This window comes from Photobacterium sp., from assembly GCF_033720175.1.
Taxonomy (GTDB): Bacteria; Pseudomonadota; Gammaproteobacteria; order Enterobacterales; family Vibrionaceae; genus Photobacterium.
The window spans coordinates 57,672-115,342 of record NZ_JAWWDA010000005.1 but is presented as its reverse complement, the minus strand read 5'-3'; the positions used below and the strand labels follow the sequence as shown (position 1 = coordinate 115,342).

Sequence of the window (57,671 nt, the reverse complement as noted above, 5' to 3'; positions counted from 1 at the left end):
GAGACTGGCTGTCGTGGATTTTATTTGTTAGCCGATGGGATTACCACCATGCTTCAGCTTGGATACCTACGCTGTATTCAGTGTCGTTACCAGCACCAAACGCATTGTCGTCTTCGTGATCCATCAAGTAGCTTGCGTATACACGGATTTCAGGACGAGCCCAGAAGCTTGAACCAGCAGACCATGCTTGAGCAACAGTCAGCTTGCTACCAGATTTGTCTACATTGTTGTCTTCTTCGATGAAGTGGCCACCTTCGAAGATAGTGCGCATTGTATCATTCCACTTATACATCGGGCGAACAACTGCATTCAGGATTGTGTGGTCATCACGGCTGTCGTAGCTAGTGCTTGCGTATACTACTTGGTGACCGATTTCCCAGCTCTCTGAAGGTGCGACAACACCCCAGTTGATGATACGGAAGCCATCAACACCATCATCAGATGTAGCGTTGAAATAGTGGCCAGCACCCAAGCTTGCCATTTGCTCACCGAAGCCATCTGTACCGTACTGAAGTACCGTTTTGTTGAAGCCAGTAGACAAACCCTGAGTCATTTCAGCCGTCAGCATAACACCATCGTTGAATGTTTTGCCTTCCTTCTGCGCGTCAGTTTCATTGGTCATCGCGTAGTTTAGACCAAGCTCTAGGCTTGCATCGCTCCACAGACCCAGGCCTGCATAACGTACGTCAAAGTTGTTGACGTTCACGTCGCCAGCATCATCTCGTAACCATGCTACAGATAGCTTACCTGCACCCGCTGAAAGGTTTTCGATACCAGCACCATTACCAGAAGTATCCCAGTAGTAGAAGTCAGAAATATGAATGTCGTGACGCTGGTAGTAACGCTTACCGGCCCAAATTGTTGCGTCTGTATCACTTGCAATCAGACCTTTAGCCTGAACATTGAACTGACGCAGAGCAATGGCTTCTAAATCGCCACCAAGGCCTTCCCAGTCATTTGAACCATTAGTTGATACAGCCAGCATGGAGTCAACATAGAAAGTTTTACCATCTTGGTTGTAAACTTCTTTGCCGAGGCCAATTTCACCGTAGACATCATTTTCATTACCTAAACGACCCACTTTAGCCTTTTCATAAGCTAAATCAGCACCGTTTTCACCACTCATACCAACACCAGCACGCATGTAGCCGTGGAAATCAACGTCGCTGGCAGCCATTGAAGACGCTGACATCAGGGCAGCAGAAACTGCCGCTGCGGTAAGACAGATTTTGTTCAATTTCATTGGTGTAACTCCTTGATGGAACAATATGTTTTTTGTTATTTCCGTACTTTTTTATTTGTGGCTGGTGAGGCAGTGGTTCCACCAACCAGTGGAAATTCTTTGTAAAAAAAGAGGCGGGAGGTCTTATTGCTCAAAAGCGTGGCTTCCCGCCATGACCGGTTATTGGTCTAATTCTCAAATCACATGAGTTAAGAGTGAACTCGGCAGTAAAACTCTCTCGATGTTTACTTGATGGGTTTATTCTGCTCCTCTCCCTATGACCCAACATCCTCCTCAGGAATTGATTGGTAAGGAGGAGTAGGGGGGAGGAGTGTGTAGATCACGTTTTGTACAAACGTAAGTGAAAATGATGACCGTCAGCCATGTTTTTGGGTTATTGATCACGTATTTACGTCTTTAGTGAAAATTCAACGGGCGCATATATGACCTTCATCACATATATTTACCCGATAAAAGGGGATGAGCCTTGCGAAATCAGAAGGACTGTGGGGTGTAAGCGACTATTTTTGTGATTTAAGTCGATTATTTTGATGGTCAATGGAACTTTAAAAACAAGATCTTGATCATATTTAAAATTCGCTTACGCAGTATGAGCATAATGACAGAACCGATGCTCATATCCCCAGAGCACTTCAAAATGCAGAGATCCGCAAGGACTCAGTGGCGACTAGCGAAGGTGCCATGATGAACGAATAGAACTTGTTTTTTGAATAGGGCTAACGTAGTACCAAAGCCTCTGAAACTAGCCCAACGTATGATATTGAGAAATATGGGCTGGTATTCAGCCCATATCACATTATTTTCTGGAGTGGCCGTAATTTAAATAACCAGGCTCGTAAATTCCTTGATTGTTGTAATGCCCAATGTCAGAAAGCTGCTCTAACTCTGTTTTTTTGTCAGCAGGTTTTCGCTCGGGTGCACGGTAATTTACGTAGCTGGGCTCGTAATGACCGGACGCATTCTTATAACCAATCTCGTACAGGTTGGAGCCTTGGTTTGGCGTTGAACTGCGCTCTCTAGCATGCTGATAACTTACGTAGCCGGGTTCATAAAGCCCATTGGCGTCTTGTCGGCCAATGTCTTTCAAATCGGCAAAGACAGGAAGACTGATAAGCAGACTGCTACCTAACAATGGAAGCAGTATTAGTTTGATCTTCATAACAAGTATCCTTGTTGGGGGTATCCAGTTATGAAGACCGAGAATCAACGAATAACTTTCAATTTTAGTTGACCATTTCGGGGGGGAAGGGGGGGATAAAGAGTGTCTTTATCCCCCTCCGACAGGCTGGTGCTACTCATCATCAATGAAAGTGCGCCCTTCTAGAGAGTAGGGTTCTTTTTCATCGAAAAGATTTTTCTGTCCCAGGGTCTTTTTAAGTTCATTTTCAAGTGATTTAGCCTCCAGGTAATTCCCTTCTTCATAAGCCAGTGCAATGCGCTCTTCGATATCTTCGATCCTATCTCTGAAGTTCATTTGAGGTGCCTCCAGCAAAGGTGTGGATAGATAAAAGTGAGTATATGTTCGTGTAAACGTCCATAACTATTTTACTGACATCAGATGATGCCTATTTAAAGCTTAAGATAAATTGGCGGTATTGGTAGTTTGTTATGAGTGATTCGCTATGCTTTTGATTTGCAAAAAGCCTTTTAAGGTATTTGGGGGAATATCAATCGGGATGTGTATTTTGAGAAAGCAGAAAAAGCACTACGCGAAATATCGCATAGCGCTTTCATCCGGGGGATTAACGGTTCAGGCGTGTGTTATACGCCTTGTTCCTTAAATAAGCGACGACATGCTGTGCCATCACTGTGGAACAGGTGGCAACGATGGGCTGGAATGCCAATGTCGAATTTCTGACCCGCTTCCACGTCAAGTGTATCTGACTGGCGATAGATGAAATCTGCATCAACATGATCAAGGTTCAGGTAAACTTGGGTTTCATGTCCCAGTTTTTCTACCACCAGAATAGTACCGTCGATACAAGCATCACCATCGTCACAAGGTACCAGATGTTCAGGACGAATACCCAGAGACATACGATCTCCTTTATTCACGGTAGAACCATCGACGGGGATCCAGAATGCTTGGCCGTTTGCAAGCTGAACCATTACGCGTTCGTTTTCAACTTGTTCAATAGAGACACTCATGAAGTTCATTTTTGGCGAGCCGATAAAGCCGGCCACAAAACGGTTTTGAGGGTAGTGGTATAGCTCTAAAGGTTTACCAACCTGAGAAACATAACCGCCGTCCAATACAACAATCTTATTGGCCATAGTCATGGCTTCAATTTGATCGTGAGTTACGTAAATCATCGTCGCACCAAGCTGCTTATGCAGTTTAGCAAGTTCAATTCGCATCTGAACCCGTAACGCAGCATCAAGATTCGACAGTGGTTCATCAAGCAGGAAAACCTCAGGCTGTGATACAAGCGTACGACCGATTGCTACACGTTGTCGCTGACCACCGGACAATGCTTTAGGTTTACGTTCAAGTAAGTGACCAAGCTGAAGAATATCTGAGACACGATCAACACGCTTTTTAATTTCCCCTTTGTCTGCCTTGGCTAGCTTCATACCGAAAGACATATTGTCAAACAGGTTAAGGTGCGGGTACAGAGCATAAGATTGGAAAACCATACCCACACCGCGTTCAGATGGGGCAACCTCGTTCATACGCTGATCACCAATATAGAGGTCACCAGAAGTAATATCTTCCAAGCCAGCAATACAGCGAAGGAGTGTTGATTTACCACAGCCAGATGGCCCAACAAATACAACAAATTCCCCGTCAGCGATATCGAGATCAACATTCTTGGAAATCAGGTTATCTCCATACGCTTTACACACGTTTCGTAAAGTGACACTCGCCATCGAGCCTATTCCTCTAGTTTGTTGTTAGCAGCAAGCACAATAGTATTCATCCATTAGCTTGCTGGTAAAGAATTTCTTGGTGTAGTGAAGAAAAAAACGGGTAGCTTGTATTTCATTAAACAATTGAAAAGGCAGCTACCCTACCAAAAGCTGCTTTATTTACTTCCCCAAGAAATAAAGCGGCATCAATGATTCCGGTTAAAACGAGAATCCTGCGGTGCAAAAATTTAGCGATGCAAAACAGTTAAAAGCTTCTTCATCTACCCAAATGTGTATGTATACATCTTTACCTAGTCTTAGTAAGTAAGCATCATCCTTATTGTGAATTAAAAAGGGGGGATATAGGGGGAGGAGTGTTTAGATCACACTTTGAGATACCGTTAGCTGAAGAGAGAGATTAATCAAAGTACCATGTGCGCCCCATCACATAAACGTGTTGTTTTTTGAGCTTCGTCACAGATGATATCGATGGAGATCACGCTTTTAATTATTTGGTTCCGGGGGCGTAGTTAGTGGGATGATGTCACCTGACACTAACTTAAGGATGATAAGTATGAAATTGCGTTGTCGTGAGCTATAGAATCTGATGATGACGAAACAATAACAATCATGAAGGATGTTAAAAAATGAAGAAAGTCCTCAGCACAGTCGCACTTTGTACCCTTGCTGCACTTAGTTCTGTCAATGCACATGCTGCGATTGAAGAAGGTCAATTAACCATTTGGATTAACGGTGACAAAGGGTATAACGGTCTTGCCGAAGTCGGTAAGAAGTTTGAGGCTGATACTGGTATCAAGGTAACGGTTTCTCACCCTGATTCACTGGAAGAGAAATTCCCTCAGTTAGCTTCTACAGGCGACGGCCCTGATATTGTTTTCTGGGCACATGACCGTTTTGGTGGATATGCACAAGCAGGACTTCTTGCTGAAGTTAAGCCATCAGCAGAATTCAAAGCTAAGTTTGCTGATTTCACATGGGATGCGGTTTCTTACGAAGGTAAGTACGTTGGTTACCCGGTTGCCGTAGAAGCATTGTCTCTAATCTACAACAAAGATTTAGTGGCTAACCCACCTAAAAACTGGGAAGACATTGCTGCGCTTGACAAGAAGCTGCAGAAAGACGGCAAACGCGCCATCATGTGGAACCTACAAGAACCGTTCTTTACATGGCCTGTTCTAGCTGCCGATGGTGGTTATGCATTCAAATACACGGCTAATGGCTATGACGCGAAAGACGTTGGTGTTAACAATGACGGCGCTAAGCGTGCGATGAAATTTGTTAAGAACCTTGTTGATACCGGTGTGATTTCAGCAGATGTTGATTACTCTGTTGCTGAGTCTGGCTTCAATAAAGGTGAAGTCGCAATGACAATCAATGGTCCATGGTCATGGGGTAACATTGATAAAGCGGGTATAAATTATGGTGTAACGCTGCTACCTAAACTAAATGGTAATCCATCTAAGCCTTTCGTTGGTGTACTAACTGCGGGTATCAGCACGGCGTCACCTAACCAGGATCTGGCGGTAGAGTTTATGGAGAACTATCTGTTGACCAACGAAGGTCTTCGTCAGGTGAACAATGACACACCACTAGGTGCGGTTGCATTGAACTCATTCCAGACAGAACTAAGCTCAGATTCACGTATTGGCGCAACAATGGACAATGCGATGAATGGTGAGATCATGCCAAATATTCCTCAAATGTCAGCATTTTGGTATGCAGAAAAAGCGGCAATCGGTAACGTTGTAACAGACCGCCAATCAGTAGATGACGCGCTGAATACTGTTGCGGAACGTATGACTAAGTAACGCAGTTGAACCTAAAGGGGGGAGTATCGTTTTCTCCCCCTACCAGAAGTACAGTGAGGACCTCTAATGCAGTCTCATCAAGCTGCCAGTATGGCAGATGGAAACGCTGATATGGCATCTAATTCAATGACAACAAGCCTTGATTATCGTAAATGGCTTAAATGGACCTCGTTAGGACTAGTCAGTTTAATTAATGGCTACGCAGTTGTTTTAATGTATTCACGAGGTGAATATGCTTTTGCATTATTAACCCTTATCGTCGCCTCTCTTGGTGTATACATTTTTGCCCGTAAGCGCACTTATGCGCATCGTTATATTTACCCTGGTGTAGCAGGTATGATCCTGTTCATCATTTTCCCTTTGGTCTATACCATCGGTCTTGCCTTTACAAACTATAGCGGTAGTAACCAGTTAAGCCTTGAGCGTACTCAGTCTGTTCTTCTGCAACAGACCTCCCAGAGTGGTGATAGCTATAATTTCTCACTGTATGAGCAAGACGGAACCTACAGTATTGCACTTAAAGATGGCGAACAATGGCTATCGACGGATCGTTATGAGCTGACAGCATTGCCGACAGATAAGATCCAGCTGAAAGCCGTGGATGAGCCTGTTGGCAATAAAGCCTCCCTTAAAACGGTGATTTCAAACCGGAAGCAGCTCAGTGATCTGTTATTGTCTACAGTGGAAGGTGACGAACTGCAGATGTCAGGACTCCGTACTTTTGCTGAAATTCGGCCTATGTATGTCTTGCAGGATGACGGTGAAACGTTAGTTAATTATCTAAAAAACATTACCTATAAACCAAATTGGGAAACCGGTTTTTACCAAGAAGTGAATGTGGATGGTGAATTCATTGGTGAACCACTATCTCCAGGTTTTATTGTAAACGTCGGTTTTGATAATTTTACGAGAATTTTTACAGATCCGGGAATTCAAGGCCCCTTCTTTAAAATCTTTGTCTGGACGGTATTATTTTCAGTGCTGACCGTTGTGTTTACACTTGCGGTAGGCGTGGTTCTGGCACAGGTCATCTCTTGGGAATCGCTTAAAGGCCGCAGTGTGTATCGGGTAATGCTGATTCTTCCTTATGCGGTACCTGCTTTTATTTCGATTCTGGTGTTTAAAGGTTTGTTTAACCAGAGCTTTGGTGAAATTAACCTGGTTCTTGAAGGGCTGTTTGGCCTTAGCCCTGCATGGTTTACCGAACCATTCCTAGCTAAGACAATGATTTTAATTGTTAATACATGGCTGGGTTACCCATACATGATGATCTTGGCTATGGGGCTGCTAAAAGCGATTCCTGAAGATCTTTATGAAGCATCTGCAATGGATGGCGCAGGCCCAATTGATAACTTCTTCAATATTACACTGCCATTACTTGTTAAACCGATGATTCCTTTGTTGATTGCAAGCTTTGCTTTTAACTTCAATAACTTTGTACTGATTCAGCTGTTGACTAATGGTGCGCCAGATATGATTGGCACCAGTGTTCCAGCAGGTCATACTGACTTATTGGTTAGCTATACATACCGTATCGCTTTTGAAGGTTCGGGTGGTCAGGACTTTGCTCTGGCTGGGGCAATTGCAACAATGATTTTCTTATTGGTTGGTGGCCTATCACTACTGAATATGAAATTTACTAAGCTGGAATCAGAGTAAGGAGCACGAAAATGGCAATGGTTCAACCGAAATCGTTAAAATACAGAGTGTGGGCCACTCATATTGCAATGTGGTGTTTCCTCGGTCTGATGATGTTCCCGTTATTAATGGTTATTGCTATCTCGTTCCGGGAAGGTAACTATGGATCAGGAGAATTAATCCCGACCAATCCATCTCTAGAGCACTGGAAGTTAGCCCTCGGTATTACCGTTGAAAATGCGGATGGTACGGTAACACTCCCCCCATTCCCGGTGATGACCTGGTTATGGAACACGGTAAAAATATCAGGTATGACCGCGATTGGTATCGTTACACTGTCGACAACTTGTGCTTATGCTTTTGCACGTATGAAGTTTGCGGGTAAAACGACGATTCTGAGATCGATGCTGATTTTCCAGATGTTCCCGGCAGTACTTGCTTTGGTGGCATTGTATGCGTTGTTTGACCGTCTGGGCACTTATGTTCCCTTCCTGGGAATGAACACTCATGGCGGTGTGGTATTCGCTTACATGGGCGGCATTGCTCTGCATGTGTGGACAATTAAAGGTTACTTCGAATCAATCGATGGTTCACTTGAAGAAGCCGCAGCATTGGACGGCGCAACACCATGGCAGGCATTCCGTCTGGTACTGCTGCCACTATCGGTGCCAATTCTTGCTGTAGTATTTATTCTGTCATTTGTTGCTGCTGTAACCGAAGTTCCCGTTGCTTCATTATTACTGCGTGATATTGACACTTATACTCTAGCGGTAGGGATGCAACAATACCTGCATCCGCAGAAATATTTATGGGGTGATTTTGCAGCCGCGGCTGTGCTTGCAGCACTGCCAATTACGGTCGTGTTCTTGCTTGCTCAGAAGTTCCTGGTCGGTGGTTTAACTGCGGGTGGTGTTAAAGGCTAAGGGACTTTAATCTCCATCTGAAGTCAAAATAGGAAAGCTCGTCTTATTCAAATAAGGCGAGCTTTTTCCTTTAAATACAAGCTAATAATGCCATTACGAAGAATCACTGAAAAAGCGATAAAGATTTTATTTATAGGTTTGTTTTTTGTTTAAAAACATTCCCCTGCCTGATACCATGATGCCCATATAGGATAATGGTATTATAGCTTGTTATCGCGCTCGGTGTGGCTATCGTCTAGTTTGATGTCTGCAGTCGCTGCGAGCTTTAATCACTATAATGTAAAGATAGATAACTAATGGTAATTGAAATGTTAAAAGCTGCCAGATTACGATTAGTTGAATGAACAATAATAACAATAATAACAATAAGACTCGCCTTCTCACTTAGGGTGAGTCACTCCCAAGTGTAGCTCTTAACAATGGTTTGGTCGCCGATCTGTTAAGAATCCTATGCTTAACTTAATATTGGCGTTGCTGCATAGCTGGACTTACCCTTTGCAGGATAAGTTTTATTGGTAACCGAAACCCGGCGATATCGTCGGGTTTTTTGTATCTGCAGGGTGACAATATACGGCAAGGAGGAATTATGTTCTCTGATCAAGAGGTATGCTGTAGGTAAGCACTGAATATATTATCGGGCAACTCGGTTTCGTCCTGAATTTTTTGCTTTATAAAGTGCCTCATCCGCAGCTTTAAGGACGTTTTGAGGGTCATGGTCGGGAAAACTATCTGCCAATCCAATACTTACCGTGACATGCACCGCTTGGTTCTTATTGTCTTGTTGTCGTAACTCTGTTCCTTTCTCGTCACTTTTCGGGCGATCATCCTGAGCGCGGACGATAAGATCATACTTTGCAATAGCAATACGCAATTGTTCAAGGTAATTTTGACATTGGCTGGCTTCTTTACCCTTAAACAAAATAGTAAATTCTTCACCGCCGTAGCGGAAGATCTGGGCACCACCTTTTGTTTGCTGCATGATTTTAGCCACAAGCTTTAATACGTTATCACCAACTTTATGGCCGTGGATATCATTGAACTGCTTGAAATGATCAATATCCAGCATTGCCAGAGTATAGGTTCTTCCCAGGTTCTTGAGTTCTGTTTCTAATGCGCGCCGACCGGGAATGTTTGTTAACTGATCAACAAAGGCGAGTTCGTGGCTACAGGTAATTATATTGAGCAGCAAGAGCGTTGCGGCTAGTGAAAAAGCGGTACTGGAAATAAAAGGGTACTGAAAAAGGACAAAAGCCAAACTTGAAAAGAGTAAACTGATATAAACGGTTTGATCAGAACCGAAATTACGCTTCAGAATGGTTGCCGCGCTGCTACAGGTCAGTGCCAACGCCAATAAAATGAGGATTACAGGCAAGGGTGAAAACGTGGGTATGGTGTAGAGGTATGTATTCCATAACCATGAGAGTGTTGTCTGGGAAAAGTAGTCTATAACCAGAGCTGACCATGCAATTTGTAGTGCAATAAACAGCATAAAATAAACCCCGAATCGGGACCACAGCCGTTTATCTGGCATGATGTGGATCTGTAGCAAATTCAGTGGCAGTAAGCTAGCCAGTAAGATAAAAATGAGCTTAGTGGAGTCATTCGACAAAGGTTCTTGTAAATAGGTTTGTATGATGTAGTAAGCCACCATCATGAGAAGCGCGACTAACCCTGTTCTGCCCTGATTAAACGGTTGGCTTAGAAGGACAACTAAAGAAAATAAAATATAAGGCAGGGTCAGTAACAAGTCTTGGTATGAGGCTAAGGCAGCAGTGAACCCTTCTAATGCAAATATCATCAGAATTGAGATCAGCAATGGCGACCCAAATCGAAATCCAGCGCTTCTAAAAACGGCAAATGAAAGAGATGACATTCAAATAATTCCCTTATTCAGGGCGATAGTATAACAAAACAGCGGTAATACCCTTAATTAAACCGAAAAGACAAAATAATAGTTTGGAATATGACTGTTTTTTAGTTTATCCAAAGTTATAAAGGTGTTACTCATACCTTCTTTTATTGTATACCCAAATTAGATCAAAATGCAGGATTCTGGCATCTTGAGGTCACTTGGGTATATGTATATCTTCAGTATATGGAATTACTTTATAAGATAGGGAAACAATTTTCGTTTTTGTTCTACCGTCAGGTTCTGAACACACGCGATATTGCGTTCAGGGATCGCTTCCGGATCCGGATAGTGCCTTAATACATTTTCCATACTTTCTTCACGAATTAGATGGAAAATAGGATATGGCGAGCGGTTGGTCAGGTTTTCGGCATCGTCAGGCGCAGCGCCGTAGAAACAATAGTCAGGGTGGAAGCTGGCAATCTGATAAACCCCATCTCTTCGTAGTTGGATCAGCAGCCCTTCAACCAAATCAAGGAATTGGTTGTAGTCATCAAATTTCTCAAACAAGTTGGGTGCAACAACGAGTGTGGTTTCTAATTCTACTGCAGGGGTTTGATCGAGCAACATCAGCTCTTGATAGATAGCTTCAAGCAGTACCTCCTCTGAGCTTTCTTCACACACCTGAATTTTTATCTGCTTGTTACGGTTAGGCTTTGCTGCAAAAGGGCATAAGTTAAGCCCAATGACCACATCTTCTAACCATTGTTGAACATCTTTTTTGACTTGCGACATGACGACTGACTCTTATCGTTATTTTAATGATTTTATAGTATTGCTATCGGAATACGACTTCAAGATACGCGCTGTGCGCAGTATTTTGGATAGAAAAAGGGTCAGTACGAGACTGACCCTTTGTACCGAATTATAGAAGCTACCGCTTATGCGTCTTCTTTTTCAGTCTTTTTTTCTGCTGCTTCAGCTGGAGCCGGGAACTGTTGAACCGGTTTAGCAACAAGCTGACGAGTCGCGGCACGAACCTCAGCTAATGTAACTTCAAACGTATCACCAAGCTGGTATTCTTTTACCGTATCGATAGTGACGGTACCTAATTCACTATTACACACGATACGCTGCTTGTTATCCACGATAAGCGAAGCGGGGATGAAGGCCGAAGCACCAATCTCAAGTAAGCGAATGCGTATACCGGCACGGTTTATATCGAAGATTTCAGCGTTGAAGATGGTTTCTTCTTTGACTGAATTTTTCAACAGACGAACATACAGCCAATCCGCGACATTCCGCTCTGCCATACGATGGCTGCGGCGGTGGTTGGCAATTTCTTCACCAACGCTATCATCTGGTTTTTGCGTCGGTTCATTACCTGAAATAAGCGCTTTAAGCAGACGGTGGTTGATCATATCGCCGTACTTACGGATTGGTGAGGTCCAGGTTGCGTAGACATCAAGCCCCATTGCATAGTGCGGGGAAGGTTGGTTGCCAACTTCACTATAGGCCTGGAATTTACGTAGGCGGTTATCCAGGTATGTTGAGTCCAGATCATTTAACCAGCGACGCAGGGCACTGAAGCCTTCCAGCGTAGTAAGCTGGTCTTTTTCAAATGGCGCTTCGGCTTCGGTTAGGAAGTTCATCGCAGTATCCAGTTTCTCTGGATGAAAACCGTTGTGGTAGTTGAATACACCGGTACCAAATTTTTCTTTAAGTACACGACCAGCACAGATATTGGCGGTGATCATGGCTTCTTCAATCATACGGTTGGCTGTACGACGAAGATCCGTATGAATCGCGACAACATCGTTATCTTCACTGAGCTCAAAACGGTAATCGGGACGATCCGGAAAGACAACAGCAGTCTTAGTACGCCACTCACTACGCGCATTGGCAAAGCCATGCAGCGCATCGATTTGTGCCGCGATAACGTCGTTTGGTATCCAGTTGTCACATTGACCGTTTTCAATCAGGTCAGAAACGTTGTCATAGGCCAATCGTGCCTGTGACCGAATCCATGCAGCAAAGAATGTGATATCGTCTTGAATTACACCGTCTTTATCAATGCTCACTCGACAACAAATAACCGGACGTTTTTCATTCTCGATCAATGAGCAAAGTTCATCACTTAACTCGCGTGGCAACATTGGGATGTTGCGGCCTGGCAAGTAGATAGTAAAACCACGTTGACGGGCTTCATCGTCCATCTTATCGCCAACAGCAATGTAAGAGGTTGGATCAGCAATCGCAATGGTGATCTCAAAGCTGCCATCGTCTTTTTTAACCGTGTAAAGGGCGTCATCCATATCTTTGGTTGATTCACCATCGATAGTAATAAATGGAAGATCGGTTAAGTCCTGACGTTCTAAGCCTTCGTCCAACATGCTCCAGCTTTCTTGTGGTGCAGGTTCGGCGTTAGGCAGTTCATGACGGGCAAGCGTTACCCACCATGGTGCAATTTTATCGTTGCTGTCTGTGATTTTTTCTTTGATTTCACAGAAGAACGTTTTGTTTTTGTTCGAGTGTTTATTGTCGCCAAGTGGGTGACTATTCAGGTTAGCAACAACCCAGTCACTTTCTTTTAGACTCTCAGGATTAAGCCCCTTCACCGGACGCGCATTAATGGCATCTTTTAGGTGAGGATGATCAGGGATGACGTGCAGACGATCGCGGATCAATTTAACTCGGCCGATAAAACGTGTCAGGTTTTGCTCCACCAGTTCCTGAGGCTCTGCAACTTCTCGCTCTTTTTCTGTACGAATAACGGCAACAACACGGTCACCGTGCATGACATTCTTCATATAAAGAGGAGGGATGAAAAAGCTTTCTTTATTGTCTGTTTCTAGAAAGCCAAAACCACGGTCAGTTGCTTTGACGTTACCTTCCTTCTTCGGAAGTGTCTCTTGAATTTGTTTTTTAAGCTGTGCTAGCAGCGGATTATCTTGAAACATTATGCCTGGTCTCAGATTGTGAACCTAGACACTATACGGATTTGGGGCTGTAAAACCAAGATTTTGGCAAGGGATATTTTTGGACCACAGTTACCGCCGGATCGATTTTAACTCTTATTGTTCGCAGTGGAAGCGGAAGGGGGCAGAGATAGCGTGTGGCGTGATCTCAAGGATAAAAGGTCACATTCTTAAAAGCAGCTACCAGCCCCATTTCGTTCTGGAAGCTAATAAAGCTCTCAGCGACAAAAAGAATGTGCGCTCAAATAAAGACGCCTCTTGCCTCTATTCATGGAACCAATCAGCCCGTATCGGTTGGATCGCGATGATTGTGATGTGGAATGGTGATAATCATCGAAAGAAATTAATTTCAATTGCAGATAAAGCGCTATATTTGGCTAAATAAAGCGGGAGAGGGCTGGTTATTCAATGGGATAGTGGCAAAATGGCCAAGGTTTAGGGCATAAAGTGCTTAACCGACACACTGATTGCTCAAGAAGTAGCAGCTTGAACGTTTTTTTGTGACAGCCTTCAATTTTTTCTGGCATTTTATCGAGTAATGGCGCACAATGCGCGCCTCTTAATCGTCGAGGCCCATGCTTGTGGTTGCTGTTGCAGAACTCTTAAAGCAGAAGGGGCCCCGTTTTACGTTAGATTATTTATTGGGATCCCAATGCTAGAATCTGTTACAGAATTTCGCCAGTTAGATCTGGCCGACACACTACTTTCCGCACTTGACTCAATGGGCTTCGTTACGCCTACCCCTATCCAGGCGGCGTCTATTCCTCTACTACTTACTGGTGCAGATGCACTTGGTAAGGCACAGACTGGTACTGGTAAAACGGCTGCGTTTTCACTACCTGTACTGAACAAAGTAGATCTTTCTCAGCATAAGCCTCAGGCTATTGTTATGGCTCCGACACGTGAGCTGGCGATACAGGTTGCTGCAGAAATCAAAGTTCTTGGTCAGAATATCAAGGGACTTAAAGTTTTAGAGATCTACGGTGGTGCTTCTATCGTGGATCAAATGCGTGCACTGAAAAATGGTGCTCACATTGTTGTTGGTACTCCAGGTCGTGTTAAAGACCTTATTTCACGTGATCGTCTGCACCTTGATGAAGTTAGTACGTTTGTACTGGATGAAGCTGATGAAATGCTGAAAATGGGTTTCGTTGACGACGTTACTTGGATCATGGAGCAAGCTCCTTCATCGGCACAGCGCGTATTGTTCTCGGCAACTATGCCTCCAATCGTTAAGCAAATTGTCGACCGTTTCCTACGTAACCCATCGCGTATTGACGTTGCTGGCGAAAACCGTACTGTATCTCAAGTTGAGCAGCAGTTCTGGGTCGTTAAAGGTGTAGAGAAAGACGAAGCAATGATTCGTATGCTCGAGACTGAAAAGGACATCGATGCGTCAATCGTATTCGTTCGTACTCGTCAGGACACTGAGCGTCTGGCTGACTGGTTATCTTCTCGTGGTTGCAAAGCTGCAGCACTACACGGTGATATTCCTCAGTCTCTTCGTGAGCGTACTGTTGATCACATCAAACGTGGCGTTATCGACGTACTAGTTGCAACTGACGTTGTTGCTCGTGGTCTTGATGTAGCTCGTATTACACACGTATTCAACTACGATATCCCGTTCGATGTAGAATCTTACATCCACCGTATCGGTCGTACTGGCCGTGCTGGCCGCTCTGGTAAGGCGATCCTGTTGGTTCGTACCAACCAGATCCGTATGCTTCGTACTATTGAGCGTGTCACTAAGTCTCGCATGGATGAAATCCAGCTTCCTAACCGTGACGCTGTTGCGGCAGCGCGCTTGACTCGTCTTGGTCAAGAGCTAGAAACACAGAAAGAACAAGCAACGCTTGAAGCTTTTGTTGAGCTAGTTGGCAAGCTACAAGAAACGATTGACGTTGATGCTGCAACACTTGCTGCAATGCTTCTTCAGCGCCAGCAGGGTAACCGTCCTCTGTTCTACAAAGGTCCGGACCCAATGATCGCTGCTATCGAGCGTGAACAACAACGTCGTGAGCGTCGTGGCAATGATGATCGCGGTGACCGTGGCAGTCGTGGTGGCGAACGTGGTGGTGAGCGTGGTGGTGAGCGTGGTGGTGAACGCGGTGAGCGTCGTTCATACAACAATGCTGACTGGGATACTTACCAGCTTCAAGTTGGCCGTGAGCAAGGCGTTCAGGTTAAAGATATTGTTGGCGCTATCGCTAACGAACTTGGCCTGACTAAAGAATTTATTGGTGCTATTAAACTTGCACCTAGCCACACTTATGTTCAGCTTCCTAAGAAAATGACAGCAGAAGTTGCTGCTCAGCTTAAGAAACTGCGCATCCGTCAGAACGAAGCGAAGGCTGTTGTTGTTGAAGGCGAAGTGCTGCGCGAGCATAGTCCTCGTGCCGCCAATCGTGGTGGTTACCGCGGTAACCGCGAAGGTAATCGTGAAGGTGGTACTGGTGGTCGTCGTTTCGATCGCAACCGTGGCGGAGATAGCCGTGGCAGCCATCGTGGTGAACGTAATCACGGTAACAGCGACCGTCCTCGCCGTACAGGCAGTGAAGCATAGCAGTAACGCATAATTAAATTATTGTTATCTGAAAGCCGGGCTTAATGCCCGGCTTTTTTACGCCTGTAATGACCCGATCCAATTCGATCTTTGTCCGGCAGTTTGAGTACAAGTGTAAAAAAAGCCCGCATCGCGAGCTTCTGTTATTTAGGGCATCATATTTTCAGTTTACAGCCTTCACACTGTCACGTTCAACCAAGGTGGGTTCGAGTTGAATGACCTGATTTGATACACGCTTGGTTTTAATTTTATCTAACAAGGTATCTACTGCTTGTTGGCCCAACCGGTGTTTAGGCTGGTGGATTGTGGTGAGTGAAGGCGTAATATATTTCGCTAGTTTGATATCGTCATATCCGACAATAGAAATATCATCGGGTACCGACATGCCTTTTTTACTGGCAGTATTAATAACGCCCATTGCCATCATGTCATTACAGACAAACAGTGCAGACGGAAGCGGGCCTTTTGAATAAAGCTGTTCAAATGCTTTTTCACCGCCTTCACATTCGAAATTGCCTGAAGCAATCCAGTTTTTATTAATCGTCAGGCCTGACTCTTCCATCGCCTGAATAAAACCGGATAAACGCTGCTGCGCCGTGAGCTTGTCTAGCGGGCCTGTCAGGCAGCCAATTTCTTTATGCCCTTTAGCGATTAAATGACGGGTAGCCAGATAGCCGCCGTGGTGGGAATTGTCCTGAATTTTATCGCTTGGAAAGTCCATAGGCCCCCAATCCATGACGACGGTCGGAACGGGCTGGTGACGAGAAAAGAGATCAAAGGCCTGGCCTTCTACTTCGCTACACATCAATAGCAGGCCATCGACACGCTTTTGCAGCAAGGTGTCGAGGTTGGAATGCATTCGTTCCAGATCGCCTTCGGTATTGCACAGGATCAAATTATAGCCATGTTCATAGCAACGGCGTTCAACACCTTTGACAACCTCACCAAAGAATGGATTGGTTGACGTAGTGACCAGCATGCCAAAAGTTCGGGTGTGGTTGACTTTCAAACTACGAGCTAGGGCTGAAGGGGCGTAATTCAGTGTTTCGACCGCTGCCAGAACGCGCTGTGAAATATCTTCACTGACAAAACGCGTTTTGTTGAGCACGTGGCTGACAGTTGAGGTAGAAACGCCAGCATGTTTTGCAACGTCTTTGATAGTCGCCATCAATTTCTCCCTGATCCTTGTTCTGTTTGCAGTTTACCTGCATGGAGCAAGTAAACTGCAAATCAGATTATATTAGCTATGCTCAATGAGAAAGCGTTTAACTTCAGCGCGATGTGGGATAGAGGTTTGAGCCCCCATACGTGTAACTGAAATTGCAGCCGCGGCATGAGCGAAGCGAATAGCTTCATCCAGTTTACGGCCTTCCTGGAGGCCTGTCAGTAAAGCACCGTTAAATGTATCACCGGCAGCGGTGGTATCGGTTGCTTCAACCCGGAAGCCTTCTACTTGCCGGCCATTCCCATTCTGGCTGACCCATACACCCTGACTTCCGAGCGTGATCATAACAAGTTTAATACCCTTTGCATGCAGCACATCTGCTGCTTGCTGAGCTGATGCCATATCCGTTACTTTGATGCCGGTCAGCAACTCTGCTTCCGTTTCATTGGGCGTTATCATATCAACAAGTTTTAATAAGTCATCAGATAATGGCTGAGCGGGGGCCGGATTTAGCACCACCTGTGTACCCGCTGACTTGGCAACTTGCGCGGCTGCTTCGATTGTTTCAATCGGCGTTTCCAACTGCATTAGCAGGGTATCCGCATCAGCGATCAGCTTGTGATGCGGCTTAATGCGTGCCGGGGTTAAGCAGCCGTTGGCTTCGGCAGAAATACAGATGCTGTTTTCACCAGTAGCAGCGACCTGAATCATTGCAATACCGGTCGGCATGTTTTCTTCAATCATCACCGCTTCGGTATTGATGCCTTCGTTGGCAAATGTTTCAAGCATGGAGTGGCCAAAGCTGTCGTCACCAACGCTGGCAATGAACGCAATATCAGCCCCTAAACGTGCAGCCGCAACCGCCTGATTAGCCCCTTTGCCACCAGGAATGACGCAATAACTGTGACCGTGTAACGTTTCGCCCGGACGAGGGAAAGAAGCAACCTGAAGAACATGGTCGGCGTTAACGCTACCTAGAACAACTAACTTATTCATAAACGAACCTTTTTAATTATGAATGTTGGTCAAAATATATGGGTTAGGACTGCGAGTACAGTGCTAAACGATAGATTTTCGATTCAGGTAAAGAGAGGCGAGTTTCGAGCTTCTCGAAACTCGCCAAAGGTCTTATTTCGTGATGACTTTAAGTTGTACCGGGATGTACTTCTCTACTGATTCGCCTTTCAGCACTTTGTCAGCCGTTTCCACACCCAGCGCACCAATAAGATCGGGTTGTTGTGCGATAGTTGCGCCCAGAATACCGCGTTTAACGGCTGCGATACCGTCTTCAGTACCGTCAAAGCCAACGATTAAAACATCTTTACCAGAAGCCTGGACAGCGCGAAGTGCACCCAGTGCCATTTCGTCATTCTGTGCGAATACAGCTTCCACGTCTGGGTTGGCAGCCAGCATGTTTTCCATTACGTTCAGACCTTTGGTACGGTCGAAATCAGCCGGCTGACTAGCAAGCAATTCCATACCGCTGCTTTCAACGGCGTTCATGAAGCCCTTTCCACGCTCACGCGCTGCAGATGTACCGGCAATTCCTTCAAGCTGGATAACACGGGCTTTTTCGCCTACTTTTTCCATGATGAATTTACCGGCCATTTCACCACCAGCAACATTGTCAGAAGCAATATGGCTTACCACGTCACCACGGCTTGCACCACGGTCAAGCGTCAGTACCGGGATGTTCGAGCGGTTTGCCATACGAATAGCGTTAGATACCGCATCTGAATCGGTAGGGTTAATCAGAATTGCCTTAACGCCGCGGACAGTCAGATCTTCTACGTTAGAAAGCTCTTTGCTCGGGTCGTTTTGAGAATCCAGAACAATCAGGTTGTAGCCCAGCTCTTTTGCTTTCGCTTCAGCGCCTTCTTTCATGGTAACGAAGAATGGATTATTCAACGTAGAAACAACCATTGCCATTGTGTCTTGTGCAGAAGCAGTCGTGCTGAAAGATGCCGAAAGAACAGCAGCAGAGATAAGGGTTGCTAACTTTTTCATTCTATATTCCTTATATGTTTCGGGTCAGGTTTTCGGGCATTAATGCGGAATTGCGTTGATGCCCGGTATACAGAGGGTTAGGGTTTACTTCTTTTTAGTCTCTACCAGTACTGCCAGTAAAATGACCACTGCTTTTGCAATCATCTGGAAGTACGAAGACACATCTAACAGGTTTAGTGCGTTGTTAAGGAAGCCGATGATCAGAGCACCGATTAAAGTGCCCATGATTCGACCTTTGCCCCCGGCAAGGCTGGTACCGCCAAGCACGACAGCTGCAATCGCATCCAATTCGTATCCCATACCGGCAGTAGGCTGAGCGGATGAAAGACGAGAGGTGACGATGATGCCGGCAAGGGCTGCTAACAGGCCGCAGATTGCGTAGACGCCAATCTTGACGCGATCTACGTTGATGCCTGATAAGCGCGTTGCCGATTCGTTTCCGCCCAGGGCGTAGATGTAACGACCGAAGCGGGTATGATTAAGCAGGTACCATACAGAGGCGAATACGATGACCATCAGCCAGATTGGAACCGGGATGCCCATCGCATAACCGGTACCGAACCAGGCGAAGCTATCTGCTACGTCTGTAAAACCGGTTGAAATAGGGCGGCCGTCAGTGTACACCATGGTCACACCACGCAATAAGGTCATGGTTACCAGCGTCGCAATGAACGCCTGAACTTTGCCTTTTGCGATGATCACCCCACTGATTGCACCTAATGCCGCACCGGCAAGCAGGGCCGTCGGTACTGCGACTATTGCCGGGATTTCCAGTCCAATCATGGTGGCTGCAAAGGCACCGCAGAGAGCCAATACAGAGCCGACACTCAAATCAATGCCCGCGGTTAAGATAACCAGCGTCATACCCACTGCGATAATCGCATTCACCGACGTCTGACGGAGAATGTTCAACAGGTTATCGAGAGTGAAGAAATTAGGATTAAGAAAAGAGACCACCACGATCAGCAGAATTAAAGCGATTAGTGATTTTTGTTCAATTAACCATTCTTTAGTAAAAAGCTTATTGGCGTGTAAAGCATGCTTTTCAGCAGATTGCTTATTATTGGTCATAGCGTTATCACTCATGCTGCTACCTCATTGATTTTTTTACCAACAGCGCAAGCCATTAGTTTTTCCTGATCGGCATCGGCTGCCATAAATTCACCACTGATATGACCTTCGTGCATGACTATAATGCGATCACTCATCCCCAGTACTTCCGGCATTTCAGATGACACTAAAATGATGCTCATGCCATCGGCTTTGAACTGGTTGATCAGCTGGTAAATTTCTTTTTTCGCACCGACATCGACACCGCGTGTCGGCTCATCAAGGATAAGTACTTTCGGTCTGGTCATCAGGCCTTTGGCAATGGCGACTTTCTGTTGATTACCACCCGACAAGTTACCAATAATTTGATCGCGAGTCGGTGTCTTGATATTGAACAGACGGATAAAGTCTTCAACTGCAGTAACTTCATCGTAGTGTTTAATCTGTACACCTTTTGACAGCTGCTCTAACGCACAAAGCGACATGTTTTCTTTTACTGACAGCCCTAAGACAAGTCCATCGCCTTTGCGGTCTTCTGAGATATAAGCAATGCCGTTGGCCAATCCGTCCTGCGGACTCTGCGGATTAATGACTTTGCCATCTAAGATGATATCCCCCGAGTCACGGTGCAGGGCACCATAAATAATCTTCATCAGTTCAGTTCGACCCGCTCCCATCAGGCCGGATACGCCGAGGATTTCACCGCGATCAAGCTTGAAGCTCACACTGTTAACACCTGAGCCTGACAGGTTTTTTACTTCCAGACAGGTTGTGCCGTGTGTAACGTCTATGCGCGGGTATTGTTCTTCTAAGCGGCGGCCGACCATCATTTCAATCAGCCCGTCTTCATCAATATCAGCCACCCGGCGTTCACCTATGAACTTGCCATCTCGAAGCACAGTGATGTCATCGCAGATCTCAAAGATTTCTTTCAGGCGGTGTGAAATATAAACGATGCCGCAGCCTTCATCGCGAAGCTCGTTGATGACTTTAAACAGTGATTCAGTTTCAGTGTCTGTCAGAGCATCTGTCGGTTCATCCATGATGATGACTTGTGACTTGAATGACAGCGCTTTGGCAATTTCAACCATCTGCTGTTCGCCGAGGCTGAGTTCACCCAGTAGCTGATGTGAGTGGTGCTTCACATTCAGGCGTTTTAGAAGCGCATCGGCTTCACGATACATCTCTGACCACTTGATGCCACCAAACGCATTGGTTTTTTCACGGCCGAGGAAAATATTTTCAGCAATAGTCAGTTCAGGGATCAAGTTTAATTCCTGATGAATAATACTGATCCCCGCTTCCTGGGAGTGTCTCGGGCCATTAAAATTGACGAGCTTACCCTGATAGCGGATTTCACCGGCATCCATGGCATAGATACCCGTTAATGATTTCATCAGGGTGGACTTACCGGCACCATTTTCACCCAGCAAGGCCATGACCTTACCCGGATAAACATTCAAGCAAGCGTTGTCTAACGCTTTTACGCCAGGGAATGCTTTTTCGATGCCTTTAAGTTCTAAAATTGGCTGGTTCATGTCAGCTCCTTGCGATTATTCCGAAAATCGAGGGGTTAAAAAACAACGCCTGACTGGAAAATTACGTTCGCATAAGGTGTGCATTCACCTGTACGAATGACGGCCTTACTGTCTTGCGTATGTACCTTGAATGCTTCGTGGCTGATATAAGAAACGGCGATTTTTTTATTGCATAACGTTTCTTCTTCGCGGATCAGTGCAATCAGCGCTTGGTGTAATTCGGGGCTGACTTGTGCAAACTCTTCTGCAAGTACAACGCCTTCAATTTGCATTTCACCTAGAACAGCTTTGACGGTATCGATAAAAGTAGGGACGCCAGGGATTAATGCAAGATCGATACGTTGTGTCTCATCAGGGATCGGTAATCCAGCGTCGCAAATGGTGACTTCATCGGTATGACCCAGAGTCGCGATAACATAAGACAGCTCGGCGTTGATGAGGGCGTTTTTTTTCATGGTTAGCACCTTTAATAATTCATGGTGGTGATGCTTTCTGAGTGTAGCCAACCGTAGATATTACTCTCTCAATTGGCTGTTTTATGCCATCGAATCGTTTACGCAAACGTTTCGATGGCTAAAATGTAGTTTGTAAAGTGATGGATTGCACTCTGGATTATCACAAAGTGTGATTGAGATCAGACCAAGATATACCTAGCCTGAATAAATGGAGGGGTAGATCACAATTAAAACGCGGCGAGAGACGCTAGCAGTGCTAATTCTATTGATTATCTAATCATTAAGAGCATCGCGGGGGGAGTATATGGATAGCAATACAGAAAAGGAGTCTTGTTTGAAATCGCTAGCACATTGTCGCAATAATGACTTGCGCAGAATGAAAGCAGGCATAGATGTTCTCATCAGTAGCCAAGTTAGTATCTGCCAAAGTTGAATTATCAACTAACGCACACAGCTCATCCACCTTGTTAAGGGCGACGGTGACTTCTGTTGACGTCTTATCACGACTGATGGCTTTGATTTTGCCTTTTATCTGGTTGTCGTACGGTAATTCAGAGGACATTGCATTGACGACCACAACGGACGGCCCTTTGATCAACGCGACGACATCTTTGCCGATTTCAAGCTGCAGTCTTAAGGTACTGCTATGAGTAATTGTCGCTGAAATTTGCTGGTTGTCGTTTAACGCAATAATAATCAGATCATGGAGTTCATGTCGCTCAATATGGCTAATGGTGCCAAATAACTGATTGCGGGCACTGGTTTGTAATGAAAGTTTACTCATCACACCAAGCAGGCTATGTAGTGGTACATTGTCATCGTTTAACGCTTTTAGCCCCATATCCTGGATTTTATCCAGCAGATCATACATTTGTATAAGACGCTCACCGAAGTGGGTGAGCGATGCACCGCCTCCGCCTTTTCCGCCTTTTTCGCTGGTCACTAAAGGTTCCTTAGCACGACTATTCATATCTTTGATCGCATCATAGGCGGCTTTATAACTGATCCCGGCCTGTTTGGCTCCCTGACTTATCGACCCCGTATCCTGAACCGCTTTGAGCAGTGCCACGCGTCGAGGATTGGCAAACACTTTGTTATTTTCTGAAAGGGTTAAGAGCGCATCAAAGTCCATCATTGCTGAGTTTGTACCTTTAATTGATAAAAATAGAGCTAAATCAGAAATATAACTTCTGTTTTGCAATAAAGTATACCTTAGTATGTGTAAAGCATTTATTGTTTTTCAGCCTTCAAACAAGCGAGTAATGACGATGCAAAATATTTTATTTATCTTAAATGAGGCGGCTTACGGCTCTGAACGTACCTTCAATGCGTTACGGTTGGCGATTAATTTGAATGAACAAGAGCACCAGGAAGTCCGGTTGCAGATCTTTTTGATGTCAGACTCAGTCAGTTGCGCATTAATGAGGCAGATGCCTGCGGAGGGGTATAACATTCAGCAAATGTTGGAAATTCTCGTGGCCCAGGGAGCGGAAGTGAAACTTTGCAAAACCTGTACGGATGCGCGTGGTTTATCTGTATTGCCGCTGATTGAAGGAGCTGAAATTGCCACATTGGATGATCTCTCGTTGTGGACACTGCATGCCGATAAAGTCTTGACCTTTTAAAGTGAGGTTCTAGCTTTCTGTACCACGCCAACAAATGTGATTGATAAATCAACTGATAGCCACCAGGCTGCAGCTCCAATGTCAATTGATTGTCAGGATATCCCTAGCTTCGAGCCATGCACTACAATAAGAATGCTAAGCACGCTATTGTTTGGTTCATAATAATTTTGAGGGTGCAGCAATGAAAAAAACAATAATTGCAGGGGTTGTCGGTCTCGTGCTGGTCGGGTGCGACGGCGGTGGTTCTTCTGAGAGTGGAACCGGAAAGTTTTCATTGGCCTTTTCTGATGCAACGGTAGATGGTCTTGATCAGGTTTGCGTCGCATTTGATAAAATATCGGTACACCATACCGATGGTGGCGAATCAAACTGGGGTACCACTTCTTTTGCTGCTGATCAAAGCTCACCGGAGTGTATTCCTTCAGGAATGATTATTCCCGGCTCTGATACTGGCAATCCTGAATTTATGGTGATTAACCTGATGGCTTATCAGGGGAGTAATTCACTGCAGGTGCTCAGCAATGAAGTGATGGCAGCCGGTAAATATACCCAGCTGAGATTATCGGTACTGGAAGAAAACAATCATGCTTATAGCGACGGCACACCGTATTCTCATGTGATGGAGACGCTTACTAAAGACAAACTTGGTTTCGGTGTTGCAAGCGGGGAGCTGAAACTCGATGGCTTTGATGTCACTGCTGATGCCACTCAGGCTTACACCCTGGAGTTTGATCTCCGTAAGAGCATGGTTGAAAATGCCAATGGCTATCAGCTGAAGCCTCGTGGTGTACGTCTGGTGAACAACGAAGGCGTTGCCTACATTGATGGTACCGTGGGCAGTGAGGCGTGCCTCGGTAACCTTAATGATGCGTTTGTTTATATCTATCCGGGATCAACGCAAGTGTATGGTGATTTAGGCTCAGATTCTGAACCCTTTACATCCGCATCGGTTGAGGTTGATACCCTCTCCGGAGAAGGTCAATTTGCCGTCGGTTATGTTCCGTTGGGCTCCTATGACTTAGCGTTAGTCTGTAACGGCAGCGAAGATGATTCAGAAGCAGGCGGCGATACGCTCAGTATTACTGATCCAATCATTGCTGATGTGATTTTACCGATCACAGGCGTCACAGTGTCATTCTGATCGTCTAGTACTTGATCACCTGAAATGAACAAAACCCGCATTCAGCGGGTTTTGTTATTAGTGATGAATAAAATGTGAATTAAGCGTGATGAGAGCTTAACTCGAATTTCTTGATCTTGCGGTATAATGTAGCAATACCAATTCCTAGCTCTTCTGCGACTAACTTACGATTACCCAAGCGATTAATTGCCTCTTCGATGCGAATTTTTTCCATCTCTTCGAGGCTCATAATACTGTCATCCATAGTGTGCTGTTCGCTGCGTTTCTCACAGGGCGTACGTTCGAAATAAGGTGGCAGTAAATCGACATCAATCATATCCCCGGCAGGTACAACATTCACCAGGTACTCGATTAAGTTGCTGAGCTCGCGTACATTACCCGGCCAGTTATAGCTATTCAGCCGGGTCATGACACTGGGGGTGATACCCGGATAACCAACCCCGATTTTCCGGGTGTGGATATCAAGGAAGTAATGTACCAGTATGTCGACATCTCCCTGACGATCTTTAAGTGGCGGAAGGTGAATTGGAATGACATTCAGTCGATAAAAAAGATCTTCACGGAACTTGTTGGTCGCGATCATTTCAGAAAAATCACGGTTCGTCGCTGAAATTACCCGAATGTCGACAGGCACTGCGGTGTTGGAACCAATCGGCATGACTTCACGTTCTTCAAGAACACGCAGCAGTTTGGCCTGCAATGTCATCGACATGTCGCCAATTTCATCCAAGAACAGAGTGCCTTTATTCGCGGCCTGGATCAGGCCGGTCTTTCCTTTATTCGAAGCGCCGGTAAAGGCACCTCTGACATAGCCGAACAGTTCACTTTCAAGCAGCTGATCTGGAATTGCGGCGCAGTTGATGGCAACAAAGGGTTTATCGTTGCGATCGCTTAGGTTGTGCACCGCGTGGGCAATGACTTCTTTACCCGTTCCGCTTTCACCGTTAATTAATACACTTGAAGGGCTTGTGGCAATACGGCTGATCAATGTCTTAAGTGTTTGCATTTGCTTGCATTCGCCAATAACGCTGCGCAATTGTTGCGGCGGCTTGCCTATTTCAAAAGACGTATTGGGCTGGTAGAAAGCCATTAAAAATAATTGGTGGCCTTGAATATCATGGAACTGGCCGACAACCAGCTCCTGGCGTTCTCCTAATGAAATAATATGTTGTTGATGACCTTTTAATTCATTGTTATGGAAAGATAATGGCTGAATGTTGACTGCGATATGGGCCAATCCGTCACGGGAAATATTAAGGTTATTCAAAGCCGGATCGTTGCCGTATTTCACCCGGTTATTGTCATCAAGTACCAGTACCCCCTGATCCATATTTTCAATCAGGCTGGTAAATACTTTACTTAGTCCATTATCGTTGTCTCCGGACTCCAGCACTTTAGAGACAAAAATTTGAGAAATATGCCGGATATAGTCAGAGAATAACTGGACGTTTTCTTTGATCTTTTCCCGTGACTCCTCAGTAAACGCCACCAGGCTAATCACGCCGATGCAACGGTCTTCGATCATAATAGGGACGCCTAAAAAGGCGGTTTCACGACAACTTTCTTTATTGGAGCAGCCATCACAAATAGGATCGGTCCGTGACTTGACTACAACTTTTTCCTGATGGGTTTCAAGGATATAACGAAATATTCTTGAGGTGGTATTCAGTTTTTTTCCAAAAAACTTACTGTAAGGGCCGGTACCAGCGATACGAACTAGATCAGCATCAACCACTTCTGCGTCTAACTGTAAGACGGCTGAAAGCATTTGCGTGAATCGCAGTATCGTGGGCTGTAACTGCATTAATTCAGACTGGTGAAGTGTATTCAACATAGTATAAATCTATTTCTAAATGAAAAGACCGTAGTAACATAGTAAACATTAATACTCATCAGTTTGATGTGCATCAGGATTTTATAATGGAATCGCGATGCGCAATAGGAATTGCAAGGTAGATCACACCTAGATATCAATATGATAAACCGACATCGAGTCACTATCATTTTGGTCGCTATCGCTGATAGTCCGTGATAGTGAGGAGCGAAACAGAGAAGACACGGATAAAATCATCTCACCTTATAACCCACTGTTTTAATAATAAAAAATATTTTTTTCATTTTGAATTCTGTTGTTGGCATAGTAATTGGATTAAGAGAATCAGACGTCTGTTATAACCCGACAGACTTTTTCCAGCCACAGGCTTAATAACGAATTTCTAACCTGATAACAGACCACTAACTGGCTATCGAATTAATAACTGGGAAGAATAAAATGAAAAGCATTAATGAACTTATCAAGGAAATCAATGAACTAAAGTCAGAACTTCATAATAAAGATTTCCTCTTGACCTGGGAGCAGAGCCCTGAAGAACTGGAGCGTGTATTAAAAACGGCGCAGGTTTTAAAAGCGATGCGCCAGGAAAATATTGCAACCAACGTCTTTAAAAATGGTTTAGGTATTTCGCTATTCCGCGATAACTCAACCCGTACTCGTTTTTCTTACGCATCGGCAATTAATATGCTGGGCCTCGCTCAGCAAGATCTTGACGAAGGTAAATCACAAATCGCTCACGGCGAGACCGTACGTGAAACCGCAAACATGATTTCTTTTTGTGCCGATGCCATCGGTATTCGTGATGACATGTATTTAGGTGCGGGTAATGCTTACATGCGTGAAGTTGGCGAAGCGTTAGATGAAGGCGTGAAAGAGGGCGTACTGCCTAATCGTCCTGCATTGGTTAACCTTCAGTGTGATATTGACCACCCAACCCAATCTATGGCCGACCTTGCCTGGTTGGAAGAGCATTTCGGTGACCTCAAGAAGTTGAAAGGCAAGAAAATTGCGATGACTTGGGCTTACTCGCCAAGCTATGGCAAACCACTTTCAGTGCCACAAGGCATTATCGGCCTGATGACCCGTTTTGGTATGGATGTGACGTTGGCTCACCCTGAAGGCTATGATCTTATTCCTGACGTTGTCGAACAAGCGCGCAAGAATGCTGAAGCATCTGGCGGTAGTTTCACTCAGGTTGCTTCGATGGAAGAGGCATTTAAAGACGCTGATATCGTATATCCAAAATCATGGGCGCCTTATCAGGTAATGGAACGTCGTACCGAGCTACTTCGTGCCAATGACCATGACGGTCTGAAAGCACTTGAGCAAGAATGTCTGGCTCAGAATGCTAATCACAAAGACTGGCACTGCACTGAAGAAATGATGAAGCACACCAAAGACGGTGAAGCGTTGTACATGCACTGCCTGCCTGCCGATATCACCGGCGTTTCTTGTAAAGAAGGTGAAGTCGAAGAATCGGTATTCGAAAAATACCGCATCGCGACCTACAAAGAAGCCAGCTGGAAGCCATATGTGATTGCGGCCATGATCATGAACCGCAAGTACCAGGAACCAGGTGCCGTACTGCAACAGCTGCTTGATGAGTACGAAAAGCGCGTTAAATAACACTAACTATTCATCGTCTTGCTATTTTGCCCAATAACGGCATCAGAAGTGCTCATTTATACTTATAAACTCCGCGCTTCCTCGTTGCTCTTGAACAAAATAGCAGCGAGCTGAATAGCTACAGTAGCTGCTATATCTGTATTCAATTATATAGTTAATACAGTTGGAAAAATGCAAACCCTTCGCGGGGTAACAGATTCCGGTTATCCCCGCATTTTCTTTCTATTCACATCAATGAGGTCTGGTCGTGTCTACATTCTCTCTAAAAATGGAGATAGCCGATAACCGCCATTATAACGGTCAGCAATCTTCTCTGTTCACCATTGATGAAGCGGAAAAAGCCCGCGCCTTCCATCAAAAAGTTGAAGGCTACCAACCAACACCGTTGCAATCACTTGACTGCTTAGCCAAAGAAATTGGTGTTGGAAAAATTCTCGTTAAAGATGAAGCATACCGCTTCGATCTCTGTGCATTCAAGATGCTGGGTGGCGCGTATGCCATTGCCCGTCTGCTTTGTGATGAATACCAGCTTGATATCAACACGTTTGATTTTGACAAACTGAAAACCGACATCACAGAAAAAATGACCTTTGCAACCGCAACCGATGGTAACCACGGTCGCGGTGTCGCCTGGGCGGCCAATAAATTGGGTCAGAACGCTGTGGTCTATATGCCTAAAGGGGCAGCGGATGAGCGAGTAAATAACATTCGCGCACTGGGTGCAAAATGCATCGTTACTGATATGAACTACGATGACACCGTGCGTCTAGCCATTAAAACGGCAGAAGAGTGTGGTTGGAAAGTAGTGCAGGATACCGCTTGGGAAGGTTATACCAAGATCCCAACCTGGATCATGCAAGGTTACACCACAATGGCGGCAGAAGCGGTAGATCAGATGCAAAGCCAAGGTATCAACCAGCCGACTCATGTCTTCTTGCAAGCCGGTGTCGGTGCCATGGCGGGGGGGGTACTGGGCTATCTCTGCGACAAGTTTGGTGCGGACAACCTGCATTCTGTCGTGGTTGAACCCGATCAGGCCGACTGTATTTACCGTTCTGGTATCAGTGCCGATGGCGACATGGTCAACGTTGACGGCGATCTTGCCACCATCATGGTTGGATTAGCATGTGGCGAACCAAACCCACTCGGCTGGCCAGTACTGCGCGACTGCAGTACCCAGTTTGTCTCGTGCCAGGACAACGTTGCTGCACTTGGTATGCGTGTTCTCGGCAATCCGTTAGGTTCTGACCCTCGTGTGGTATCCGGTGAATCCGGCGCGGTGGGAGCAGGCTTGCTAGCTGCTATATATTACCATCCGCAGCGAGAAGAGCTGATGGCAAAAATGGGGCTGACAAAAGACTCCGTAGTGCTGTTGATCAACACCGAAGGTGACACCGATCCCGTTCATTACCGTGAAGTTGTGTGGGAAGGTAAGCACCCAACAACAGCTTAGTTACTAGCAGAATCCAATAACAATTTGCGAGCTCGGTTTTGTCATCGTGTAAACAGGGCTTCAGGTCTTAAAGACAAAAATATCATGTCGGGTGTGATGACCACCATCCGACTTAAGGAGAATTAAAATGACAATGAACATCCCTTTCAACACTGTCCTAGAAAAAGCCCAAGAATATAAAGCGGATATGAGCCGTTTTCTGCGCGATATGATTGCGATTCCAAGCGAAAGCTGTGACGAAGAAAAAGTAGTACTGCGCATTAAAGAAGAAATGGAAAAAGTGGGTTTCGACAAGGTCGAAATCGACCCAATGGGTAACGTATTGGGCTGGATCGGTCATGGTCCGCATCTTATTGCGATGGATGCACACATTGATACCGTCGGTGTCGGCAACATGGATAACTGGGAATTTGACCCGTACCAGGGTATGGAAGACGATGAAATCATCGGTGGTCGTGGTGCGTCAGATCAGGAAGGCGGCATGGCATCTATGGTCTACGCCGGTAAGATCATCAAAGATCTGGGCCTTGAAGACGAATATACCTTACTTGTAACCGGTACGGTTCAGGAAGAAGACTGTGATGGCCTTTGCTGGCAGTACATCATTGAAGAAAGCAAAATCCGTCCTGAGTTCGTGGTATCGACAGAGCCGACAGATTGCCAAATCTATCGTGGTCAGCGTGGCCGTATGGAAATTCGTGTTGATGTTGCAGGGGTGAGCTGTCACGGCTCTGCACCAGAGCGCGGTGATAACGCGATCTTTAAGATGGGCCCGATCCTTAACCAACTTGAAGGACTTTCTCATAATCTTAAAAATGACGAATTCCTGGGTAAAGGCACACTAACCGTGTCTGAAATTTTCTTCACCTCACCAAGCCGTTGCGCTGTGGCAGATAGCTGCGCAGTGTCTATTGACCGTCGCTTAACTTGGGGCGAAACATGGGAAGGTGCATTAGACGAAATTCGTGCACTACCAGCGGTACAAGAAGCTAACGCGGTTGTTTCAATGTACGAATATAACCGTCCAGCCTACACCGGATTGGTATACCCAACAGAGTGCTACTTCCCGACTTGGTTAATTGATGAAGAGCATGTCGCGACTAAAACGCTGGAAGCTTCTTATGAGCTTCTATTTGACAAGAAACCAACGGTTGATAAGTGGACGTTCTCAACGAACGGCGTATCTATCATGGGCCGTTACGGCATTCCAGTGATTGGTTTCGGTCCGGGTAAAGAGCCAGAAGCACATGCGCCAAACGAGAAAACCTGGAAAGACCACTTGGTAACATGTGCTGCAATGTACGCTGTGATCCCGCAGATGTATCTGAAGCAGTTAGGTGAAAAGTAATTAGCGATGTTGGCGAGTAGCCGACATTGATACCGACTTCCGTCCCGAGGGGGTCAGCTCGCTCTGCCTGAGAGCTGACCACATATCCCCCTCGGGATGGCTTTTGTCTTATGTTTAAACCGCAATATCTTTGCTATTTCGTTTACTAACTGAGTCGGCCTTTAGCCAGTCAACAGACACTGTCTATTTGTTACTAAACGAAATAGTTGCGATTAAAGCGACCAGTGTAATTTGATTTTCAAGTGCAGATAAAGCGAAGGATAGCGTTATGAAGCAAAGCGGTCATTCCCCGATTGAGACTGGTAATTCTAAGGCCAGCGCTACCTTAATTAAGCATGGCATCGTGGTTGATGCACATAGCGAAACCAATCAGGACATTCTTATTGTCGACGGCAAAATTGCCCAAATTGCACCGTCAATAAGTGACTATCCTGCTGAGACGAAGATCATTGATGCCTCTGGTATGTACGTCATGCCGGGTGGTATTGATGTCCATACTCATTTTAATCTTGATGTGGGCTTTGCTCGTAGCTGCGATGATTTTTATACCGGCACCCGTTCAGCCGCATGTGGTGGCACCACCATGATCATCGATCATATGGGGTTTGGACCAAAGAGCTGTAACCTTCACCACCAACTCAACGTTTATAAAGAGAGCGCCAAAGATAAAGCGGTTATTGACTACAGCTTTCATGGCGTTATCCAGCATGTTAATGACGAGATCCTGAACGAAATGGCCTCTATGGTTGAACAGGAAGGGATCTCCAGCTTTAAGCTCTATCTCACCTATGGCTATAAACTGGATGACGAATCCGTACTGCGGGCGCTGAGCCGATTGAATCAGGTCAACGCCTTAACCACCGTTCATCCGGAAAATGATGCTGCGATAGCACTCCGGCGTACACAGTTACTTGAAGCCGGAAAAACCGCCCCGAAATACCATGCCATCAGCCGCCCTTTAGAATGCGAAGCAGAAGCCATTGGCAGAATGATCAATCTGGCAAGGCTGGCTGATGACGCACCGCTTTATATCGTTCACTTATCTAATGGCTTAGGTCTGGATTACATTCGTCTGGCGCGTCGTAACGGCCAACCGGTCTGGGCCGAAACCTGCCCGCAATATCTGCTGCTTGATGACAGCTGCTATGAGCAGGAAGATGCACTGAAATTTATTCTCAGCCCGCCATTACGCCCGAAAGAAGAGTTGGAAAAATTGTGGACGGGATTAACCGACGGCAGCATTGATACGGTCGCAACCGACCATTGCTCGTTCACATACCAGACCCAGAAACAGCGCGGCAAAGATAATTTTACCGCTTGCCCGAATGGCATGCCGGGGGTCGAAACCCGAATGCCGCTGTTGTTTTCTGAAGGCGTAATGAAAGGGCGTATCAGCCCAAGCCGTTTTGTTGAACTAACCAGTTATATGCCAGCCAGACTCTTTGGTATCTATCCGCTAAAAGGGTGTCTGGCCACCGGTTCTGATGCTGATTTAGTGCTGTTTGATCCGAAGCAGCAAGTCACCATCAGCCACGATTTATTGCATGACAATACCGATTATACCCCGTATGAAGCAATACAAAGCCATGGCTGGCCAGTCATGACCATCAGCCGTGGCGAGGTGGTGTCGTGCAATGGCGAATTTATGGGGAAAGCAGGGAATGGCCGCTTTATTCGTCGCGAGCCTTTTCTTCGGCAGAATCTGAAAGATTAAAAAATAGGCCGCAGAGAAAAGGGATAAATAAACTTATAAATAAAGGAGTCAACATGAAACCGACAGCTGTCGTTGCCTTAGGCGGCAATGCCCTATTACGTCGCGGTGATGCGCCGAGCTTTGAAAACCAATTGGCCAATATCAAGATTGCCGCCAAAGCGATAGCCGAGATTGCGCGAGAATACCGTGTTGCTATTGTGCATGGCAATGGCCCGCAAGTAGGGTTGTTAGCATTACAGAATCTTGCTTACGATAAAGTAGCGCCGTATCCATTAGATGTTCTAGGGGCGGAAAGTGAAGGCATGATCGGGTATATGCTGGCCCAGGAGTTGCAAAACCTGATGCCGGAGACTCAGGTCGCAAGCTTGTTAACGCGCATTGAAGTGGATGCTGATGATCCGAGCATGCTCGATCCTACCAAATTTGTCGGCCCGGTTTATAACGAAGACGAAGCGGGTATTTTAGCCGAAGCCAATAATTGGGTCATGAAACGCGATGGGGAATTTCTACGCCGGGTTGTGCCATCGCCAAAGCCAATGAACATTCTCGATAAAACCTCAATTGATACCTTGCTCGAAGCCGGGCAAATGGTCATTTGCTGTGGCGGCGGCGGGATCCCGGTCTGTCGTTCAGATTTCGGTTACCGGGGCGTAGAAGGGGTGATTGATAAAGATCTGTCCGCGACATTACTGGCTAAACAGTTAAAGGCTGACAAGCTGCTGATCCTGACCGATGCGGATGCCGTTTATCTCGATTGGGGAACAGACCAGCAACGTGCGTTGCGTTCAGTGACACCGGCCGAGCTAAGTGAACATGAATTCCCTGCTGGTTCGATGGGGCCGAAAGTTGAGGCCGCCGCTGAATTTGCCCAGTTTGGCGGTCGGGCGTATATCGGCGCGTTAGAACAAGGCCTCGATGTGCTGGCTGAAAAAGCCGGAACCTGCGTAGCGGTTTAAGTTATGTGTGAAATGTAGTTATTCATCTCGTTGCAGATTAATGAAATGGCATAGACTTGAACGGCTACACTTTTTTATGGAAAAAATATTCATCGTTTACATTGTCGACATCTACCCTACAAAGCAATATCTAAAAATTGACACCTAAAAGCGAGTCTGATGTACCGACAAAGCAGAAGAACAGACAAAAAGCGATGTGAAACAGCAAGCTTCTCATAACAATGGAATTGAGTGGCTTGCTCTTTATTGTGCCACCAGGCACTTAGAGAAAGGTAGAGCATTATGAGTAATTGTCCAAAGGATATGACCCTTCCTCCGGATCTCACCCTCAAGAAGGGATCGGGACCAGTCAGAACAAAATTCCCCATCTATTCCAACTCCCTGCCGCCCTGTAACCATGCTTGCCCGACCGGGAGTAATATTCAGGAATGGCTGTCGCTAGCGCAGGAAGAGCAATACGAAGAAGCGTTTCAGGCTTTGATCAAAAACAACCCCATGCCGGCGATCCATGGTCGCGTCTGTTACCACCCGTGCGAATCCGCCTGTAACCGTGCCAATATTGATCAAGCTGTCAGTATTCATGCGGTGGAGCGTTTTCTGGGCGATCAGGCGATAGAAAAAGGCTGGCAAGTGCGTGTTGATGCGCAACCAACCGGGAAGCGGGTGTTGGTTGTCGGGGCTGGCCCGAGTGGCCTAGCAACGGCGTATCACCTGAAACGAAAAGGGCACGATGTCGAGATCCGCGACGCTGCGCCAATGGCCGGTGGCATGATGCATTTCGGTATTCCTGCCTACCGCTTACCCCGTGATATTCTGGAAAGTGAAATCGCCCGTATTGAAGCAATGGGTATTAAGATTGTGCTCAATCATACCGTCGAAGATTTGCTGGCAGAAAAAGTAAGAGGGCAATTTGATGCTGTCTTTCTTGCTATAGGCGCGCATGTCGGACGGGGGCTGGATATTCCCAACGATGATCCCGGCAAAGTAAATGATGCTGTCTCGTATCTTCGAGCAACAGAAATGAATACTGCGCCAGCACTGGGCAAGCGTGTTGCCGTGTATGGTGGTGGCAATACCGCAATGGATGCCGCGCGAACGGCCAGGCGTCAGGGGGCCGATGTGATGGTGATTTACCGTCGCGACCGTGCCCACATGCCAGCCCATGATTTTGAATGCGTTGAAGCGATGGAAGAAGGGGTGGTATTCCACTGGCAGCGAACGATTAACCAAATTGATGGTACGACCTTTACCCTTGAGAAAATGGCGATAGACGGCGATGGCCGTCCGCAGCCTACAGGGGAGTTTGAAACCGTCGAGGCGGACTCCCTGATCCTGGCTCTTGGTCAGAATATCGATACCAAACTGACCAAGTCGATTCCGGGTGTTGAGCATAAAAAAGACGGAACCGTTATCGTTAACGAACAGATGATGACCGGCTATCACGGGTTATTTGCCGGTGGTGATATGGTGCCAAGTGATCGTACGGTTACAATCGCCGTCGGTCACGGTAAGAAAGCCGCAGCGCATATCGATGCTTTTCTGAATAAACGTACCTTCAGCAAAATTTCCAAACAACCGCTGATCCGCTACGACAAGTTGCACCTCTGGTATAAAACCGATGCAGACAAGAGCGAGCAGCCGGCAATTCCCGTAGTACAACGTGCCACATCGTTTGACGAAGTCTTCGGGGGGTTAACTGAACAGGAAGCCCTGTTTGAAGCCAAGCGTTGCTACTCCTGTGGCAACTGTTTTGAATGTGATGGCTGTTTTGGTGCCTGTCCTCAGGGGGCAATTACCCGTTTAGGAAAAGGTAAGGGATATAAGGTTGATTACGATAAGTGCACCGGCTGTGAAGCTTGCTATTTGCAGTGCCCTTGTCATGCCATCGAAATGGTAGCCGCTGAAACGGACTAGGAGCAGATCATGACAGATAAAACGATTCATTCGTCGAAGGCGGCTCTTTCATCGATGCCAGTGATGCACACCTGTGACGGTAACGAAGCCGCGGCACATATTGCATACCGCGTCAGTGAAGTGTGTGCAATATATCCAATTACACCTTCTTCGACTATGGCCGAATTTGCTGACCAGTGGGCCGCAGAAGACAAACGAAATATTTGGGGCAATATTCCGCTGATCGCGGAAATGCAAAGTGAAGGCGGTGCCGCAGGTACCGTCCATGGCTCGCTGCAAAGTGGTGCGCTAACAACGACATTTACGGCCTCGCAAGGCTTGATGTTAATGCTGCCCAACATGTACAAAATTGCTGGCGAGCTGACATCCGCGGTATTCCACGTCGCCGCACGGTCGCTGGCGGCTCAGGGGCTGTCTATTTTTGGTGATCATCAGGATATTATGGCCGCACGGGGCACGGGGTTTGCACTACTTGCCGCTTCCTCGGTACAAGAGGCGCACGATATGGCGCTGGTGGCTCATGCCGCAACGCTCGATGCACGTATTCCGTTTATTCACTTCTTTGATGGTTTCAGGACCTCCCATGAAGTGAACAAGATCAGTCTGATTTCTGATGCCCATATCAGGGAAATGATCTCAGACCAATTGGTACGGGCACACCGTGAACGTGGTTTGAGTCCTGATACTCCGTTCATTCGTGGCACGGCGCAAAACCCGGATGTATATTTTCAGGGTCGCGAAACGGTTAATCCGTTTTATGCCAGTACCCCGGACATTGTTCAGGGCTGTATGGATAAACTGGGCAAGCTAACGGGGCGCCATTATAAGCTGATCGAATTCCACGGTGCGCCAGATGCCGAGCGGGTAGTGATTGCGATGGGATCGGGTGTCGAAACCATCAAAGAGACTGTCGAATATTTAGTTGCACAGGGCGAGAAAGTCGGTGTGCTGCAAGTGCGGTTGTACCGGCCTCTTTCGGCAGAGCATCTGATGGCGGCACTGCCAAAGACAACGAAAAAACTGGCGATATTAGATCGTACCAAAGAGCCGGGAGCCAATGCCGATCCGCTCTATCAGGATGTGCTGACCGCATTGATGGATTCTTTTAATGGTGAGGGACAGAATCGCCTTGAGCAGATGCCACGCTTAGTGGCTGGTCGTTATGGCTTGTCGAGTAAAGAATTCACACCAGCGATGGTTAAAGCCGTCTTTGATAATCTTGCGAAAGAACAGCCTAAGCACCATTTTACCGTCGGTATTATTGATGATGTGATGAACTCGCATCTCGCTTACGATGCTGATTTCGATATTGAATCCAGCGAAGTGGTGCGCGCCATGTTCTATGGCCTGGGGGCTGACGGCACGGTAGGCGCGAATAAGAATACCATCAAGATCATCGGAGATGATCCGGACTATTTTGCTCAGGGTTACTTTGTCTACGATTCAAAAAAATCGGGTTCGCAGACCGAATCGCACCTGCGTTTCGGCCATCATCCGATCAACAGTCCGTACCTGATCCAGTCGGCTAATTTTATTGCCTGTCATCAGTCAACCTTTGTTGAAAGTACAGACATGCTGGCGAAAGCGGCGGATAACGCGACATTCTTGCTAAATACGACTGAACCTGCGGATAAGGTATGGGACAGCCTGCCAGCAAGAATGCAGCAGCAACTGATCGAACGCAATATGACCCTGCATGTGATCGACGCCTATAAAGTGGCGCGTGATACCGGCATGGGCAATCGCATCAATACCATTATGCAGACGTGTTTCTTTGCCCTTTCCGGGGTGTTAGAAAAAGACGTTGCCATTGCTAAAATTAAAACAGCGATAGAGAAAACATACGCCCGTAAAGGCCCCGAAGTGGTAAAGAAAAACTTTGCCGCGGTTGACCATACCCTGTCTCACCTTTATCAGGTGAAGGTACAAGATAAGGTCACGGCGACGGGGGTGTCAAAACCAACAGTTTCCGAACTCGCGCCGAAGTTTGTCCAGGAAGTCACTGCGGCGATGATGGCGGGCAAGGGCGATCTTATTCCTGTCTCGATGCTACCGGTCGACGGCACCTATCCGTCAGGTACGACGCAGTGGGAAAAACGCAATATTGCCCAGAAAATTCCAGTCTGGGAGCAAGATGACTGTATCCAGTGTGGTAACTGCAGCATTGTTTGTCCGCATGCGGCGATTCGGGCCAAGTTCTACGACAAGTCGAAACTGGATGATGCCCCACAAGGCTTCAAATCTGCGGGCATTACCGCCCGAGGCTTCCCGGATACACGTTACACATTACAGGTTTACGCCGAAGATTGTACCGGTTGCAGCTTGTGTGTCGATGCCTGCCCGATGGTCGTGCAAGAAGCGACAGAAACGTTGCCCGAGCGCAAAGCTATCAATATGGAGCTGAAAGCGCCTTATCTGGAGCAAGAGAAGCAGAACCTGAGCTTCTTTGAGGCGTTGGCCTACAACGAACGTGCCCGTATCGACTTCTCGAATGTCCGTGGGGCGCAGTTCCTGCAGCCACTGTTTGAGTTCTCTGGTGCATGTGCGGGATGCGGTGAAACCCCTTACCTTAAGTTGATGTCACAGCTATTTGGCGATCGGATGATGGTGGCCAATGCTACGGGCTGCTCGTCTATTTATGGCGGTAACTTACCGACTACACCATGGTCGAAAAATGCCGAAGGGCGGGGGCCTGCCTGGGCGAACTCATTGTTCGAAGATAATGCCGAGTTCGGCTTTGGTTTCCGTCTGGCTGCTGTGAAGCAACACGAAATGGCGAAACAGTTGGTGGTGGAAAACCGCGACCGACTCGATCCGTTATTGGTTGATCAATTACTGAATGCTGAACAAAATACCGAAACGGAAATTCAGGCACAGATCAAGCGTGTTGATCTGCTTAAAACGGAGCTTAAAGCATTCGGAACAGAATCTGCGTTGAACCTGATATCTGTCGCCGATCAGCTGATCCGCCGCTCAATCTGGATTGTTGGGGGGGACGGCTGGGCGTACGATATTGGCTCAAGCGGTCTGGATCATGTATTGGCCAGTGGTGCCGATGTTAACGTGCTGGTGATGGATACCGAAGTGTATTCCAATACTGGCGGTCAGATGTCGAAATCCACCCCGTTAGGCGCAGTGGCGAAATTCGCTTCAGCCGGTAAAAAAGCGATCAAGAAAGACGTCGCGATGCAGGCTATTTCTTACAATAACGTCTATGTTGCTCGTGTCGCGCTGGGGGCAGATCCGCAACAGGTGCTATTAGCGATGCGGGAAGCTGAGGCTTACCGCGGTCCATCAATCATTATTGCCTACAGCCACTGTATTGCTCACGGCATTAATATGGAAGATGGCCTGCACCAGCAGCAGCTTGCGGTTAAATCCGGTCACTGGCCATTATTCCGCTATAACCCGGAACTGCGTGATGTGGGTGAGAATCCGTTCTCGCTCGATACATTACGTCCGACGATCCCGCTGGAAGCGTATCGCTACAACGAAGGGCGCTATCAGAGCTTACGCCGTAGTCACCCTGAACTTGCCGGTGATATTACCGCTCAAGCGCAGACTGTGGCCGAACGTAAATGGCGGTTATATGAAGAGTTAGCCACTCGTCCTCAGGGAGCCGTTGCGCCACATGTTGAGTTGCAGGGCAAATAGTTATACCTGAAAAAGGACCAAGGCCTGTTTATCTTCCGACCGCTGTAATTGCAATGGTGAAGACAATCTGGCCCTCATGTCTCGAAATGAATAAAAGTGCCTGACATCTTGTGACAGGCACTTTTACTTCACATTTTTAATGTTGCAAAAAGCATACAATTACTTGCCATATCCTGATACCAACTGATTTATTAAGTATCACGGGATAACCAATCAGCCCTCGCATAAAACCGCATGCCGTTTCTGACAGATGACATTTGAGGACTGATAATAATTTGTTTTTATAGTGGAGGGATACCATGACAACAGGAAAATACCTAAGGTGGAAAGATGAAGAAGGCAATGAATTCCGACCTGTTTCATTAACCGGTACCGAGTTGCTCAACGATCGTACCCTGAACAAAAGCACTGCCTTTAGTTATGAAGAACGTGAAGCATTTCAGTTGAGCGGCTTGCTTCCACCAAGGGTACAAACCTTCGATGATCAATTAAACCGTGTATATGATGGCTTCAGAAACGCCTCAACAGATATTGAAAAATACCTTTTCTTGCGTGCCCTTCAAGATAGAAACGAAACCTTATTCTATGCATTGTTATCCCGTCATGTAGAAGAAATGACACCGATCATCTACACCCCAACCGTCGGTAAGGCATGCCAGGAATTTAGCCACCGTTACCAAAAAGCGCGAGGTCTGTACATTACCGAAGATAGTGTTGACGAAATGGGAGAGATGGCTCGTCACTTTATCGGCAAAGACATCAAAATTATCGTTGTTACCGACAGCCAGGGCATTCTTGGCTTAGGTGATCAGGGTGTCGGCGGAATGGGGATCCCAATTGGTAAACTTTCCCTTTATACCCTGGGGGCTGGTATTCATCCGGCACATTGCCTGCCAATAGCACTGGACGTTGGTACCGACAACCAGGATTTGCTTGATGATCCTATGTATCTGGGGATGCCTCGTAAACGTATGCGCGGCGAGGAATATAAGGCTTTCATCCGTAAGTTTGTGAAGCAGGTGAAGCGCCACTTCCCGAAAGCGGTATTGCAGTGGGAAGATTTCAGTAAATCCAATGCATTCGATAACCTGAGTGATTACGAAGATGACTTGCCGTCATTTAACGATGATATTCAAGGCACAGGCTCCGTTGTGCTGGCGGGTATACTTGGTGCGGTGAAAATTAAAAACGAGAAGCTTGCCGATCAAACCTATGTGGTTTATGGGGCAGGTGCTGGTGGAGTAGGGGTCGCCGATCAGATTTACGCGGGCCTACTCAAAGAAGGTTGCTCGCATGTTGCGGCGCGGGAAAAAATATTTGTACTCGATTCGCAAGGCTTAGTGTTTGATGATCGGGATGGTCTGGATGAATACAAGAAACGCTATGCCAAACCTCGCGCACTGGCTGAAGGCTGGCACACTGAAGTGCTCGGCAAGGTTTCTCTGACAGAACTTATCAACAACCATCCGGTAACGGTGCTATTGGGAACCAGTGGTATCGGCGGCGCATTTAAAGAAGAGCACGTTCAGAAGATGCTGGAATACACCAAACGACCAATGGTATTTCCGCTTTCTAACCCCACCGCAAACTGCGAAGCGATACCAGAAGATATTTACAAATGGAGTGATGGTCAGGCTATTGTCGCCACCGGAAGCCCATTTGATAATGTTAACTACAACGGCCATGAGTACCGGATCGGCCAGGGTAATAACGTCTTTATCTTCCCTGGTGTGGGATTGGCATCGATAGTTTCTCAAACCCAGAAAGTCACCCTTGACATGTTCACTATGGCTTCTTACGCCTTGGCTGAGTGTGTTTCAGAGGAAGATCTGGCTGCGGGATGCGTATACCCGAGGATCAGTAAACTGAAGGAAGTCTCTGTTGTGGTGGCAACCAGTATTCTTGAAAATATGCAAGCCACTGAACCGAATAGCCTGCTTCGAGGTAAAAATATTCAACAAGAACTTGCTCAACAAATGTGGGAACCTGTTTACCTGCCTTACAGAAGGGTATAAAAGCATGTAAGGACATGCGTTAAGCCCAGTGAAAGCTGGGCTTTTCGTTGAGAACATTGACCACACCCATTAGTGTTTTTTTGTTACGCCCTGGTAAGCGGATTTAAACATCAGGTTAAAGCCATCTTGTGAGATTTCTTTTGGAGTGGTATTTGCGGCTTTAAGTCGTCGGTAGCATTCATGTAACGTCGCAAGTACGATTTCTTGTTCTTTGGGGCTCATTTTTTGTGTGTTCACTTGGTTTCCCTCTCATTTCGCTCGAATTGAGTTTCCAGAGGAAGCTCTGAATCTCTTGTAGTGACTTGAATATACCTATAGACAATAAACCAGCGATATTGAATTGAATCTGAACCAACATTGATCATCTGCGAAGAATACAAATTGAATAACACTCTAGTTGCATAATGTCTCACTTTACATATTTTTCAGTCTATTCTTATCAGTATTAAAAACTGACATGCATCCATTTTAATCGGATATTCGGCTGGATGATGAATAGCTGGTTTGGGCGTACGGGAATAAGAATGTTATATCAATTGGGATAACTGTCCCGACTGATATTATTTATAGCGGGAATTAGCACATGACGTTAAATTCGCTGAAAGAAGGAATAAAATCAGGATCTGCTGAGCAAAATACAGAGGCTGTAAGCGCTGCTCAGACTGGTTCCGCAGATCAAAACACTGGTGCTGGCTTAACACAAAAAAATGCTGAAGAGAGACTGAAAGAATATGGTATCAACCGGTTGCCTGAGCCTCCGATGCCCGGAACGGTACAAATATTTGCCCGACAGTTTTTAAGTCCGTTTATTTATATTCTGGTTATTGCCGCCATTGTTTCATTCATTCTGGGGCAAAACCCTAGTGGTATCTTTATTATTGTGGTGCTGATCCTTAACGCCATTATAGGCACTGTTCAGGAGTATTCTGCCCAACGCTCTGCAGCGGCATTACGGAATATGGTCAAAGGTGTAACCCATGTCATCCGTGACAGTATTGCCCGCACTATTGATGTCGAAGAAATCGTTCCGGGTGATTTGCTTCTGCTCTCTTCCGGCGACAAGGTGCCCGCAGATGTACTCCTTATTAATTGCCACAATTTGGCTGTTGATGAATCGATGTTAACGGGTGAGTCTCTGGCTGTGAGTAAAAATCCCTGGGCCAAGGTTGCTGAGGACGCGCCGTTGTCGGAAAGGGTAAACCAGTGTTTTGCGGGTAGTATTATTACCCACGGACGTGCTCAGGCCATTGTAACCGCAACGGCGACCCATACCGAGATCGGGCGTATTGCTCGCCATGTCACGAAAGAGCGTGTCTCCGAACCACCATTGATGATCCGCATCCGGGCTTTTACCTATCAGGTCGCTGGCGGTATTTTTATCGCAATCTTAACGCTTACGATCATGATGTTGCTGAAAGGGAGCTATACCACCGAAGCCATTATCTTAATGACCATTGGCCTCGCCGTCTCGGTGATACCTGAGGGGTTGCCCGCCGCGCTGACTGTCGCTCTGGCTATCGGTATGAGGCGAATGGCCAAAAACAATGTCATTATCCGTAAACTGATCGCCGTGGAATCGCTAGGTTCGTGTACCTTTATCTGTTCTGATAAAACGGGCACATTGACCGTAAATGAGTTAACGATCCGTCAGGTAGTACTGCCAGACAATAAGGCTTTTCAGGTGACGGGAGAAGGGATCGCTCCTGGCGGTGAAATTTGCGGTAATACCGAACAACAACACCTGCAGCAGTTGTGTATTGCTGGTGTCTTGGCCAATGAAAGCCATCTTAGTTATGCCGGAGGAGAATGGGTATCGGACGGTGATATCGTCGACGTTGCATTTCTGGTGTTAGCTAAAAAGCTGGGGATGTCGATCACGCAACTGCGGCAACAGCAGACCCAGCTGGAGCTTATCCCTTACGAACCAGAAAAAGCCTATAGCGGCAGCGTGAATCTTGATGGTGACAGTGCTTGGCTGTATGCCAAAGGCAGCCCTGAAAAAATGCTCAGTATGTGTAGTCAAATGGAAACGGCATCAGGGCCGGTCGACATTGACAAGGCATTGATCGAAGATCAATTTGAATCTCTGGCTAAACAAGGTTACCGGATTATTGCCCTGGCCAAACGGGAAGTGATTGAAAACAGCCATAAGACATTAGAGAAAATGAACTTTCTAGGTATGGTGGCTATGATTGATCCGGTACGTAAAGAAGCGTTTGATGCGATAACCCGCTGCCGTAACGGGGGGATTGAAGTCGCGATGATCACCGGTGATCACCCGGCTACTGCAAAGTCGATTGCCATAGAGCTTGGTCTGTGTGAACAAGATGCCGCTGTTGTCACAGGAAGTATGATCCATCAGGCCAATGCCCAAAGTCTGAAAGCCGCAGACGACTTAATCAGACCGATCCGCGTTTTTGCCCGTATTGAACCGCAACAAAAGGAGCAGATAGTCGATAGTTTTATGCGCCAGGGCCATTTTGTTGCGGTAACCGGAGACGGCGTGAATGATGCACCGGCTATGCGCCAGGCAAATACCGGCATCGCAATGGGAAAGCGCGGAACAGATGTTGCGAAAGAAACGGCGGATCTCATTATTACTGACGATAACTTTGCTTCTATCGTGTCCGGTATCGAGCAAGGCCGTGTGGTTTACAACAATATACGCAAGGTTATCGCCTTATTGGTGGCAACCGGATTTTCTGCTCTTTGGCTGTTTTTCCTCTCGGTTATTGCCGGCTTGCCGATGCCAATGATCGCTGTTCAACTGTTATGGCTGAACTTAGTCGCCAATGGGTTGCAGGACGTCGCCCTGGCGTTTGAACCTAAAGAAGGCAATGAACTTAGCTTTAAGCCAAGAAAACCCAGAGAGCCGATTTTTGAAAAAATAATTATTGAGCATATTCTGATTTCCGGAACCGTGATGGGCGGGTTGGCATTTATTAATTATTATCTTGCTCTTGATGCCGGCCAGCCTGTGGAGCAGGCGAGAAACCTGACCCTGATGCTAATGGTATTGTTTGGTAATATTCATGCGCTTAATAGCCGTTCTGAAACGCTGTCACTCTTTTCTCTTTCCCTCTTTGCTAATCCGTTTTTGATGTTAGCTGTTCCTATTGCCCAACTGGTACACATTGCCGCCATGTACACCCCGGGGATCAGCGACGTATTGGCGATCCAACCGATTTCCTTAGCCGAGTGGGGCCAACTGTTGCTGATCGCTTCCAGCTTATTCGTGGTTGAAGAGCTCCACAAATGGTGGCGTCGCCGCTCTCTTCGAAGGAACCCTGCCTAGGTTTATGTGCCTTGTTTCAATGGGAAAATGTAACAAAGCCAGCAATTAAGCTGGCTTTTATGAATGTGGCAGAGCAATTTGGGTGTGTTTTGTTAATATCGACCGTGATTTCCGCCGTTAACCGTAACGTCCATCATTTGTTTTTATGGGTATTAAGGAGATGAACAGTCTTAACACTGAGTATCCAATTCTCATATGGGACGCTAATAGCGTTCGTCTAACGCCATCAGTTTTTTTAGAAAAGCCTGAACCTGGGCCTCATTATTATTATGTATATCTGCTGTGGTTTGATTGATGGTGGTTTCTGGGTTGTCATTATCAGTATGGAAGTGGTACGTATTGTGAAAGTTGATATCCAGGCTGACATTGTCGTCTGCCAGACTCACACTGTAACCATCCAAACTCTCGGTGCAGGTGATATCTTCTAGCTTACATTGGTTGTCCTTACGCTGGCCCTGCGTTTTTACTTTTTCATACACACTTAGCAGGGTACGAACATCAACACTGTTTTTCATAAATCTCTCCTGATCTCAGGCTGATAATGTAGATGAAGACGTAAATCCCTTTTACTTATTATATAAATCTAGGCCGTCATTGTGAGGATGCAAGGGCGGTTAGGATTATATTAATCTCGATCACTATTATGTCTATCTCTCTAAATGTAGGTGTGGGAGGCAAGTAAAAAGAGGACGGTTTCATCGTGACGTTTTGAATCGGAAGTGATAATTTGAAGTGATTAACAGTAAAAACGGAATTTATCTGATGTTTAAGCAGCTTACACAAGCACAGCTCGATCCTATTTTGTCTCTTTCAATAGCCTACCGTGAAGATAGCCGGGCAGATAAAATGGATTTGGGGATTGGTGTCTACCGGAACAGTCAAGGTGAAACGCCCATTATGCAGGCTGTTCAGCAGGCACAGCAATACTTGCTGGCTACGCAAACAACCAAGGCCTATGTCGGTCTGGCGGGTGATGAAGTATTTAACCAGTCGATGATGGATTTATTGCTATCAGGCACCTCAGCACATAGCCGGGCGGCCGCAGTTCAAACCCCCGGTGCAAGTGGTGCGTTGCGTATGTTGGCCGATTTGATGCGTCTTGCCCAGCCGGATACCACGGTATGGTTAACAAATCCCAGCTACGTCAATCATAAGCCTGTCATGGAAGCCGCTGGACTGACTGTGAAATATTATCCGTATTTTGATTCTGCGACCAAGCAAGTGAACAGTGATGCTATGTTGGCGGAACTGGCAAAAGCCGGGCCTAAAGATGTGGTATTGCTACACGGTTGCTGCCATAACCCAACCGGTGCTGATATTTCTTTTGCCGACTGGCAAGCGATAACAGCACTTGCAAATCAAAATGGTTTCCTTCCATTTGTTGATATTGCTTATCAAGGTTTCGGTGATGGTTTAGAGCAAGATGCAGCAGGCCTTAAATACATGGCTGATAATGTCGAAGAGTTGATTGTCGCGACCTCATGTTCAAAGAATTTTGGCTTGTATCGTGAACGTACCGGTGCCGCGATTGTGATCAGTGATAGCTTGCAGGAAGCCCAAAAGGCGAAAGGGAGGATTCTGCAGTTAGCGCGTTCTACTTATACAATGCCGCCAGATCACGGTGCGGCAGTCGTTGCGACGATTCTGACCGATGATGATTTAACGGCTGTCTGGAAACAAGAGCTTGGTGAGATGAATGGCCGCTTACGGAGTTTACGCGCTGGCCTGACACAAGCTATTCGTACTCAGGGATCTGATTCATTTGATTTTATCGAGAAACATAAAGGTATGTTTTCAGTTACAGGTTTAACCCCTGAGCAGATCGAACGCCTGCGTAAAGAATTCGCGATTTATGCGGTTGGTGATGGCCGTGTAAATATTGCGGGTCTTCAAGAACAGCAAATTAATTATCTGGCAAATGCGCTATTAACCGTCTCTCGGTAAATAGCTTCAGCGGGTGGATTTGTTAATTGAAATGGGGTTTATTTAAACCCCATTTCTATCATTTCGTCCGGCAGCAATACTCCTCCGTTCATAAGAAGGTATCACTTCCATTATTTTGTTAAAACAAGAATGTCATGGTCTTCTTTTGCTTTGTTGAGAAGGTAGTTTTCCATTTCATCTTGCAACGCTTGTTGATTAGCGAGGGGCAGTGCATGAACATCTGCAATGAGCGCGCAGTTTCCCTCATCTGACTGGTGATGATAAATCATACCGCAGGCGGCTGGTTTTCCTTTATAAAAGCCAACGTAGAGCTGAGCCGGAGCATCTTGTTCGAACATAATTTGAGTGAGATATTCAATGAGCGCATCTTTGTCGGCTTCTTTTGCCCATTGGCTGGCAAGTACCAACGAATACCTGATGGTCAGCGGGTGACAATCGACAGGATAGAAAGAAAGAGAAGATGTAGCACAATCTGGAATAGAGGATATCAGTTGAGATGAAAGCTGCAGTTGTTTTGCTTGATACAAGGCCAATCCCTTCTCGCTGAGTGGTGTCGGAAATTCAGCGTCGGTGACGTGGCTTGCCATCCAGGCATTTTTTAATTTGTTGAGCTGTTCAATCATTAACTGCATATCATCTATTCTTTTGTTTGAGCCCCACACCATACCGCAAAATAATGCGATAAGGTATGGGGTAGGCGCTAAAAGCTTAATTAATGGCTAACGATAATACTGATTCCTGATACGATGCATTGCACCATAAATCCCTTCTTCTCATAAAACAGAATGAAAAAGAGTGAGTTCATACTTACATCAAGGTGACTTGTTGCATATTGATCTCAGCTTTAGTATACCTCCCATCAGATTAATATAGATAATGGATGTAAGCCGTGAGTACTAGTAGGATAAGTCATGTACTAAGGAATGCAGTGATTAGCATTTTATTTTGCTTTGCTATCTCCTGTATAACCTACGTGATTATAGGAGGAGCTTTCAGTCGACACTTGATTATCTCATTCGGATACGGTGGCATTTGTAATATAATTAACTACATGGTTCAAAATAATCGTGCGTACTGGCCACCTTTCATTGGTTTTATCGTTGTGGTTGGCGGAACCTTAGTTTTCGGAACAATACATGCCCTGTTATGGTCAGTGTGGTTTGTAAATAGTAAAGATTATAATCAGATTTTTTATCTTATCAGTTTTTGTATTTTCTTCTCGTCGATTATTTATTATTTTTTTTATAATCGAGAAAAGGCGTTATTGATCGAAAATGAGCTGAAACAAGTTAAACTTACGCAGACGGAGCAGGAGCGTGCATTAGTCGTCAGTCAGTTGCAAGTCTTACAAAGTCAGATTGAACCGCATTTTCTTTTTAATACTCTTGCCAATTTACAAGTCCTTATTGATGCCGACCCTAGGAAAGCGACGAAGTTGTTAGAACAACTTACTGAGTTATTACGAATTAGTTTAAAGAAGAGTCGTCGGCAGTGGATCATGCTTGGTGATGAAATTGATTTACTCGATGCTTACTTAGGGATTCAATCGATGCGTTTAGGTGACAGACTCAATTACCGGTTTATTGTCAATGATAGCGTGGACAAGCAATGGGAGATCCCCCCACATATGCTTCAGCCTCTGGTGGAAAATGCAATTTATCATGGCATTGAGCCCTGTGAAGACGGCGGTGAAATTGTAGTGTGCCTTTGTTGTGAAAATAATAAGCTGATTGTTGAAGTCAAAGACAATGGTGTAGGGTTTAATCATCCGTCGATGCATGCCGGGCATGGTGTTAGTTTAGATAATATTCGTCAGCGTTTGAAAGGGCTTTATGGCGAGGACGCTAGATTATTCATCTCTGCCCCGGAAATAGGGGGGGTTATAGCTAAAATGGAGCTATTGCCTGGAGGGCATTCAATATGAAGGAAATGTTATCTTACACTGCCGTTATCGCAGATGATGAACCGCTGCTGCGTTATCATTTAAACAAAACACTTGCAGAAGTATGGCCGCAACTTGAAGTAGTGGCAAGCGAGAAAGACGGTAAATCAGTGTTAGCCAGTATTAAGCAATATCAACCCGATATTGCTTTCCTTGATATTAGAATGCCAGGACTTGACGGAATTTCGGTCGCTAAATCGTTGAAGTCGATCAATAAGGTACCACTAGTCGTTTTTGTTACTGCATATGATGAATATGCGATAAAGGCATTTGAGGAGCAGGCAATAGATTATTTGCTTAAGCCATTTAACGAAACTCGTTTGCTGCAAACGTGTGAGCGTATTCAGCATTATCTGAAAAATCGTTACTCTGCGTCACAAGGTGGGGATAAATTATCGATTGATGCATTACAGAGCTTAGTTGCCACAATACAGAGTCCTGCCAATCAGTACTTACGTTGGATAAGGGCCAGTAAAGGTGACGATATTTGCTTGATATCAGTTGATGAAGTGAATTATCTGCATGCGGAAGCTAAATATGTCAGCGTTTACACCCATGATGATGAGTATCTTATTCGTACACCGCTAAAAGAGCTAATTAAGCAGCTTGACCCGGATGTTTTCTGGCAAATACACCGCTCTACGATTGTACGGGTTGATGCAATAGACAAAGTGAAACGGGATTTTGCAGGGAGGATGAGTGTTTATTTGCAAAATAATGGTGAAAAGTTGGCGGTCAGTCGTAATGCTCAAGGCTTATTTAAGCAAATGTGAGTAGATATCCCCTGGTGACTTCAATATGCAGAAGAATTGCGGTCGCTAACTCTCACCTTTCGGAAGTGGTCCAGACTGTCCACTTATGTGTCCAATTTACTCGAAAGGGCCAGCCAACCCAGGGCAAGAGCATGAAAATCACAAAGTAATTGGAAATCAAGCTGTTACAGTCTAGGCCAGGAATAACCCTAATAGCGTAAAATGTTGATTTATTTCGAAATTTCATTCTTCGTGCGTTTGCCCTGCCAGCCAACCCTTCGCTATTCCCCTTGAATTGAACTGGTTGGCATTACTTAGAATTCTGCACCAGAGTTGAAGTGGATTGAAAACCGTTTATCGGTTTATTTCCCTTTTATCCTTATTATACGCCATTTATCTCATTGTTTAATATGAGCTCTCCGATAGCCTTAGTCTAAGGCTACATCAATGAGGGAGGTAAAGAATAACGCAAGAACCATTACGACCGCCTACCCTTATAGACAATATAAAAATAAATAATGTTAGTTGGCATAAAACACTTGGTAGCTTGGCTCATATCTATGGTTTTGAAGCCATAGGAGCCTCGTTATCAAGGAGGTTATATGATTGAGTTCCAGAGGATCAAGAAGACATATATATTTAATGGTCACATTTATAACGCACTGCAGGGGGTCGATGGAAAAATTGCCTCAGGGGAGATGGTTGCTCTCTATGGCCCTTCAGGATCCGGGAAAAGTTCATTACTCAATGTATGTAGTTTACTGGATGAAAACTATCAAGGTCGAGTCATTATTGGCGATGAACCCATAATCAAAACATCGGCATTTGCTATCGATGTTCGCCGTAAACAAATGGGGTTTATTTTTCCAAAATTTAATTTGGTTTCGGTACAGACTGTTTTTGAGAACATCGAGTTTCCTTTAATACTGAATCGTATTGGTAAAGTAGAGCGTACTCAACGGGTGTTAGAAATGATCGATAAGGTGGGATTGAGTGAGTTTGTTGATCTTAAACCTGAAAGCTTAACGGGAATACAAAAACAGTCCGTTGCGATTGCAAGAGCGTTTATCCATAAACCAGTTGCAGTGATTGCAGATGAGCCTACTGGCAGTCTCGATAGTGATTCCAGCGCCGTTGTCATAGAATTGATGCTCAAATTGGGCCATGAGTTTGATACCGCGATTTTAGTCGCAACCAGTGACACAACAATTGCAAAAATGTGTCATCGGACAATTCATATGTTAGATGGCTGTATTGTCGAGCATGTTCCCGCAGTTCTTTTTAAATACCGGAAAATGACGGAGGCGCTCCCGTGGGGAGTCTGATTTTTTTACTGCGGTTGGCCAAGAAGTACATTATTCATAATGCAGGACTGTCACTGTTTATGGTGTCAGTTATCTCCACTTCAGGATTTCTCCTTCTGTTTTTAGGAGGGTACGGGCTTAATGCACTGGAAAAAGTAAAAGAATCTGTCGCTTTGGACAATGGGAGTCATCTGGATTTTTTTGAATATAACGTTTTTTTAGTTATGAATACTTCAGCTATTATAATTACAGTCATCATGTATGTTCTGCTGCAATATATCATGATCAATAATATTTCCAGACGGCAAAGAGAAATAGATCTACTCACTATTTTAGGTGCGAACCCCCGAGAAATTATTGCTGGATTTTTTTGTGAAGTAAGTTTGATTGTTATCGCGGGCTTGTCACTGGGAGGTGGCTTAGCTGTATGGTGTAGTGCGATCTATCTGGACATAATAGTTCAGCTTTCTCAATTTTTTGAGCTTCATTACCTCGTTTATGTTGAAATATCATCTCCTCTGTTGCTGGTATTAAGTGTTTCAATTGTAATTATCAGTATTTCGATTTTGTCGGCATTAATAGCCGTGAAAAGAGGAGTGAGGAAGTCATGCTTAATGGCTCTGAATTGTCAGCGACTATGAATGACCGGTAAACGTATGTTGTCATATTAAGCAATCTTAGGTGTCGGCCAGCCACTTAGTATCATAGAAAATTGTGTGTCAAAAAGCGATGAGGGTAAAAAGAGAGATTGCTCGCTATTCTAATAAAATCTGTGTTGATGTTATTTCTATAGACTATTTGTTAGTAGAGCCTAACATACATTTTAAGGGAGCGTTAAATGGGTGTCGATTTAAAAGCAGATTCACAATTTGTACAGTTTCCACTATCTTTTGATCCAAAATTGTATCTGGATCAGATCCAAACTTGGATTGAAGCCGGAAAAACATTAGAAATAATTTCTGCTACTCAATTACAGCAAGCTATTGGCGGCAGTTATAAGCATGCTTTAATCGCACTTGAAGAGGTTGAGCGTGTTATTCGCTTAAGCCATCAACAAGAAAACAATGATCATGAAAGCAGCGAGCTGGTCTTTCCATTTGATGTCATCAATCGGACCAATAATACCCTTTTTGATACCTGGCGAGTCATGATGGGGGTGGGTACAAAAGCTGAGGAAGATCTTGGCGAACGCTTAGAAACAGAGAAACAAAAACAGCATGCTAATGAGGCTTTTTATTCGGATAGAATGGCAGCGTTAGAAGCCGCAGCCAGAGAAAATGATAAACGATTGATGGTCCAAAATGCAGCATATGATAAAGCCATTAAAGAGAAGCAAGCAGCGCAACGGAGTGTGGAAAAACAAAAAGCAGAGTTAGATAAAAGTACTGAAAAAATACTACAACTGACTATGCAGTTGGATAAGGCGGTCACGCTTAATCATCAACTCAAAGGGACTAATACTGAATTACAGTCACAAGTGGCTGAATTAGAGAAAACATTATCGGATACCAGGTTAAGCGCCAAGCAATCGTTGAATGATCTTAGTAACGAACATAAGAAAAAACAGAAGGGATCTCAGCAGCATCAGGATGACTTAAAAGATAAATAGCTCTACTTGCCAATGAGTTTGGACAGCAAAAAAAAAGGTTAAATTGTTACAGGGATTCCAACAACAGTTAAAGCGGTCATCAAATTAATTAAAACAATAATTCGTTCTATCCTTTTAAAAGCGCCTTGCTCACAGGGCGCTTTCTTTTTTTGAACTGGATAACCGTGACTTTACTTACTCATGATAATCTCGGCTAGAATCATGTTTATACTTTTGCTTGCGGGAAAAGAGAAAAAGGCCAGTCACTATGAACTGGCCTGAAAATGATGGAGGCCTCAACGTTACTCAGAAGTAATCACTTTTGGGGGAAAGGGATTACAAAGCTAGCTTGGCGACCATCTGTTGACGTTTTCATGAAAAATATGTTTTTCATATGGGCCTTATTTTAAGTTAAAATAGGAAAGTTAAAAGAGAACAAATGAATTTATAAGGTTCCCCTTTTATGACGGGTCAACGACTAAAGCTTCAGTTCCAGCGCCTGTATGATCATTTCTCTGGTGCAGAAAGCGAAACGAACTTACATGATATTTCCGAAGTTCTGTTTTGTACGCGACGAAATGTGCGAATGGTTATTAATAAAATGGTTGAAAAGGGCTGGATCGACTGGCAACCGGCGGTTGGGCGCGGGAAACAATCTAGATTAATTTTTCACAGTACAGACAGTGAGTTACAGTATTTACATGCTAGGAAGTTGGTGGCGGAAGGGAAGTTGGAACCCGCTCTGGCTGTGCTGGATAACAATGGCGATAAGCTGGCCCAATTGATTCAGGAGCAGCTCGGTGTAACAACCCTGAAAGGTAAGCAAATTGTCCGTATACCTTACTACCGTTCTTTCACCAATATGAATCCTCTGCGTCCTTTACGGCGTTCAGAACAGCATTTAGTTCGACAGATTTTTAGCGGCCTCACTCGTATAAATGAGGAAAAAGAGGAAGTGGAAGGGGATCTTGCTCACCACTGGGAATCAATAACCCCTCGTCATTGGCGTTTTTATTTGCGTCCGGCTGTCCGATTCCATGACGGCAAACTAATGGAAAGCAGTGATGTTGTTGCGACGTTAGAGCAGGTAAAGAAGCATCGCTTGTTCAAGCACCTTAAAAGTATTCAATCACCGTTTCCCAATACCATCGATATTTATTTATGTCGGGACGACGTTCGCTTACCTGATTTGATGGCGAATATATTGGCGATGATCCAGCCTGCGGATGCACTCAGCCGAAATGATATTGACATGTATCCGGTAGGCACCGGACCTTATAAAGTCACGTTGAATGATAAGCAGCGACTTAAGCTTGAAGCGTTTGATCAATATTTTGGTTTTCGAGCGCTGATCGATATGGTTGATATCTGGATTTTAGCTGGATTTACTGCTTGTTACCTGAAGCCAACGACAGATATTAATAAACTGGATCCGATGAATGTATCGACCAGGCTCAAACTTGATGAAGGTTGTAACTATTTACTGTTCAACCGCCTTACAGGTTTGGCAAATAATCAAGAGTGGCTGGCGTATTTTCATGCGAGGCTAACTCCGCTGAATATTTTGCGATTACTGGATCACTCTAAAATTGGAGACTTCCGGTTAACGAATGCTTACGGATTACTACCCGGTTGGGCGCACATTTTGCCAGCTCGGGCCGTTGATTCGGCACCTGCAAAACGAACCGTTACATTGGCTTACCAACAGGAGCATCCGGTATATCCGCATTTGGCAGCAACATTAAGGGAAATATTGGCAGAAGATGGGCTGCGTCTTAAAATTTTAGAACTATCGTCATCAGATATATTGCTTGGAAAGTACGTTGATAAGATTGATATCTGGCTTGGTGGTATGAGCTTAAGTAATTATCGTAGCGATGCTATTTTGCCTTGGTTCTATAGTTTTGATCAGTTATTCAGAGTGATGCCAAAGGAAGAGTTTGACGATCTGGAGCGACAGGTCATGACTTGGCGTGCTGATATTGAAGCGGTTTTCCCTTCAGATGAAATTGGCGCTAGCCTGGTACAAAACGGGCAGATATTACCCTTGTTCCATAATTGGTTAGGGGCAGATAGTTCAGGGTCAATTGAAGGGATGGCTTTGAATGCAATGGGCTGGTTTGATTTTAAGTCGCTATGGATGAAGCCTGAGCTGAAGATCTAGGCTATCAGCACTCTTTGATGTTAAAACAGCGTTATCGAGAACAGGTAAGCTTCAGGTTGTTTTGTCCTGCCACTAAGGCAACCAATATTGTACATTTTCACTTTGAATAAGATTGATTTTTGTTAGGATAATGTTGATATTATTTTACGCGTAATGGGTTTGCTTCACGTAAATTTTGATCAGGAATGTGTATTCTTTCATCAGTGATAATTTCTCAAGGAGCTGAGAATAAGCATGAAAATACAACCGGTTATATATGCCAGTTTAGGTTTTTTTACTTCTTTTCCGGTATTAGCCTCTGATACCGCACTGGATTTGACTCAATCGACGATAGGGTATGTCTCATTAGCCCTGTTCGGGCTGGCGTATTGTCTGGTGATGGCTGAAGAATATTTAAATCTTCGTAAATCCAAGCCGGTATTGCTTGCTGCGGGTTTGATTTGGTTAATGATAGGGTACTTCTTCCAGCAGCAAGGTCAAATTGAAGTCGCCAAGCAGGCGTTAGACCATAATTTACTGGAATATGCTGAGCTACTTTTATTTCTGCTCGTTGCGATGACGTATATCAATGCGATGGAAGAGCGTCGTTTGTTCGATGTTCTGCAGGCCTGGATGGTCAGTAAAGGTTTTAACTTCCGAACTTTGTTTTGGCTAACCGGTATTTTATCCTTCTTGATTTCACCGATTGCCGATAACCTGACAACGGCGTTACTGATGTGTGCTGTAGTGATGAAAGTAGGAGGAAGTAACGCCAAGTTTATTAATTTAGCTTGCATCAATATTGTTATTGCGGCCAATGCCGGTGGGGCATTTAGCCCGTTTGGTGATATTACGACGCTAATGGTCTGGCAGGCTGGACTCGTTTCTTTTAGTAGCTTCTTATCTTTATTTATTCCTTCTTTGGTTAATTATTTACTTCCAGCTTTTATCATGTCGCGATTTGTATCAACAACTCAGCCTGATACTATCAGTGAATATGTCGAGTTAAAGCGTGGTGCTCGACGTATTGTCCTATTATTTTTGCTGACTATTTCAACGGCGGTTGGCTTCCATGGTTTTGTTCATTTACCTCCGGTGGTTGGCATGATGATGGGGCTGGCATATTTACAATTTTTCGGATATTTCCTGCGCAGAACATTACCGGGTTCTTTGGCAAAAAAGAAAGCGATAGCGCTAGCCAATCATGATGACGCGGCATTGAAACGTTTAGGTTCAGTTGTTCCTTTTGATGTGTTTAAACGAGTATCTCATGCCGAGTGGGACACCTTACTGTTCTTTTATGGTGTCGTCATGTGTGTAGGGGGGCTGAGTTTGCTCGGCTACTTAGGCCTGGTTTCTGAAGTCATGTATACCCAATGGAACCCGATATGGGCCAATGTTATGGTGGGTCTCTTATCTGCAATCGTGGATAATATCCCGGTGATGTTCGCAGTGTTAACGATGAATCCTGAGATGTCTGTTGGTAACTGGTTATTGGTGACACTGACTGCCGGCGTCGGAGGCAGTTTACTCTCTATTGGCTCTGCCGCTGGTGTGGCACTCATGGGGGCTGCACATGGTAAATACACCTTCTTTGGACATTTGAAATGGATGCCGGTCATTGCATTGGGATATGCTGCCAGTATTGCAATGCATCTGTTTCTAAATGGATCGATGTTTAATATTTAATCAGCACCCAAAAACCATTACATTCAGACTCGAACCGGCGATTGTTTGCTTTTTCCTATGCCATATTTTAGTAATCAAGCTAAGCTAAAGGTGATAAATGTCAGAGGGATAGGCATATGATTAACATTGGGTTGCTATGCTTGAGTGTATTGTTGTTGCTTAACCCGTTACAAACGGCGATAGCAATGGATTTCGCAACCATTTTTCGGATGCCGGCGTTCAAGATTGGTATGGCAGGCAGTGCTGGTACTGTAGAAGTCTCTGACAGTAAATCTTTTTCTGACGTTCCGTTTAAATCAAGTAGCTCTTTATCGCCTCTTGTCGCACTGATACAACCACCAGTATATTTCGGCGAAGATACTCGTTGGGGATACCATACCGAGTTGAATGTTAAGTATTTTAAACTTGATTATGATAATGATGACGGGCGTTATCAGGATGGCGAACTTAAAGGTTATACCGTTGACGTTACCCCGGTATTTTTTTATCAGTGGGGTTATAAAAATCTATGTGCCAACTGCCGCAGTTGGCGAGTTGAAGCGGGACTCGGGATTAACTACCTGAACTCTGACGGGGAATTGCAGCAACTGGGTGGCAAAGAGATTGCATTTTCGAGTGTTGGCTTTGGTTTTAATTCACATATTGGTGCTGTTGTAAATTATCGTCAATGGGAGTTGGGCTTAAGACTGGTCGTCCCGGCCCGAATAAATGATGATGATGACGATGCGGATGCAAGGCACGCACTATCGTCAGTAAGCCTTGCTTATCGCTTTTAAAAAAACTATCTGGGTTAACAGGCGCGGTCAACACGCCTTTGTTTCTTGTTTAGCTAAGCGCCTTCTTTAGCGCGTTTAAGAAGCTGTCAATGTCTTTGCGGGTGATATCAAGATGAGTGACCAGTCGCATTGGGTTGCCCGCACTGAGTAAAATATCTTGCTCTTTTAGCTGAGAAACAAGGCGGTTTTGATCTATGGCCGAATCAACGTTAGCAAACACCATATTAGTCTGAACAAGTTTTGGTTTGACCGTGAAACCTTCTATGTCCGCTAATTGTTCAGCAAGGTAATGTGCATTGGCATGATCATCAGCCAATCTGGTGATATTCTCTGTTAATGCCAGCTTGCCTGCTGCGGCGAGAATACCGGCTTGGCGCATACCTCCGCCTAAAACCTTACGCCAGCGGCGGGCCTTAGCAATTAACTCGTCACTCCCAAGCAATAAAGAGCCGACAGGTGCCCCCAGGCCTTTTGACAAACAGATGGTCATTGAGTCGAAATGCATTGCGATTTCGGTGATATCAACATTTAAAGCAACTGCGGCGTTATACACGCGCGCACCATCTAAGTGAAGTTTTAAGCCATGCTGTTCTGTAAATTGACGAGCTTGTCGGAGGTATGAAAGAGGAAGTACTTTGCCATTAATTGTATTTTCTATACTGAGCAGAGTCGTACGTGCAAAGTGGGGATCGATTGGTTTGATAACGGCTTCGAGTTTATCAAACGACAGTGAGCCATCTTTTTCATTGTCGATAGGCTGAGGCTGAATAGAGCCGAGTACAGCGGCACCACCACCTTCAAATTTATAGTTGTGTGCTTGCTGACCACAAAGGTATTCATCACCACGCTCACAATGCGACATTAGTGCGA

The 57,671-nt window shown here is 45.4% G+C and carries 44 protein-coding genes (1 of these 44 only partly in view); 25 read left to right on the top strand and 19 right to left on the bottom strand.

Translation table 11 applies throughout. The annotated features are described in order from the left end of the window. Positions 1–40: 40 nt before the first annotated feature. The 4 genes from R3289_RS07445 to malK form a co-directional block, all read right to left on the bottom strand. Positions 41–1,237 carry a maltoporin gene (locus R3289_RS07445; protein WP_318925033.1) on the bottom strand — a complete coding sequence of 399 codons (1,197 nt, stop codon included), beginning with the start codon at positions 1,235–1,237 and terminating at the stop codon, positions 41–43. Positions 1,238–2,039: 802 nt separating this feature from the next. Beyond that, a complete protein-coding gene (locus R3289_RS07440; protein ID WP_318924893.1) occupies positions 2,040–2,402 on the bottom strand; it encodes a hypothetical protein in 363 nt (120 codons plus the stop codon). A gap of 132 nt (positions 2,403–2,534) precedes the next feature. Continuing rightward, positions 2,535–2,717, bottom strand: a complete 183-nt coding sequence (locus R3289_RS07435) for a hypothetical protein (protein ID WP_318924892.1) — start codon at positions 2,715–2,717, stop codon at positions 2,535–2,537. 287 nt (positions 2,718–3,004) lie between these two features. Continuing rightward, complete coding sequence (gene malK, locus R3289_RS07430; protein ID WP_318924891.1) at positions 3,005–4,114, bottom strand: maltose/maltodextrin ABC transporter ATP-binding protein MalK; 1,110 nt, start codon at positions 4,112–4,114, stop codon at positions 3,005–3,007. Positions 4,115–4,740: 626 nt separating this feature from the next. Between malK and malE the strand changes: the two genes are divergently transcribed. From malE to malG, 3 genes are all read left to right on the top strand, one after another. After that, positions 4,741–5,922 (top strand): maltose/maltodextrin ABC transporter substrate-binding protein MalE, encoded by a 1,182-nt coding sequence (gene malE / locus R3289_RS07425; protein WP_318924890.1) that lies wholly within the window; start codon positions 4,741–4,743, stop codon positions 5,920–5,922. Positions 5,923–6,033: 111 nt separating this feature from the next. Next, entirely contained in the window at positions 6,034–7,581 is a 1,548-nt protein-coding gene (gene malF / locus R3289_RS07420; protein ID WP_318925032.1) for a maltose ABC transporter permease MalF, read from the top strand. Positions 7,582–7,592: 11 nt separating this feature from the next. Continuing rightward, positions 7,593–8,483 (top strand): maltose ABC transporter permease MalG, encoded by an 891-nt coding sequence (gene malG, locus R3289_RS07415; protein ID WP_318924889.1) that lies wholly within the window; start codon positions 7,593–7,595, stop codon positions 8,481–8,483. Between the two features lie 631 nt (positions 8,484–9,114). Here malG and R3289_RS07410 read toward each other — a convergent pair. The 3 genes from R3289_RS07410 to R3289_RS07400 form a co-directional block, all read right to left on the bottom strand. Further along, positions 9,115–10,356 (bottom strand): GGDEF domain-containing protein, encoded by a 1,242-nt coding sequence (locus R3289_RS07410; RefSeq protein ID WP_318924888.1) that lies wholly within the window; start codon positions 10,354–10,356, stop codon positions 9,115–9,117. Between the two features lie 228 nt (positions 10,357–10,584). After that, a complete protein-coding gene (locus R3289_RS07405) occupies positions 10,585–11,127 on the bottom strand; it encodes a DUF1415 domain-containing protein (protein ID WP_318924887.1) in 543 nt (180 codons plus the stop codon). Between the two features lie 146 nt (positions 11,128–11,273). Beyond that, positions 11,274–13,292 carry an exoribonuclease II gene (locus R3289_RS07400; RefSeq protein WP_318924886.1) on the bottom strand — a complete coding sequence of 673 codons (2,019 nt, stop codon included), beginning with the start codon at positions 13,290–13,292 and terminating at the stop codon, positions 11,274–11,276. A 79-nt stretch (positions 13,293–13,371) separates the two neighbouring features. Here R3289_RS07400 and R3289_RS07395 point away from each other — a divergent pair, with 79 nt between their 5' ends. Both R3289_RS07395 and R3289_RS07390 read left to right on the top strand, forming a co-directional pair. Continuing rightward, a complete protein-coding gene (locus R3289_RS07395; RefSeq protein WP_318924885.1) occupies positions 13,372–13,695 on the top strand; it encodes a hypothetical protein in 324 nt (107 codons plus the stop codon). A gap of 267 nt (positions 13,696–13,962) precedes the next feature. Continuing rightward, on the top strand, positions 13,963–15,873 hold the full coding sequence (locus R3289_RS07390) for a DEAD/DEAH box helicase (protein ID WP_318924884.1): 1,911 nt from the start codon (positions 13,963–13,965) through the stop codon (positions 15,871–15,873). A 163-nt stretch (positions 15,874–16,036) separates the two neighbouring features. Here R3289_RS07390 and R3289_RS07385 read toward each other — a convergent pair whose 3' ends face one another. The 7 genes from R3289_RS07385 to R3289_RS07355 form a co-directional block, all read right to left on the bottom strand. Next, positions 16,037–17,041, bottom strand: coding sequence for a substrate-binding domain-containing protein (locus R3289_RS07385; protein WP_318924883.1), 1,005 nt, complete (start codon positions 17,039–17,041; stop codon positions 16,037–16,039). A gap of 72 nt (positions 17,042–17,113) precedes the next feature. After that, positions 17,114–18,034 (bottom strand): ribokinase, encoded by a 921-nt coding sequence (gene rbsK, locus R3289_RS07380; RefSeq protein ID WP_318924882.1) that lies wholly within the window; start codon positions 18,032–18,034, stop codon positions 17,114–17,116. Between the two features lie 132 nt (positions 18,035–18,166). Then, the gene (rbsB, locus tag R3289_RS07375; protein WP_318924881.1) at positions 18,167–19,045 is read right to left on the bottom strand and encodes a ribose ABC transporter substrate-binding protein RbsB; all 879 of its coding nucleotides are present in this window, start codon (positions 19,043–19,045) and stop codon (positions 18,167–18,169) included. 84 nt (positions 19,046–19,129) lie between these two features. Further along, complete coding sequence (gene rbsC, locus R3289_RS07370) at positions 19,130–20,131, bottom strand: ribose ABC transporter permease (protein ID WP_318924880.1); 1,002 nt, start codon at positions 20,129–20,131, stop codon at positions 19,130–19,132. After that, complete coding sequence (gene rbsA, locus R3289_RS07365; protein ID WP_318924879.1) at positions 20,128–21,633, bottom strand: ribose ABC transporter ATP-binding protein RbsA; 1,506 nt, start codon at positions 21,631–21,633, stop codon at positions 20,128–20,130. The genes rbsC and rbsA overlap by 4 nt, the downstream gene beginning before the upstream one ends. A 35-nt stretch (positions 21,634–21,668) precedes the next feature. Then, positions 21,669–22,088: a D-ribose pyranase gene (gene rbsD, locus R3289_RS07360; protein WP_318924878.1), complete on the bottom strand. Its 420-nt coding sequence runs from the start codon at positions 22,086–22,088 to the stop codon at positions 21,669–21,671. Between the two features lie 343 nt (positions 22,089–22,431). Next, the gene (locus tag R3289_RS07355; protein ID WP_318924877.1) at positions 22,432–23,223 is read right to left on the bottom strand and encodes a TOBE domain-containing protein; all 792 of its coding nucleotides are present in this window, start codon (positions 23,221–23,223) and stop codon (positions 22,432–22,434) included. A 133-nt stretch (positions 23,224–23,356) separates the two neighbouring features. On the opposite strand from R3289_RS07355, the gene R3289_RS07350 reads away from it, so the two are divergent. Together R3289_RS07350 and R3289_RS07345 are read left to right on the top strand one after the other, a co-directional pair. Further along, positions 23,357–23,713: a DsrE/DsrF/TusD sulfur relay family protein gene (locus tag R3289_RS07350; protein ID WP_318924876.1), complete on the top strand. Its 357-nt coding sequence runs from the start codon at positions 23,357–23,359 to the stop codon at positions 23,711–23,713. A 181-nt stretch (positions 23,714–23,894) separates the two neighbouring features. After that, the gene (locus tag R3289_RS07345; RefSeq protein WP_318924875.1) at positions 23,895–24,854 is read left to right on the top strand and encodes a DUF4382 domain-containing protein; all 960 of its coding nucleotides are present in this window, start codon (positions 23,895–23,897) and stop codon (positions 24,852–24,854) included. Between the two features lie 79 nt (positions 24,855–24,933). On the opposite strand, the gene R3289_RS07340 is transcribed toward R3289_RS07345, so the two are convergent. Further along, positions 24,934–26,688, bottom strand: coding sequence for a sigma 54-interacting transcriptional regulator (locus R3289_RS07340; protein ID WP_318924874.1), 1,755 nt, complete (start codon positions 26,686–26,688; stop codon positions 24,934–24,936). A 438-nt stretch (positions 26,689–27,126) separates the two neighbouring features. On the opposite strand from R3289_RS07340, the gene ygeW reads away from it, so the two are divergent. From ygeW to R3289_RS07300, 8 genes are all read left to right on the top strand, one after another. Continuing rightward, positions 27,127–28,314 (top strand): knotted carbamoyltransferase YgeW, encoded by a 1,188-nt coding sequence (gene ygeW / locus R3289_RS07335; RefSeq protein WP_318924873.1) that lies wholly within the window; start codon positions 27,127–27,129, stop codon positions 28,312–28,314. 247 nt (positions 28,315–28,561) lie between these two features. Continuing rightward, entirely contained in the window at positions 28,562–29,767 is a 1,206-nt protein-coding gene (gene dpaL, locus R3289_RS07330) for a diaminopropionate ammonia-lyase (protein WP_318924872.1), read from the top strand. A 127-nt stretch (positions 29,768–29,894) separates the two neighbouring features. Continuing rightward, entirely contained in the window at positions 29,895–31,115 is a 1,221-nt protein-coding gene (locus R3289_RS07325; protein ID WP_318924871.1) for a YgeY family selenium metabolism-linked hydrolase, read from the top strand. 268 nt (positions 31,116–31,383) lie between these two features. Then, the gene (gene hydA, locus R3289_RS07320; protein ID WP_318924870.1) at positions 31,384–32,829 is read left to right on the top strand and encodes a dihydropyrimidinase; all 1,446 of its coding nucleotides are present in this window, start codon (positions 31,384–31,386) and stop codon (positions 32,827–32,829) included. Positions 32,830–32,882: 53 nt separating this feature from the next. Continuing rightward, positions 32,883–33,785: a carbamate kinase gene (gene arcC, locus R3289_RS07315; protein ID WP_318924869.1), complete on the top strand. Its 903-nt coding sequence runs from the start codon at positions 32,883–32,885 to the stop codon at positions 33,783–33,785. A 282-nt stretch (positions 33,786–34,067) separates the two neighbouring features. Beyond that, positions 34,068–35,699, top strand: coding sequence for an NAD(P)-binding protein (locus R3289_RS07310; RefSeq protein ID WP_318924868.1), 1,632 nt, complete (start codon positions 34,068–34,070; stop codon positions 35,697–35,699). Positions 35,700–35,708: 9 nt separating this feature from the next. Beyond that, positions 35,709–39,353 carry a pyruvate:ferredoxin (flavodoxin) oxidoreductase gene (nifJ, locus tag R3289_RS07305; protein ID WP_318924867.1) on the top strand — a complete coding sequence of 1,215 codons (3,645 nt, stop codon included), beginning with the start codon at positions 35,709–35,711 and terminating at the stop codon, positions 39,351–39,353. A gap of 299 nt (positions 39,354–39,652) precedes the next feature. Next, positions 39,653–41,368, top strand: a complete 1,716-nt coding sequence (locus R3289_RS07300) for an NAD-dependent malic enzyme (protein ID WP_318924866.1) — start codon at positions 39,653–39,655, stop codon at positions 41,366–41,368. A gap of 69 nt (positions 41,369–41,437) precedes the next feature. Here R3289_RS07300 and R3289_RS07295 read toward each other — a convergent pair whose 3' ends face one another. Next, positions 41,438–41,605, bottom strand: a complete 168-nt coding sequence (locus R3289_RS07295; RefSeq protein WP_318924865.1) for a hypothetical protein — start codon at positions 41,603–41,605, stop codon at positions 41,438–41,440. Between the two features lie 346 nt (positions 41,606–41,951). Here R3289_RS07295 and R3289_RS07290 point away from each other — a divergent pair, with 346 nt between their 5' ends. After that, on the top strand, positions 41,952–44,663 hold the full coding sequence (locus tag R3289_RS07290; protein WP_318924864.1) for an HAD-IC family P-type ATPase: 2,712 nt from the start codon (positions 41,952–41,954) through the stop codon (positions 44,661–44,663). Between the two features lie 203 nt (positions 44,664–44,866). Here R3289_RS07290 and R3289_RS07285 read toward each other — a convergent pair whose 3' ends face one another. After that, positions 44,867–45,178 carry a DUF3081 family protein gene (locus R3289_RS07285; protein ID WP_318924863.1) on the bottom strand — a complete coding sequence of 104 codons (312 nt, stop codon included), beginning with the start codon at positions 45,176–45,178 and terminating at the stop codon, positions 44,867–44,869. A gap of 247 nt (positions 45,179–45,425) precedes the next feature. On the opposite strand from R3289_RS07285, the gene R3289_RS07280 reads away from it, so the two are divergent. Beyond that, on the top strand, positions 45,426–46,607 hold the full coding sequence (locus tag R3289_RS07280; protein WP_318924861.1) for an amino acid aminotransferase: 1,182 nt from the start codon (positions 45,426–45,428) through the stop codon (positions 46,605–46,607). Positions 46,608–46,717: 110 nt separating this feature from the next. On the opposite strand, the gene R3289_RS07275 is transcribed toward R3289_RS07280, so the two are convergent. Further along, positions 46,718–47,239 (bottom strand): hypothetical protein, encoded by a 522-nt coding sequence (locus R3289_RS07275; protein WP_318924860.1) that lies wholly within the window; start codon positions 47,237–47,239, stop codon positions 46,718–46,720. A 296-nt stretch (positions 47,240–47,535) separates the two neighbouring features. Between R3289_RS07275 and R3289_RS07270 the strand changes: the two genes are divergently transcribed. The 8 genes from R3289_RS07270 to R3289_RS07235 all read left to right on the top strand — a co-directional run bounded on the left by R3289_RS07270 (position 47,536) and on the right by R3289_RS07235 (position 56,801). Next, on the top strand, positions 47,536–48,531 hold the full coding sequence (locus R3289_RS07270; protein ID WP_318924858.1) for a sensor histidine kinase: 996 nt from the start codon (positions 47,536–47,538) through the stop codon (positions 48,529–48,531). 5 nt (positions 48,532–48,536) lie between these two features. Continuing rightward, positions 48,537–49,322, top strand: a complete 786-nt coding sequence (locus R3289_RS07265) for a LytTR family DNA-binding domain-containing protein (RefSeq protein WP_318925031.1) — start codon at positions 48,537–48,539, stop codon at positions 49,320–49,322. Between the two features lie 581 nt (positions 49,323–49,903). Further along, complete coding sequence (locus tag R3289_RS07260; RefSeq protein WP_318924856.1) at positions 49,904–50,626, top strand: ABC transporter ATP-binding protein; 723 nt, start codon at positions 49,904–49,906, stop codon at positions 50,624–50,626. After that, positions 50,614–51,246 carry an FtsX-like permease family protein gene (locus R3289_RS07255; RefSeq protein WP_318924855.1) on the top strand — a complete coding sequence of 211 codons (633 nt, stop codon included), beginning with the start codon at positions 50,614–50,616 and terminating at the stop codon, positions 51,244–51,246. The genes R3289_RS07260 and R3289_RS07255 overlap by 13 nt, the downstream gene beginning before the upstream one ends. Before the next feature lie 197 nt (positions 51,247–51,443). Continuing rightward, positions 51,444–52,214, top strand: a complete 771-nt coding sequence (locus R3289_RS07250; RefSeq protein WP_318924853.1) for a hypothetical protein — start codon at positions 51,444–51,446, stop codon at positions 52,212–52,214. A 442-nt stretch (positions 52,215–52,656) separates the two neighbouring features. Continuing rightward, positions 52,657–54,357 carry an HTH-type transcriptional regulator SgrR gene (gene sgrR / locus R3289_RS07245; RefSeq protein ID WP_318924852.1) on the top strand — a complete coding sequence of 567 codons (1,701 nt, stop codon included), beginning with the start codon at positions 52,657–52,659 and terminating at the stop codon, positions 54,355–54,357. Between the two features lie 234 nt (positions 54,358–54,591). Beyond that, positions 54,592–56,025: a sodium:proton antiporter NhaD gene (nhaD, locus tag R3289_RS07240; protein ID WP_318924850.1), complete on the top strand. Its 1,434-nt coding sequence runs from the start codon at positions 54,592–54,594 to the stop codon at positions 56,023–56,025. Between the two features lie 116 nt (positions 56,026–56,141). Further along, positions 56,142–56,801 carry a hypothetical protein gene (locus tag R3289_RS07235; RefSeq protein WP_318924849.1) on the top strand — a complete coding sequence of 220 codons (660 nt, stop codon included), beginning with the start codon at positions 56,142–56,144 and terminating at the stop codon, positions 56,799–56,801. A gap of 49 nt (positions 56,802–56,850) precedes the next feature. Here R3289_RS07235 and ltaE read toward each other — a convergent pair whose 3' ends face one another. Beyond that, a protein-coding gene (ltaE, locus tag R3289_RS07230; RefSeq protein WP_318924848.1) for a low-specificity L-threonine aldolase crosses the window boundary here: on the bottom strand, positions 56,851–57,671 show its 3' portion. It continues 190 nt past the right edge of the window; the window shows 821 of its 1,011 coding nt (coding positions 191–1,011); its start codon lies off the right edge, out of view; the stop codon is at positions 56,851–56,853.

Excerpts from the sequence above, each read along its gene's own strand:
- R3289_RS07440 (WP_318924893.1), bottom strand. The coding sequence starts at position 2,402 with ATGAAGATCAAACTAATACTGCTTCCATTGTTAGGTAGCAGTCTGCTT.
- R3289_RS07435 (WP_318924892.1), bottom strand. The coding sequence starts at position 2,717 with ATGAACTTCAGAGATAGGATCGAAGATATCGAAGAGCGCATTGCACTG.
- malK (WP_318924891.1), bottom strand. The coding sequence starts at position 4,114 with ATGGCGAGTGTCACTTTACGAAACGTGTGTAAAGCGTATGGAGATAAC.
- malE (WP_318924890.1), top strand. The coding sequence starts at position 4,741 with ATGAAGAAAGTCCTCAGCACAGTCGCACTTTGTACCCTTGCTGCACTT.
- malF (WP_318925032.1), top strand. The coding sequence starts at position 6,034 with ATGGCATCTAATTCAATGACAACAAGCCTTGATTATCGTAAATGGCTT.
- malG (WP_318924889.1), top strand. The coding sequence starts at position 7,593 with ATGGCAATGGTTCAACCGAAATCGTTAAAATACAGAGTGTGGGCCACT.
- R3289_RS07410 (WP_318924888.1), bottom strand. The coding sequence starts at position 10,356 with ATGTCATCTCTTTCATTTGCCGTTTTTAGAAGCGCTGGATTTCGATTT.
- R3289_RS07405 (WP_318924887.1), bottom strand. The coding sequence starts at position 11,127 with ATGTCGCAAGTCAAAAAAGATGTTCAACAATGGTTAGAAGATGTGGTC.
- R3289_RS07400 (WP_318924886.1), bottom strand. The coding sequence starts at position 13,292 with ATGTTTCAAGATAATCCGCTGCTAGCACAGCTTAAAAAACAAATTCAA.
- R3289_RS07390 (WP_318924884.1), top strand. The coding sequence starts at position 13,963 with ATGCTAGAATCTGTTACAGAATTTCGCCAGTTAGATCTGGCCGACACA.
- R3289_RS07385 (WP_318924883.1), bottom strand. The coding sequence starts at position 17,041 with ATGGCGACTATCAAAGACGTTGCAAAACATGCTGGCGTTTCTACCTCA.
- rbsK (WP_318924882.1), bottom strand. The coding sequence starts at position 18,034 with ATGAATAAGTTAGTTGTTCTAGGTAGCGTTAACGCCGACCATGTTCTT.
- rbsB (WP_318924881.1), bottom strand. The coding sequence starts at position 19,045 with ATGAAAAAGTTAGCAACCCTTATCTCTGCTGCTGTTCTTTCGGCATCT.
- rbsC (WP_318924880.1), bottom strand. The coding sequence starts at position 20,131 with ATGAGTGATAACGCTATGACCAATAATAAGCAATCTGCTGAAAAGCAT.
- rbsA (WP_318924879.1), bottom strand. The coding sequence starts at position 21,633 with ATGAACCAGCCAATTTTAGAACTTAAAGGCATCGAAAAAGCATTCCCT.
- rbsD (WP_318924878.1), bottom strand. The coding sequence starts at position 22,088 with ATGAAAAAAAACGCCCTCATCAACGCCGAGCTGTCTTATGTTATCGCG.
- R3289_RS07355 (WP_318924877.1), bottom strand. The coding sequence starts at position 23,223 with ATGATGGACTTTGATGCGCTCTTAACCCTTTCAGAAAATAACAAAGTG.
- R3289_RS07350 (WP_318924876.1), top strand. The coding sequence starts at position 23,357 with ATGCAAAATATTTTATTTATCTTAAATGAGGCGGCTTACGGCTCTGAA.
- R3289_RS07345 (WP_318924875.1), top strand. The coding sequence starts at position 23,895 with ATGAAAAAAACAATAATTGCAGGGGTTGTCGGTCTCGTGCTGGTCGGG.
- R3289_RS07340 (WP_318924874.1), bottom strand. The coding sequence starts at position 26,688 with ATGTTGAATACACTTCACCAGTCTGAATTAATGCAGTTACAGCCCACG.
- ygeW (WP_318924873.1), top strand. The coding sequence starts at position 27,127 with ATGAAAAGCATTAATGAACTTATCAAGGAAATCAATGAACTAAAGTCA.
- R3289_RS07325 (WP_318924871.1), top strand. The coding sequence starts at position 29,895 with ATGACAATGAACATCCCTTTCAACACTGTCCTAGAAAAAGCCCAAGAA.
- hydA (WP_318924870.1), top strand. The coding sequence starts at position 31,384 with ATGAAGCAAAGCGGTCATTCCCCGATTGAGACTGGTAATTCTAAGGCC.
- arcC (WP_318924869.1), top strand. The coding sequence starts at position 32,883 with ATGAAACCGACAGCTGTCGTTGCCTTAGGCGGCAATGCCCTATTACGT.
- R3289_RS07310 (WP_318924868.1), top strand. The coding sequence starts at position 34,068 with ATGAGTAATTGTCCAAAGGATATGACCCTTCCTCCGGATCTCACCCTC.
- nifJ (WP_318924867.1), top strand. The coding sequence starts at position 35,709 with ATGACAGATAAAACGATTCATTCGTCGAAGGCGGCTCTTTCATCGATG.
- R3289_RS07300 (WP_318924866.1), top strand. The coding sequence starts at position 39,653 with ATGACAACAGGAAAATACCTAAGGTGGAAAGATGAAGAAGGCAATGAA.
- R3289_RS07290 (WP_318924864.1), top strand. The coding sequence starts at position 41,952 with ATGACGTTAAATTCGCTGAAAGAAGGAATAAAATCAGGATCTGCTGAG.
- R3289_RS07285 (WP_318924863.1), bottom strand. The coding sequence starts at position 45,178 with ATGAAAAACAGTGTTGATGTTCGTACCCTGCTAAGTGTGTATGAAAAA.
- R3289_RS07280 (WP_318924861.1), top strand. The coding sequence starts at position 45,426 with ATGTTTAAGCAGCTTACACAAGCACAGCTCGATCCTATTTTGTCTCTT.
- R3289_RS07275 (WP_318924860.1), bottom strand. The coding sequence starts at position 47,239 with ATGCAGTTAATGATTGAACAGCTCAACAAATTAAAAAATGCCTGGATG.
- R3289_RS07265 (WP_318925031.1), top strand. The coding sequence starts at position 48,537 with ATGTTATCTTACACTGCCGTTATCGCAGATGATGAACCGCTGCTGCGT.
- R3289_RS07260 (WP_318924856.1), top strand. The coding sequence starts at position 49,904 with ATGATTGAGTTCCAGAGGATCAAGAAGACATATATATTTAATGGTCAC.
- R3289_RS07250 (WP_318924853.1), top strand. The coding sequence starts at position 51,444 with ATGGGTGTCGATTTAAAAGCAGATTCACAATTTGTACAGTTTCCACTA.
- sgrR (WP_318924852.1), top strand. The coding sequence starts at position 52,657 with ATGACGGGTCAACGACTAAAGCTTCAGTTCCAGCGCCTGTATGATCAT.
- nhaD (WP_318924850.1), top strand. The coding sequence starts at position 54,592 with ATGAAAATACAACCGGTTATATATGCCAGTTTAGGTTTTTTTACTTCT.
- R3289_RS07235 (WP_318924849.1), top strand. The coding sequence starts at position 56,142 with ATGATTAACATTGGGTTGCTATGCTTGAGTGTATTGTTGTTGCTTAAC.